Here is a 57,671-nt window from a genome sequence, read left to right as displayed (position 1 = left end):
GATGCATAAAACACATAGCCGCTGCAGCAGTGAATTCAACCATATGGTCGCGATCGCTGACAGAATCAATACTATTCTCAGTCGGCTTGTCAAAACCAAGCTCTTGAGCCGTGAAATCACGATCAATGGGAAAAGTTGTACCAGCAAGGGCCGCTGAACCTAAAGGGCATTCCCCCATGCGTTGATAAAGGTCTTCAAAACGGGTCCAGTCACGGCGTAACATCCAGTAATATGCCATTATCCAGTGCGACAGAAGAATGGGCTGCCCGGTCTGCAAATGAGTATAACCGGGCATAATCGCATTAATGTTATTTTCAGCTTTGCTGATAATAACTTTTTGCAGATTAACGATATCCTGCTGAATTTCCCGAATAGTTGATCTCATATGCATTTTAGAATCAACAGTCGTTTGGTCATTACGACTTCGGCCTGTATGTAACTTCCCGCCAACAGGACCAATTATTTCTGTCATACGTCTCTCAATCGCCATATGAATATCTTCATCAACGGTATCAAAAACGAACTGCCCTTCCTTAATTTCTTTATCTACTTGCCTTAAGCCAGCAATAATCTTATTCGCTTCATCCTGCGTGATAATTCCCTGACGGCCCAACATAGTGGCATGAGCAATACTCCCCTGAATATCGAAAGGGCAAAGACGTTGTTCCAACATAATTGTCGCGTTATAGGATTCAACCAGTTTATTTGTAGGCATATCAAAGCGCCCACCCCATAATTTTGTAGACATAAAACCTCCAGGGAGTTTTTGTTGCAAAATAGTTAAATAAAAATTCCGTTATTTTTCGGTCATTTTCAGATTACAAGACTGTCATTTTAATTGTCAACAAATGAAGCCATTAAATCAATTTATACAGGAATTAATTACACTTATTAGCGGGTTTATTTTTATGAATCACGCGAAAAAATCAGATCTTTATCACATTTAAATCATTTTTTATTTCAGATATATTCAGAATTTTTAAAGTAATAAATTGTTATTAATAGCTTATTGATTCTAAATAGTGGCATTTAATACTGTTGTTATACGAATAAACTGGCAGGTTAATAGCACTGAACTTGGGGCGAGATTTTCCAGGGAGAGCATCAATGCGGGTGCATTATCGACATGGCAGACGTTGTGTGGCTTGGGGAATAGCTATTTTTTACCAGATGGCGCTGACGCCGCCATCTGGCACAAAAATTACAGGCTCAATAAACGATCCAGCGATGGGGCAAAGTAATAGCCGCCGGTCACTGGTTTGGTGAAACGCAGCATCGCGTCGCGCTTACCGTCTGTGTCGCCAAACATGCTCAACAGCTGTTGTTCAATGTTGTGCAGGCGGGCGCAATAGGCGCAGAAGTAAAGACCGTGCGTGCCGCTGGCGGTGCCGTATGGCAGGCTCTGGCGCACAATTTTCAGTCCTTTACCGTCTTCCTTCAGATCGACACGGCTCAGGTGAGAGGTGACCGGACGGTCATCACCGTCGATCTCTTCGTTGGCTTCTTTAGTACGACCAATCATCATTTCCTGGTCATGGATACTCATGCGATTAAGCTGCTTCAGGTTATGTTCCCAACGCTGCACAAACACATAGCTGCCGCCAGCATCCACGCCATCTTTGATAACGGCAACTTCACGGCGCGTTTCTTCGCCTGCCGGGTTTTCCGTACCGTCAACAAAGCCGCTGAGATCGCGTTCTTCAACCCAACGGAAACCGTGGATCTCTTCTTTGACTTCAATACAGTCGCCAAATGCTTCCATTGCCGCCTGCGCGACGGAGAAATTCACATCATGACGCAAAGAGAGAATATGGATCAGCACATCATACTGGGTGGCTGGCGCCAGGCCTTTACCGTAAGGGATAAAGTCTTTTAACTCTTCTGCGCCAACGCCGCCGCTCAGCGTACGCCAGGTATTGTTGCCGAAAGCGACAACCGCGCCCAGATGCGCGTCCGGGAACTTAGCTTCGAAGGTCGCCAGCTTATCGGCGAAGATTTTGCTGGCCGCTCGCAGGGCCTCAACGTCGCCTTTAACATTGGCTTCAATCCAAATCGCCGCACGGCAATGTTCTGGCAAAATGCCACTCTGAACCTGAGACATTGTTCCTCCTGAAAAAAAGATGCCACGACATCGTGGCATTGTTGGGCGCTATTCTACCTGTTTTTTTAACAAGCTGATTTGTTCAGACGCAAATTAACGCCGCCAGATAATTTTGCTTACTTTCCATGCTTTCAACGTGTCGTCAGACGGCATTAAGCCTTCAGGCCCGCTCCACTCACCAGAAAAGACATAGCTAATATGTTGACTTCCTTCAGCTTTACACTCTACGCCCGCGCTGTCATCACCGGTTGCTTTCTGACAATTACCGAAAGCTTTAGTGTAAAGGTCACTAAACGGTGTACCCATTTCAACACCCGCGGAGGACGAGATAGCGCTGTCCAATACATCAATTCTGCTGATGGTTCCCTGGCTGCCATTGATGACCATCGCCAGCTTGTCATCTTTCATCGCTTCATAGAAGCGCACCACATTACCGTTATCGGTCTTCATCCCGCTACGCAGGCGGTAATCACCGTCCAGCGCATCAGCAATGGCTTTTTCATCCAACGGCGTCGCGCCCGTTAACGCGCCGACGCCCTGCTCAGTGACCTGCGTTGAAGAACCAAACCAGTTCCACGGATTGGCGGCAGACCAGTTTACCGACGACAACGTTGAACACCCGGTCAGTAGCAGCGGCATCGCGCATAAAGTCAAACGCAGTGATTTCATTTCACTTCCTTCCTTATTTATCAACGTTGCTTGGAGTCCGGTTTCAAAGAAAAGTGCCGTCATTCTTTCTCAAAGGAAAAACAGGCGCGCAGGCGTTGATTGGTTAATAGCCAGATCAGCGCGACAATATCCGCCACCAGCAGCGCCAGCCCGACGCCGTTGACCGGATCGCCTGCCAGCCACATCGCCGGCTGCCAGCACAACAGCACCAACTGAGCGAGGATCAGTAATCCGCGCAGCCAGCGCCATATCACCGGAAACGCAAAGCGTCGCCCGCTGATTAAAAACGCCAGCACCGCGGGAACGCCGGGAAGCAATCCCAACCAGAATGCGTCATGATCGGGATAAAACAGATTCAGCAACGTGTTGCCTTGTTCACGTGAAGAACCGGCAATCACGAACAGAACCCAGGTGCGCGCCTGCAACAGCAGTACGCACCAGAACAGAAAAGGCAGGCGCAGACGCCCATGACCGTCATAGTCGGCCGGATGAAACTCAGTACTCTTCATCTTCGATCAAGCGCTTACCCAGATTGAGTACATCCGCATGCTCATAACCCAGACGCTCATACATGCCCTGTACAACGTCGTTATCGTCACGCACCATGATTTGAATCTTCGGACAACCGCGGGCAATGAGCTTTTTCTCCAGCCGGTTCAGTAGCGCATTGGCGATGCCGCGGCCGCGAAACTCAGGATGCACGCCCAGGTAATAGGCCGAGCCGCGATGTCCGTCGTATCCGCCCATCACCGTACCGACCACCTCGCCGTTCACTTCAGCAACCAGGAACAAACTGACGTCATGATTTACTTTACGTTCGATGTCCATTTCAGGGTCGTTCCATGGACGCAGCAAATCACAGCGCTCCCAGAGGGTGATCACCTCTTCGAAATCTTCCTGGCGAAAAACGCGTATTTCCATGGTATTGGTTACCTTTTCAGGACGTTAAAAAGCGATTATGGCGCGAACGGCTGATTTAGCCAATATCTGACGCGAAGCGGCGGAAAAAATGGCATAATACGGAATTGTCACGTATTGAAATGAAAAGTAAAACAATTCTTATCCCGATCCGTCGCAACGGACAACGCGATACGATATAACGTTTAGAACCTTTTTTTTACAACTCAGGCCGTATGAGCACTTTTAAACCACTAAAAACACTCACATCGCGCCGCCAGGTGTTGAAAGCCGGGCTGGCCGCCCTGACGCTGTCAGGCATGTCGCAAGCCATCGCTAAAGAAGAAGCGCTTAAGACCAGCAATGGCCACAGCAAACCGAAAGCGAAAAAATCCGGCGCTAAGCGCGTTGTTGTTCTTGATCCGGGTCACGGAGGAATTGATACCGGCGCAATTGGTCGCAATGGCTCGAAGGAAAAGCATGTGGTACTGGCAATTGCCAAAAACGTGCGCTCGATTCTACGCAACCAGGGGATTGATGCACGCCTGACCCGCTCCGGCGATACGTTTATTCCGCTTTACGATCGCGTCGAGATCGCCCATAAACATGGTGCCGATCTGTTCATGTCGATCCACGCCGACGGATTTACCAACCCAAGCGCGGCAGGTGCTTCAGTCTTTGCGTTATCCAATCGCGGCGCCAGTAGCGCCATGGCGAAGTATCTGTCCGATCGTGAGAACCGGGCCGATGAAGTGGCCGGAAAGAAGGCCACCGACAAAGACCATTTGCTGCAGCAGGTGCTGTTCGATCTGGTGCAAACTGACACCATTAAAAACAGCCTGACGTTAGGTTCGCATATTCTTAAGAAGATCAAGCCGGTACACCGTCTGCACAGTCGCAGCACCGAACAGGCCGCCTTCGTGGTGTTAAAATCACCATCAATTCCGTCGGTACTGGTCGAAACCTCGTTCATTACCAACCCGGAAGAAGAACGTCTGCTGGGTACGGCGGCATTTCGCCAGAAAATCGCCACCGCTATCGCCAATGGCATCATCAGCTATTTCCACTGGTTTGATAACCAGAAAGCACACTCGAAGAAACGTTAACCATGAAGCCCGATGCACAGCGCGTAAAACAGTTCCTGCTCAGCCTGCAGGATAATATTTGCCAGCAGTTATCCGCCGTAGATGGCGCTGAGTTTGTTGAAGATAACTGGCAGCGCGAAGCGGGCGGCGGCGGTCGCAGTCGGGTGCTACGTAACGGCGGTATTTTCGAGCAAGCGGGCGTTAACTTCTCCCATGTCCACGGCGAGGCAATGCCGGCCTCGGCTACCGCGCATCGCCCGGAGCTTGCCGGGCGCAGCTTTGAAGCCATGGGCGTCTCACTGGTGGTGCATCCGCAGAATCCCTACATTCCGACCAGTCATGCCAATGTACGGTTTTTTATCGCGGAAAAACCGGGCGCTTATCCGGTCTGGTGGTTTGGCGGCGGCTTTGACTTAACGCCCTACTACGGCTTTGATGAGGATGCGGTTCACTGGCACCGCACGGCGCGGGATCTGTGCCAACCGTTCGGTGATGACGTTTATCCCCGTTACAAGAAGTGGTGCGACGACTACTTCTTCCTCAAGCATCGTAACGAACAGCGTGGCATCGGCGGGTTGTTTTTTGACGATTTGAATACGCCGGATTTCGACCACTGTTTCGCCTTTATGCAGGCGGTAGGACAAGGTTACACCGAGGCGTATCTACCGATCGTCGAACGCCGCAAAGCGATGAGCTGGAGCGAGCGCGAGCGCGATTTCCAGCTCTATCGTCGCGGGCGCTATGTGGAATTTAATCTGGTGTGGGATCGCGGCACGTTATTTGGTTTACAGACCGGCGGGCGTACGGAATCGATTCTGATGTCGATGCCGCCGCTGGTGCGCTGGGAGTATGACTGGCAGCCGGAAACGAACAGCCCGGAAGCCGCCCTTAGCGAGTTTATACAGGTCCGCGACTGGGTGTAATTGCCTGATGGCCCTACGCTTTTCAGGCTTACAACTACAACGGCACAGCCCCGTAGGCCGGATAAGACGCAAAGCGTCGCATCCGGCACAATAGTGTCATCACGCCCACTGGCGCATACGCTGATGTAGCGTTAACGACGGTTTCTCCGCAAACAATTGCTGGTAGTCGGTGGCAAACTGCCCCAAATGCCAGAATCCCCACTGCATGGCGGCATCTTTTACCGTCGCGCTTTGCGACCATGGGCTTATCAGCTCGCGACGCACGGCGTTCAAACGAATACGTTTTAACCATGCGTTCGGACCAATTCCGAGTATCGTATGAAAAGCGTTTTGCAGCGTCCGACGGCTGACGTGAAGTTGATTACACAAGTCGAGTACCGTCAGCGGCTCTGACATATTTTCCAGCACATACTCGCGCGCACGCGACAGCAGGCGACGATAGCTCTGATGGCTGATGCTCTCGGCCGTGATTATCGGCTGCGCTTCTTCCAGCATTGTGCCCATCGCCAGTAACAGGTTATCGCCCAGCACTTTGCGTACCGCAGGTTGATGGAGGTTTTCCGGATTCTCGCTAAATGTCGCCAGCGCCTGCTGCACAAAGCCCCATAGCGCAGCTTTATGTTGCTCTTTTACCTCCAGCGCCGACTGGTTACGCAGCATATGCAGCACCCTTTCCGGGTTGTGGAGGAAGTTGGCCTGGCGGGCAATCGCCTCTTGCGAAATTACGACACCCAAAATGGTGTAGTCATCCGGTGTACTCAGTTCAAATTCCGTCCCGCCAGGTCGGGTGGCAATTTCAGCGTTACCGAGACACTGGGTGCCAATAAATCCCTGTTCGCCGCGCGTGGCCGGAATACCAAACCAGAAGGAGTTCGGCCAGACAAGACACGACTGACGTAGTGCCAGTCCGGTGTATTCACGGAACACCTGAATATCGTCGAGCAGGATTTCCGTGAACTCGCCATGAAATTTTCCCGGATGCAGCTGGTCGTAGATCTGCTGCCATGCGGTAATCGTCAGCGCATGCTCATACACATCCGTTGTTCGCCGTTGGTGAACGTTGTCCACCTCCACTTTCGGCGTAAGTTTAACGTCTTCGGGTAATGCTTCATGATAAAGATGGTGCAGGTTTGCAGTACGTTTCTTTTTCATGATCTTTTAAGCCGGAAGCTTCAACGAAGCCCCCGGCCCTCCGACAGGTTAGTTTTTTAAGCGATAGCGACTACTGCGTTTACGCAACGCTCCGCCAGAAAAGAGCTGTTCCAGCGCCTTTCTGGCTTCATCAAGTGACCAGCCAAAATGGGCAGCCACTTCCCCTGCCGTCATTCCTTGACGGACCGATGCCAACAGCGTCAGAAGTTGCTCAGAGGATTCAGGCGTCAACGGGGCGTCCTGCGTCTTCTCTGCTTTTACGTCTGCTTTCACTTCTGGCTTCTGCTCTGGTTTCTTCGGCTGGCGCTTAAAACCGCCGATCAGCCACTGGGTGTCATCGTCCGGCCGGCCTATTTCCTTACGGCTGATAACACGGCCCGTACGCGCTGCGGCGGCGCTGCCGGCATCAAGCGCCGCGCGGCACGCCGCCAGATCGCCTTCCACCACCAGCGTCAACCGGCCAGGATCGAGCACTTCGTGGCTAAGCAGACGCACATTCGCGGCTTTCAGCATGGCATCTGCCGCATCCACGGCAGCCACCATGCCATCCACTTCCAGTAATCCCAGTGCATTGATCATCACAACCTCTCTTACGCGCGCTGGACTGGATTACGGGCAATATCCAGAACAGCATCGGCAAAGGCGTTACATGCAGCTTTACAAGCGGCCTGGCTCCCGGTCAAAAACGCGGCCGAGTAGTTAGTTTCTGACGGCGGTGGGACGTAGGTCACCAGTTGTACATCGGCAGATTTCAGCGCAGCATCAATGCCAAATGTCGCTTCCAGCGGCGGCGCCACCAGATACGCCATCGGATCGCCAAGTCGGCATCCTGCGGTAGCCGAAAGATACGAACCGGTACGCGAAACCACGTGCGCCAGGAAAGCGGTATCTTCTGCGTCATTCGCCCACTGGAACGCCGCGCCGCTTTCAATATTGGCCACCATCGCGTCCAGACCTGCGCGAACTTCGGCCGGGTTTGGCCCTCCGAGCATAATCAGTACTTCACCCGAGGTTGGAGAGGGACTGTGCGCCGCGCCGGCATACAGCGAGCGGCCATAAACCACTTCGACCATTGCCTGTTTTGTCGCTTCGTCTGCAGCAATATACGCCACGTCATCAGAATCTGCTGTGATGAGTCCGAGGCTACGTATATGTGGCGGTAATTTAAGTTCACGGGCAAAACCGTCATTTATCGAGGCAATCACGCGCATTGCGGTGACTGAAGGTCTAATCAAATCTAATGCTGGCATGATGCCTCCTTAACGGGTCATATTGATGCCGGATGCTTTTTGCTCCAGCATGCGCTTGGCCAAATCCACAATCACCGCCGCCGCTTCAACCGGTGGCGTACCGCCCTGGTGAATGTTCGAGATACAGGTACGGTCAGCTTCAACGGTCGTCGCCACACGCGGCGAATAGACGGCATAGCAGGAAAGGCTTTCAGACTGGCCAAGGCCCGGACGTTCCCCAACCAGCAAGATCACCGCTTTCGCGCCCAGCAGTTCGCCGATCTGATCTTCGATTTTCACGCGACCATAGCGAACAAAGAATGGCGTCCCAACCTTCAATCCGGCCTGTTTTAAGCCCGACAACAGCGGCGGCAGGATCTCTTCGTAGTTGGCGGTGATAGCATCAGTCGACAGGCCATCAGAGATAATTACCTGTACATCCGGATTCATTACACACTGTGATTTCAGCGCTTCAATGGCTTCCGCACTCAGACGACGCCCCAGATCCGGACGCGTCAGATACAGATTTTTGTCACTGATTTCCGAGCGCACTTCCAGCAGCCCCTGAGCTTTTACCCACTCTTCCGGCACTTCTTTTAAGACCGTATCTTTCGAACGCGAATGGTCGGCAAGGAAACGCAACAACGCCTGAGTACGCGGGCGAGGACCGGCACGGCCGGTACATACGCGCGCTGCGGTGCTACGACGCAGTTCGGTCAACACATCTGCACGATGCGGATCCTCAACGCCAATCCACGCTTTGGCTTCGGCGGAGCCTAAATCCATCGCACAGCTTTCACCAGTCGGCGCGGCGCACTGCGTGGTGCTGCATTTTGCTTGTGCTGACGGCGTCTGAGCCTGAGCCTGCGGCTGCGACTCCCCCATTGATGCCATCACGCTACGTACAATTTCTTCAATCTGCTTTTGATCCATCATGTGTCATCCCCGCGTCATCAAAAGAACAGTGACGGATCGCCCGCCCGTTTGGTCAGGCGACCGTTTGCCATAATGCCCATGGTTTCCAGCCAGCGTTCAAACTCCGGCGACGGCCGTAAATTCAGCAACTGACGGACGGTGGCGGTATCGTGAAACGCGGTGGTCTGATAGTTGAGCATGATGTCGTCACCGAGCGGCATGCCCATGATGTAGTTGCAGCCAGCGGTGGCGAGCAAAATCATCAGGTTTTCGTTGAGGTTCTGGTCAGCATCAGCATGGTTGGTGTAGCAGCAGTCACAGCCCATTGAGATGCCGCTCAGCTTGCCCATAAAATGGTCTTCCAGACCCGCGCGAATAATCTGACGGTCGTTGTACAGATATTCCGGCCCGATAAAGCCCACCACGGTGTTCACCAGGAACGGATCGTAGTGGCGCGCCAGCCCGTAGTTACGTGCTTCCATCGTCACCTGATCGGCACCAAAGTTAGCGCCAGCAGAGAGCGCAGACCCTTGCCCGGTTTCGAAGTACAGGCAGTTTTCCCCGGCGATGCGGTTAAACTCAGCCCCCACTGCACGTGCTTCATCCAGCATAGCCAGCTCAACGCCGAACTCTTTTAAGCCTTTCTCGCTGCCGCAGATACTCTGGAAAATCAGCCCGCCCGGCGCGCCGCGGCGAATCGCTTCGATCTGGGTGGTAACGTGCGCCAGTACGCAGCCCTGGGTCGGAATGTTGAATTTGTCGATGACGCCGTACACGGTATCCAGTACGCGGCTTAAGTTTTCCACGTCATCCGTTACCGGGTTAACGCCGATCACCGCATCCCCCGCGCCGAAGGACAGCCCTTCGTAGATTTGTGCGGCAATACTCTGCACGTCATCACGGGTATCGTTCGGCTGCAAACGGCAGCTAAAGGTGCCCGGCAAACCAATGGTAGTGTTGGCCTTTTTGATCACCGGCATTTTCTTACCGCCGTAGATCAGATCCGCGTTGGAGCAAATTTTTGCCACGCCTGCGACCACTTCTGACGTTAACCCTTTGCGCATAAACGCAATGTCATCCACGGAGGTTTCATCGCTCAGCACGTACTCGCGCAGTTCGCTGATGCTCCAGTTTTTGATGCGGTTATAGGCCGTTTCGTTGACGTCATCCTGAATCAGACGCGTCACGCAGTCTTCTTCATAGGAAATCACCGGGTTATTGCGGATATCCGCCACCGTCATTTCCGACAGCACCTGCTTGGCCGCCACGCGCTCCTGTGAACTGGTTGCAGCTACCCCTGCCAGCACATCCCCCGAACGCAGTTCGTTGGCTTTTGCCAGCACCTCTTTAACATCCTTAAACTGATAAACATTGCCGAACAATGTGGTCTTTAGTTTCATAAGTCGTTCCCTCAGGAAGGAAATGCGAGTGATTTCACCGTCACCGGCACAACCGATCCGCCAAAAAGAGGCGTACCAATGTCGATATAGTCCCCCGCCCGGACAACCACCTCATCGATGACCGCCAGCGGGTGTTGCTGTAACTGTGGGCGTAACAGCATGCCCAGGGCTTTACCAAAATCCTGCTCGGCTACCACCAGCAGGGGATGTGGATTCGGATAGCGCGCGACAAAAGCCAGCAGCGCATCAATAACCGTTAACAGCGCGGCGTAGCGCACCGGCAGCGAACTGGGCAGCGCCAGCACGTAGGCGTCCGTTTGCGGATCCAGATCGAGTTGCATCAGCGCTTGCTGCCAGGCGGCTACCAAATCAGCCTCATCAACCGGAATCGCCACCGGCAGATTGCGCAGCGGAAGCGCCACACCTTCCAGCCAGATAGTGCTGCCCGAAAGCGACAGCGTATGCGCCCCGGCGCCAATCACCGTGGCACGCACGGTTTGCGCCGGAAACTGCACGTTCATCTCACGCAGGCGCGGATGTTCATGCAGCGCCGTGGCGAGCAGCGGCCCGATGTCGGAAAAACAGAACGGATCGGCAGGTTGGTTGCGGTAGCACTCGCCCACCCCGCCGGACAACGTAATCACTTCCGGTTTCACGCCCGCAGGCAGCAGACCGGTTTGCATCAGTGCCTGCGCCAGCGGTGAAAGCGTGCCGTCAATCACTTCCACAATCAGCGCCGCCATCCGTCGCGCCACCTGAACCAGTTGCGTGGCGTTAAGCGAACGAACGTCGGTACCAGGGCCAAATACGTCATCAACAATCATTTGCCCCGGCTGATGCGCATGCACCACTCGCCCATGGCCATCAGTTTCCAGCAATCGTCCGCCGACGTTCAGGCAAGCCGAACCGCTGACCTTTCCGGCATCAAACAAGACGTAGTTCGACGTACCGCCACCGATGTCGATATTCAGTACGCGGCACAACTTCTGCTCTGACAGGGTTTGAGCCCCCGCGCCGTGACCGGCAATCACCGATTCCAGATGCGGACCGGCGCTGGCAACCACGAAGTCCCCCAGCGACTGGGAGAGCGCCATCACCGCCGGTCGCGCATTGCGGGTTTTGGCACTTTCTCCAGTAATGATGATCGCACCGGAATCGACGGCCTCAGGCTTGATACCCGCTGCCTGATACTGGGCGAGGATCAGCGCCTTAAGTTCGGCCTCTTTCAACCCGCCCTGCTTATCAACGGGGGTAAAGAAAACCGGGCTTTGCCAGCTAATTTCGCGTTTGATGAATTCGTAGCGCGGCACCTGCGACACTGCCGCACGGTTAACCAGCTCAAGGCGCGAGAAGATCACCTGAGTGGTGGTGGTGCCGATATCGATACCGACGCTCAGTAGCTGGCGAGTATTCACGATTGCGCCTCCGGGTTGGTTTCTACTTCTGCTGGCACATCTTCATCTTTCGGTACCAACAGCATAGCCACACCAATCGCCGTCACGCCGCCAATCAACTTGCCGACAATCATCGGGAAGATCATCGCGTTCATGTTGGCAGCGGCGAAGCCTAAGTGGTCACCCAATGCAAAGGCCGCGGAGACCGCAAAGGCGCAGTTGATCACTTTGCCGCGGGTATCCATATTCTTCATCATGCCGAACATTGGGATGTTGTTCGCCAGCGTCGCGACCATGCCTGCAGCCGCAATATTATTGATTTTTAACAGATTACCGACGCTCATCAGCGGTTTTTCAAACCAGCGGGTCAGCAGCAGAACCATTGGGTACGCACCGAGCAGTACGCAAGAGATAGACCCGATAACTTCGATGGCGCGCATCACTTCACCCGGCTTGTCGCCCGGTGCCATGAAGATGGGATCAAGACCCGGGATCAGCTCCCAGCCGAGCAGGAACTTAATTACCGCTGCCGCCAGGCCGATGGTGATCAGCGCCACGAGGAATTTCGCGAAGATCTGAAAACCGTTGATCATTTTTTCCGGGATGAATTTCAGTCCCAACGCCACCAGCACGGCCACGATCAGCACCGGGATCATATTCATCAGGATCAGCGCGAAGGTGAACTCCACCGGCTGCCCGTTGATTTCGACGCCGGAGTACATCGCTATCAAACCACCCGCAATACAACCAATCGGAATGGTGACGATACCGGCCAGCACACCCAGCGCCAGATAACGACGGTCAGATGGTTCAATAATCCCCAGCGCAACCGGAATGGAGAACACCAGCGTCGGCCCCATCATCGCCCCGAGGATCAGGCCTGAGTACAGCCACGCCGCAACGTCTCCGCCCGCCAGTTCTTTCGCCAGGAAGAAGCCGCCCATATCGCACGCCAGCAGCGTTCCGGCAAACATCGACGGGTTCGCGCCAAGCATTTCGTACAGCGGAATAATCACCGGCCCGAGCACATGCGCCAGTACCGGCGCCAGCGCGGTCATACCGACCATCGCCAGGCCCAGCGCGCCCATCGCCATAAAACCTTCTTCAAACTGGCCGCCCGACCCCTCAATACTCTTACCGAACTTACCGAGGAAGCGCGCCGAACCGCCGAACTGCGACAGGATCCTGTCCACGGCGGCAATCAGCATAAAGAACATCATGATGTACATGATGATTTCGTTAATTCCCATAGCCCCTACTCCCTGTCATTTGTGATTTGTAGGCCGGATAAGACGTTTACGTCGCCTCCGGCATTAACGCCGTGTTATTGCCGGATGGCGGTGCGAGCACCTTATCCGGCCTACAGGCATTACCCGGCAGCCGCGTACAGGTCGATAATCTGTGCCTGCGTGGCGGTGCGTGGGTTACTGCGAATACAAATATCCTCCAGCGCGGCGTGAGCCCATGCGCTGTAATGCTCGGGTTTTGCTCCCACGTCGGAGAGTCGTTTGGTTTGGCCCACTTCGCTAATCAGCTCGCTGACAGCGTTGATGGCATCGCGATCGTCCGACTTCTTGTTGGTTAACGCCCGTCCGATATGGCTGAAGCGCTCACGACACACCAGGCGGTTGAACCCCATTACCGTCGGCAGCAGCATGGCGTTAGCCTGTCCATGCGGGATGTGCAGCGCAGCGCCCGGCTGGTGCGCCATCGCGTGACACAGACCCAGCCCCGCACTGGAAAACGCCATCCCGGCCATACAGGAAGCCAGCAGCATACTTTCCCGCGCCGCCAGATCCTGACCGTAGCCGACGGCCTTCGGCAGCGATTTACCGATCATCGCAATCGCGCCAATCGCCAGGCTGTCGGTAAACGGCGTCGCGTTCAGAGCGCTATACGCTTCAACAGCGTGCGTCAGCGCATCGATCCCGGTCATCGCCGTGACGTGTGCGGGCACACCTTCCGTCAGCGCGGCGTCAAGGATCGCCACATCCGGCATCAGTGTTGCGTGGGCCAGCACTTGTTTGAGTCCAGTCGCGGCGTCGATAATCACCGTGACGTTAGTGGTTTCTGAGCCCGTTCCGGCGGTAGTCGGTACGGCAATCAGCGGCAGACGTGGGCGTAACGTGCTGCGCTCGTCCATGTCAGCCAGCGTCTGGGTGGGGTTGGTCACCAGCAACGCCACTGCCTTTGCGGCATCCAGTACGGAACCGCCGCCGAAGGCCACAACGCCATCGCACTTCGATTCACGCAATTGCGCGACCGCTGCGCAGACGTCCGTAATGCACGGTTCGCCCACCGGACATGGCCACAGCGTCATCGCCACGCCCTTCATCGCCAGGCTACGCTCCAGTGCGGCGGTCATCCCTGCCTGATGCAGGAAGCTGTCAACCATGACGAACATATGCGTCAGTCCGCGCGTTTGTGCTTCCTGTCCGCAGGTACTGAGCGCTCCCAGTCCACATAACGTAACCGGTGGAACGCTAAACGTTTTTACGCGTTGCAGATTCAGGGTATCGAATGCCTGAAAGAGCGCGGTCTGCAATTCAGCTTGCATAGATTCCTTCCGCTTTTTCTTTTCCGCTATTTGCAATCGCCAGCGGGGTCATAAACAGGCTGTGCTGGGGTAAATGCACCTGCAGTTCCGGGAAACGCTTACGAAACAGTTCATCAACGCCCGGCTGCATACAGGAGCCACCGGCCAGCCACAAGTCAATGACGCCCTGTCCTGCTATATGGTGAGCCACGATCTCCGCCATCTTTTCGTAGACCGGCTTAACCACTGGCCAGATTTCTTTGCCGTTGCTGCGCTTGTACTGTTCGGCTTCCTCCAACTGGATGCGGCGGTTCCCGGCCAGCGTCAGAGAAATATGGTGCCCACCGGTCGCTTCATCGGCGGAATAAGTCACTTTGCCCTGCTTCACAATGGCTATCCCGGTGGTGCCGCCACCGATATCCACCACGCCAGCGTTATCGAGCTGCAACAGGTCCGCCACGGCGGTCGGTTCGTCGAGCACATGACTTACTTCAAGCCCGGCAGACTCCAGCACGTTGATCGAAATTCGCGGGTCCGTTCCCGGTGGAAACGAGGTTGCCGCATGGGTAAAACGGCAACCCAGCTGTTGTTCGAGCGTATCGAGATGGCGACGAACGATGGTCACCGCACCGAAGAAATCCCAGACGATGCCATCACGCACGACATCGGCCCAGTCCAGGCAAACCGCAACCGGCTGCCCGTCGCTGTCGACAACCATCGACACCACATCACACGTTCCCAAATCCACGCCCAGCCACAGCGGTGAATCGCTCGCAGCAGGCGTCTGGTTACATAGCGTTGCCGCTTTGAGCAGCCTGGGTGTCAGCCAACGTTGTTCGTCGTGCGCCATCTCTTTTACTCCTTATACAATTCTGAAGGCGTCCACCAACACGCAGCGACGCAGACGCACAAACGTACGCGCGCTGGTCACCCCTTCCCCGGTTGGCGTGGTAATGGTCATCGTGGTCCAGCCTTCGCCGCCGAGCCCAAGACCGGCTATACACGGTCCGTTCTTGACGAAAATGCTGGTATCAATGGCGTTTGCCATACGGTTCATGTTGTCGATATTGCGCGAGTGCATCGCCGCTGTATGGTGGCAGCCGCCTTCAAGCTTGACCGCCAGTTCGATGGCTTCATCAACGTTGGCGACCCGCACAACCGGCAGAACCGGCATCATCAGTTCGGTGACGGCAAACGGATGCGTCGCTGAGGTTTCGACGAATAACAGCCGGGTTTGATCCGGTACGTTCAGACCAATCGCCGCAGCGATTTTTCCTGCATCGCGGCCTACCCAGTCACGACTGACCGTGCCTTTACCGCGCTCATCGATATTTTTCAGCAGCACCGGCTGCAACTGGTCGGCCTGAGCCGCAGTCAGTTTCACCGCATGCTGGCTTTCCATCAGACGCATCAGTTCATCAGCGACGCTATCGACCACGATCAGCACTTTTTCGTCGGCGCAGATGATGTTGTTGTCAAACGAAGCGCCTTTAACGATCGACTGCGCCGCGCGCGCCAGGTCGGCCGTTTCATCAACCACCACCGGCGGATTACCTGCGCCGGCGGCAATCAGACGTTTATTGGTGTGCTTACGCGCGGCATCCACTACGGCTTCACCGCCGGTCACCACCAGCAGGCCGATACCTGGGTACTTAAACAGACGTTGGGCGGTTTCGATATCCGGGTTGGCAACGGTAACCAGCAGGTTTGCCGGACCGCCTGCGGCAACCACCGCCTGGTTAAGCAGAGTGATAGCGCGCTGAGAGACTTTTTTCGCCGCCGGATGCGGTGCGAAGACCACGCTGTTGCCAGCGGCAATCAGGCTGATGGCATTGTTAATGACGGTAGCGGCCGGGTTGGTGGACGGCGTCACCGAGGCCACCACGCCCCACGGCGCATTTTCAATCAGCGTCAGGCCGTTATCGCCGGTCAGGACCTGTGGAGACAGACATTCCACCCCCGGCGTGCCGCGCGCCTGCGCCACGTTTTTGGCAAATTTATCTTCAACGCGTCCCATGCCGGTTTCTGTGACGGCAAGTTCCGCTAATTCTCTGGCGTGCTTTTCGCCCGCCTCACGTAGAGCCGTGATAGCCAGTTGGCGCATGGCAACGCTTTTCAGCCCCTGCTGGGCCAGTTTTGCTGCCGCCACTGCGTCATCCAGGGAGGCAAAAACGCCCATTTCTTGAACGGCACTGACCGGTTGGCTGCTGTCTTTCATTTTCAGCAGCACCGCTTTCACTACCTGTTCAATATCCTGTTGATTCATGATTTTCTGCCTTATTTATGGAAGATCACCTGACCACCTGCCACCACTTCATCGACAATGCCAATCACGCACAGATCGACAGGTGATGATTCATTCCGGTGCGCCTGACGGGCTGAGCTTCCGCTGACCAGCAGCACCCACTCTCCGGTTCCCGCCCCGATGCTGTCGATCGCAACAGCACATTGCCCGTCGGGATTTCCCTGGGCGTCAATCATTTCCACCATCAGCAACTTGTCGTGCGCGAGCCCCTGATGGCGTACGGTACAAACAATTTGTCCTGTGACGATTGCCAGTTTCATACGCGCCTCCGTGGCATATTTCAGGTAAAACCTCCCCCTACCCTCCGCAGAAGGTAATGTGAAAAGGAGAGAGGGTGACGCCAGCAATGAAGTCTGTGGCGTCACATGGACGACTTACATGTCGTTGCTGTCGCCTTTAAAGCTGATCGGGAACACTTCTTCCAGATCGCCGTGCGGACGCGGGATCACGTGTACGGAAACCAGCTCACCAATACGCTGTGCAGCTGCAGCACCAGCATCCGTTGCCGCTTTACATGCCGCTACGTCGCCACGGACCATGGCAGTGACCAGACCGCCACCGATCTGCTTCACGCCAACCAGTTTCACGCGTGCCGCTTTAACCATTGCGTCAGAAGCCTCAATCAGTGCAACCAGGCCCCGGGTTTCAATCATTCCTAATGCTTCCATTGTGTTTTCCTCTCATTAAGGGGTCCAGAACGGGACCTATACATACACTTCATCCTTCACACAGCCTCTTTGTTGGCTGCGTTTGCTCACCTCAGTCACTTACTTAAGTAAGCTCCTGAGGTTCCCGCACTTGCCGCCTCGACGCTGCGCGAATGATTTTGTGTATTAACCAGTGTGTGCGAGGCGTTTTCACGACTCACGTCAGTCTGGCGCGGCACTGCTGCCACCAACGCCAGTTCGATAATTTCCTGTACGCTACAGCCGCGAGAAAGGTCATGAAGCGGTGCGGCCAGCCCTTGAATCAACGGACCAACTGCGCGATACCCTCCCAGACGCTGAGCGATTTTGTAGCCAATATTGCCTGCCTCCAGCGACGGGAAGACCATCACATTGGCATTGCCCTTTAACGGACTGGCGGGCGCTTTTTGCGCGGCGACCTCCGGAACAAAGGCGGCATCAAATTGCAGTTCCCCATCCACGATAAGCTGTGGAGCACGCTCACGGACGATCTCGGTCGCCTGCTGCACGTTAGCGACGTTGGGATGGCGAGCGCTGCCATTACTTGAAAACGACAGCATGGCCACGCGCGGCTCTTCACCTGTGATCGCCTGCCATGTCTGCGCGCTGGCAATCGCAATATCCGCAAGCTGTGCGGCGGTGGGCTGCGGCACGACGCTGCAATCGGCAAACCCTAATGACGGCCCGAGGTACTGCGGCAGCATCAGGAAGATAGACGACAGCGTTTTACAGCCCGGCTGTAGCCCAATAATGCGCAACCCGGCGCGCAGCACGTTTGCCGTCGATGACAGATTGCCCGCAATACAGACGTCTGCTTTGCCCGCGCTGACCATTGCCGCGGCGAACATCAGCGGATCGTTGAGTTTTTCCAGCGCATCCGCAGGCGTTTTATCTCCCGCGCGGGCCAGCCAGCGCAGCGCAAATTCTTCGCGCATTGGCAGGTTGCTTTGCGGATCGATAACCTGAATGCCATCCATTGCCACCCGATGGCTGAGGGCAAACTGACGCAGCGCAAACGGGCTGGCGACGAGAATGGGATGTGCCAGACCATGCTGGTGCAGGTAATTAGCCGCCTTCAGCACCCGAACATCCAGCGCATCCGGGAACACCACCCGTGCAGGTGAGCGCTGGGCGAGTTGACGAGCACGTTCAATGATCATGGCTTCTCCCCCAGTCGCTGTTGAATTTGGCTAACCGTTAGCGGATGCTTCGCCACGCTCAGAATCATCATCACGTAGACCGTACTGGAAAGGCGGTTGAGCGCCTGCATGATGTCCGGTCGCATAACTTCAAAACTACGAGTGATGAAAACCTGGGCCGCCACCGTCTCCGTTTCTCGGACTTTGGTACGCAGCAGATTAAGCAACGCGCAATCACGTCCGTGGCTGGCCTCAGGCACCAGATGGTCGTGGTCCAGATAGCGCAGCGGCTGATGCGAAAGCCGGTGTAAATCTTCGTCACTTAAACCGACGATAGCTTGTGCTGCCAGCGGCTCATCCATAGCGTCGGCGCGCATAATGTTGCCCAGGCGCGAACGGATATCCGCCAGCCACGGCTGCCACGGTTGCGCCAGCTCTATCTGCAACCACACGGCCAGCGCGATGGTGCTGTCCAGCGCGGCGCGAAATCCCAGGCGCGGATCGCTTTTGGCGACCATCTTGTCCGCCGTCAGATGCGTCAGCGTGTCTGGTTTCTTCACCACCGGTTGATGACACAGTTCGCAACTGGCCTGCGGATGCGTATCGCTGCTGGTTAAGCCATGCACCGGCTGCGGCTGCTGTTCTTCGTCATCAATAAACAAGCTACCCTGCTCGTCAATAAACTTAATGCGCAGATGTCGGCTTTCCAGTAATTCCCGGGCAGACGGCGTCAGGCGAGCGTCAGCGGGGAGATGAATTTCAGCCCCTTCGCTGAGCGTATGATTCGCTCTGAGCCATGCTTCGGTAATGAAATCCTTCATACATCCGCCTTAGCAGGACTGCCAGTTCGCAGGCCAGGCCACATACAGAAACTTCACCGTTGATGGCGTGCCAAATTCGATGCTGGAACCTTTCGGGATAAACATCACATCCCCGGCTTTAGCAATCATGGTTTCGCCTTCGTGACGAACGTGCAGCTCGCCTTCCAGAATCATGTCGATTTCGTCGTAGTTCAGCGTCCATGGGAAAAAAGCGTTATCCCACTGCATGAACCCGGCTGCCATACTGCTACCATCCTGGTCGGTCACCAGGTCGGTTAAACCTACGCAGTGCGGCTGTGCGCCGTCAAAACGACCAAACTTCACGCTGCTGCCGTCGATGACTTTGACACCGCCTTTGCCGGTTACCGAGTTAAAGCTCGGCTGCATTCCGCCTTGCTCCAGCGACTGTTTCTCCTTCATGACTTTGTCCATCAGTTGGGCGACCAGGCTTTCGGTAAACTGCCCTTCCGGTAACTGCGCTATGATGGTTTCGCGAATACGTTGGCTTTCCGTTTTGCCATCATCCACCGCCGCCGGTGCAGCAGCGGCTGCAGTTGGCGCGGATTCATCGCATTCGCTGATGGTGACGCCCAGCAGCTCCGCAACTTCGCGCGCCTCCGGGGTGATGATGCTGGCGCGCAGAACAACCGACATTTCCTGTTCGCCGCGTGCGTGGGCCGCACGAATATCGTTAGCTGTGATGAGTTTTTTCACCTGCCCTTTCCTCCTTTTGGCTGAGCTCAGTCAGATAATCCACCAGGTGCTGCACGCTGCGCGGGTCATGGCTATTGAGCTCAAAAATCGGCTCCTGAAACCCCATCCCGCGAAGTAGTTGTCGCGTTGCGGCGACGTCGGCATCCGGCATGTCCGTTTTGCTGATAACGGCGATTTGTCGTTTACTGGCGCCGATATCCAACAGCCCGGCAGGTAAGCGACTTTCTTTATCATTTGCCGCGTGTATATAAATCAACGTATCGACATCCTGCAGCGTGGTAATTAACGCGTGATACCAGCGCGGATGGCTGAAATATTCCCCTGGCGTGTCGATATCGCCATTTTCATTAAACTCCACGGCCTGAGTTTTTCTGGCGAGGGAATAATTCCCCTGTAGCGCATTAAAGAGCGTTGTTTTCCCCGCCCCCACCGTACCGACAAACGCAATACGTTTCATCGCCGCCTCTGATTAACTTTTTGTCAGATTGCACAAAGTGAAATTTAATAACCGACCCAGACCGCTTACCGTCTGTAATAACGCTTCCTCTACCGCGCCTACTGAGCCGTAGATAACCAGCGCACCGCTGAATCTATCGAGAAAGCCGATATGTACATCTGCCGCCTTCATGGCTAAATCACCGGCAATCATCGCTGTTTCACCTGGCGTCAGCGTCATGATGCCGATGGCACCCGCTTCGGGAACGCCGATCTTTTTCGCCAGTTCTTCGCCGGGGTGCGCAATGAGATGCGCCAGCGTGACCTGTTTCCCCGGCACAAATTCCTGAATAATACGTTCTTTTTCCATTGCTCACCGCCTCCTCTAAAACTGCCCTCATCGTGGCAATTTTTTGTCAGAGTAAATAACAAAATTCGGCAACCAGGTTTAAAAGGTGAAGTGGATCACTAAGAAAGGGAAAATAAAAAGGCGCGAGAGAAACCCGCGCCGGAAATAAATTAAAGTGAAATTACAGCGGCTGCGTTTGGGCTTCTACGACCGCCAGCGCCACCATATTAACGATACGACGAACAGAGGCGATCGGCGTTAATACGTGAACCGGTTTTGCAACCCCCATCAGCACGGGGCCAACCGTAACGCCTTCAGAACTGGAAACGCGTAGTAAGTTGTAACTAATACGGGCAGCTTCCATATTCGGCATCACCAGAATATTCGCTGAGCCTTTCAGCGGACTGTCCGGCATACGGTCATTACGGATGCTTTCCACCAGCGCGGCGTCGCCGTGCATTTCGCCGTCAATCATCAACTCTGGCGCACGCGCCTTAATCAGCTCCAGCGCATCGCGCATTTTGCTGGCCGATGGACAGTCAGATGAACCAAAGTTGGAGTGGGACAGCAGCGCCACCCTCGGTTCGATACCAAAGCGACGTACGGTTTCTGCCGCCATCACGGCGATTTCAGCCAGTTGCTCCGGCGTAGGGTCATCGTTGACGTAGGTATCGGCGATAAAGGTGTTACCGCTTGGCAGCAGCAAGGCGTTCATCGCCCCGGCAGTATGCACGCCATCGCGATGACCAAACACCTCTTTCACCACGCTGAAGTGTTCATGGTAGTCGCCAATCGTACCGCAGATCATCGCATCCGCTTCGCCGCGCTGCACCATGATCGCGCCGATCACCGTAGTATTGGCAATCACCGCGCGCTGCGCCTGCTCCTGGGTAATCCCACGGCGTTTCATAATCTGATAGTACTCGCTCCAGTACTCTTTGAAGCGCGGATCGGACTCGTTGTTGACGATTTCAAAATCGACGCCCGCTTTGATCTGCAAACCCAGTTTCTGGATACGCATTTCGATAACGCTCGGACGACCGATCAGGATCGGCTTCGCCAGACCTAACGTGATCAGCTCCTGGGTGGCATGCAGCACACGCGCCTCTTCCCCTTCCGTCAGCACCACGCGCTTCGGCGCTTTGCGTGCCAGGGAGAAAATCGGCTTCATAAACAGGTTGGTTTTGTAGACGAATTCGCTCAGCTTATCGATGTAAGCGTCAAAGTCGGCAATCGGACGCGTTGCCACACCGGAGTCCATCGCCGCCTTCGCCACCGCAGGGGCTATTTTGACGATCAGACGCGGGTCGAAAGGTTTCGGAATGATGTATTCCGGGCCGAAGCTCAGGTCCTGATCGCCATAAGCAGAGGCCACCACTTCGCTCTGTTCGGCGTGCGCCAACTCAGCAATGGCATGTACCGCAGCCAGTTTCATCTCTTCGTTGATGGCGGTAGCGCCGACATCCAGCGCGCCGCGGAAGATGAACGGGAAGCACAGGACGTTGTTAACCTGGTTCGGGTAGTCAGAACGACCGGTGCAAATGATGGCGTCGGAACGCACCTCTTTTGCCAGCGGCGGCAGGATTTCCGGTTCCGGGTTGGCGAGCGCCAGGATCATTGGCGCACGCGCCATCTTCTTAACCATTTCCTGGGTCAGCACTTTCGGACCGGAGCAACCGAGGAAAATATCTGCGCCGTCAATCACATCATCCAGCGTACGCTTACCGTCATCTACCACCGCATAAGCCGCTTTGGTTTCCGCCATATTCGGTTCGCGGTCTTTGTAAATCACGCCTTTGGAGTCGCAGACCACAATATTGTGCTTCTGCATCCCGAGCGCCACCAGCAGATTCATACAGGCAATCGCCGCTGCGCCTGCGCCAGACACCACCATGCGCACGTCAGAGATATTTTTCTCAACCACCCGCAGACCGTTCAGAATAGCGGCAGTACTGATGATTGCCGTACCGTGTTGATCATCGTGGAAGACCGGAATATTCATGCGCTCGCGCAGTTTTTGCTCAATGTAGAAGCACTCCGGCGCTTTAATATCTTCGAGGTTGATGCCGCCAAACGTGGGTTCCAGGGCCGCAACCACATTGATAAATTTATCCGGATCGAGTTCATCCACTTCGATGTCGAAAACATCAATCCCGGCGAATTTCTTAAACAGAACGCCTTTGCCTTCCATTACCGGCTTACCGGCCAGCGCGCCAATGTTGCCGAGGCCCAGCACCGCTGTACCGTTGGAAATAACCGCAACCAGGTTGCCGCGCGCGGTATATTTGTAGGCGGCCAGCGGGTCTTTCTCAATTTCCAGACACGGTGCAGCCACGCCCGGCGAGTAGGCCAGCGCCAGATCGCGCTGCGTTGCCAGAGGCTTGGTCGGAGAAACCTGGATTTTACCGGGTACCGGAAACTCGTGGAAATCGAGGGCGCTTTGTTTTAACTGGTCATCCATCTTGTTGTTCCTTTCACGTATCTATCAAAAAAAGTGGCGCGGGTAACCATTCTACTGAGCCGCACATTATCACCCCAGTCAACGGCACAAACTTTGAAGGTCCCCAAACTCTCACCATTCAAAGAAAGAATTTGTTATCAATTTATAACAGCCATGTTACCTGCTTAATCCAGCAATACCATGCTTGTCTGCTATGCTTTTTGCTGACAACGCCCGCAATTTTCCCAAAAGTGTGAATCACAACACGCATCTAACACTTTACTTTTCAAGGAGTATTTCCTATGACCCGTAAAGAGCTTGCCAATGCCATTCGTGCGCTAAGTATGGATGCCGTCCAAAAAGCTAACTCCGGCCACCCTGGAGCACCAATGGGGATGGCCGATATCGCTGAAGTGCTATGGAACGATTTTCTGCGCCATAACCCGACCGATCCTACCTGGTACGATCGTGACCGGTTTATTTTGTCCAATGGCCACGCCTCAATGCTGCTTTACAGCCTGCTGCATCTTTCCGGCTATGACCTGCCGCTCGACGAGTTAAAGAATTTCCGCCAGCTCCATTCGAAGACCCCAGGACACCCGGAAATTGGCTACACGCCGGGAGTGGAAACCACCACCGGCCCGCTGGGCCAGGGTTTAGCCAACGCAGTCGGGATGGCAATTGCCGAACGCACGCTGGCAGCGCAGTTTAACCAGCCGGATCATGAAATTGTCAGCCATTTTACCTACGTATTCATGGGCGATGGCTGTCTGATGGAGGGCATTTCTCACGAAGCGTGCTCGCTGGCGGGCACCCTGGGACTGGGTAAACTCATTGGCTTTTACGATCACAACGGCATCTCGATTGATGGCGAAACCGACGGCTGGTTTACCGACGATACCGCGAAACGCTTTGAGGCCTATCACTGGCATGTGGTGCATGAGATTGACGGTCATGACCCTGAGGCGGTGAAAAAAGCGATTCAGGAAGCGCAGTCTGTTACCGATAAGCCGTCGCTGATTATCTGCCGCACGGTAATTGGTTTTGGTTCACCGAACAAAGCCGGGAAAGAGGAAGCGCACGGCGCAGCGCTGGGCGAAGAAGAAGTGGCGCTGACCCGGCAGAAGCTGGGATGGCATCATCCTGCTTTTGAAATCCCCAAAGAGATTTACCGGGCGTGGGACGCACGCGAGAAAGGCGAAAAAGCGCAACAGGGCTGGAATGAGAAATTCGCGGGGTATCGACAAGCGCATCCGGAGCTAGCGGCAGAGTTTACCCGCCGGATGAGCGGCGGACTGCCGAAGGAGTGGGAAGCAACAACGCAGAAATATATTACCGAGCTGCAGGCCAATCCGGCCAAAATCGCCACCCGTAAGGCCTCGCAAAATACCCTTAACGCCTACGGGCCGATACTACCTGAGCTGCTTGGCGGCTCTGCGGATCTGGCGCCCAGCAATCTGACTATCTGGAAAGGCTCCACTTCTCTTAAAGAGGATCATGCAGGAAATTACATTCACTACGGCGTGCGGGAATTTGGCATGACCGCGATTGCCAACGGTATCGCACACCACGGGGGCTTCGTACCGTACACCGCAACGTTCCTGATGTTTGTTGAATACGCCCGTAATGCTGCGCGCATGGCGGCGCTGATGAAAGCCCGACAAATTATGGTTTATACCCACGACTCGATTGGTCTGGGGGAAGATGGTCCTACGCACCAGGCCGTTGAACAGCTCGCCAGCCTGCGTCTGACGCCTAATTTCAGCACCTGGCGGCCGTGCGATCAGGTTGAGGCGGCGGTAGGCTGGAAGCTGGCGGTCGAACGCCATGACGGGCCAACGGCGCTGATCCTCTCGAGGCAGAATCTGGCGCAGGTTGAACGCACGCCTGAGCAGGTACAGCAAATTGCCCGCGGTGGCTATGTGCTGAAGGATGGCGGTGGTAAGCCGGATGTTATTCTCATTGCTACCGGTTCAGAAATGGAAATCACGCTGCTGGCGGCGGAAAAACTGACCGGCGAAGGTCGTAACGTGCGGGTGGTTTCTCTGCCCTCAACCGATATCTTCGACGCCCAGGATGAGGCGTACCGGGAGTCGGTCTTGCCGGCAAACGTCAGCGCGCGCGTGGCGGTAGAGGCTGGCATTGCCGACTACTGGTACAAATATGTTGGACTGAAAGGGGCGATTGTCGGCATGACGGGTTATGGGGAGTCAGCACCGGCGGACAAGTTGTTCCCATTCTTCGGCTTTACGGTGGATAACATCGTCGACAAAGCGCACAAAGTGCTTAACGCGTGATCCACAGCGTGGGCCAGGCATCTGGCCCATGCCAGTTATCACAGCTAGGCTCCTGGGCGTAGCGCACCAGGCGAAACCGCTGTCCATCATAGCGCCAGCGGGTCTGGATACCGCAATCTGCCATCCCTCGTCCTTTGGCGAGGGTTACCAGCTCCCGCGACTTCTCGTCAAACGTGGCGTTGGTCAACTCCATATCGCGACTTTCCGCATCCGTTTTAAAAGGCAGGCTCAGGCGTACCGCGCGTGAAGTCATAGGGTTAGTGCGTGAAACCACCCACGCCAGATCGATGGTGTTATACGCCCCGGCCTCACAGCCAATCATCAGCAGCGCTTTATCATCCGTCAGGGCCGTAACGCGCATCTCGCGCCGCAGCGGATCGATCGAGCAGCGAATACCGTTGATCCGCCAGTTACCGTAGTCCAGCAGTTCACTGCGCTCCTGCTGTGTGAGAGGCGTTGGCGTTGGATTAATGACCGCCACGCCTTTCAGTGCGGGAGCCGGAGGAACGCTGAGCGGAGGCTCGTCGCCTTTTTCGATCCATGCGGTTTCGCTACCGACCCGTTTTTGTTGGGCGTCGATAAACAGCAGCGCGGCTTTTAGCCCATCCAGTGACAGGGTTTGCGACCCTTTTTGCAGGGTTATCGCCTTCGCGTCCTGTACGGTTTGTAAAAAGGCGCTGATGGTCGCCGGATCGTCGGTCATCAGTTGCCGGGGAGTAATACGCCAGTGTTCGCCGCGAAGCGAGAGCGGCGCGCCATCCAGGAGCAGACGCGGCGCAATATCGCTCTCTTTGACAGTGGATGTTTCCAACCCACCCAGTTCAATACGCAACACGGCGTCGGTATGCGCCCCGGCGCTGCGGCTTAAGGTCATGACCAGGCCGTGATGTTCAACGGTATTGCGCGCCACGCAAAAGTTTTGGTTATTGCACGTTACCTGCCAGTCAGAAAACGCTTGCTGAGCGGGTGCAGCCCACAGCAAACGGACGGGTAGCAACCCGAGCAGGAAAAGCAAAATAACGCGATAGCGCATGGACGGTACAACCCCGAAGTCAAAACACACAGCCTAAGCGGTATCTTCCTTGCGCGACTGATGTGGCTCAATAAGAATCGTCGGATTGGCCGAAAATTTGTAAAGAAATATAAATCCCGTGCATTAATCCATGAGATGCGACGACTGCAAATAGTTCAGTAAAAGCACCGTTTTACCGTCACGGATCTCACCCGTTTTAATCATTTCCAGCGCCTGTGCGAACGGCAGCTCCAGAACCTCAATATCTTCATCTTCCACACCGCCGCCGGCGTTTGCCCGCTGACTGTCGCTGTATTGCGCGATAAAGAAATGGATCAGCTCCGTTACGCCGCCCGGCGACATGTAGAGTTCGAACAGTTTACGCACTTCACCCACTTCATAGCCGGTCTCTTCAATCGCCTCTTTACGAATACACGCTTCCGGTTCGTCGTTATCCAGTAGCCCGGCGCAGGTTTCAATCAGTTGACCATCTTCGTTACCGTTGACCCAGGTGGCGACACGAAACTGGCGGATTAACACCACTGTTTTCTTCTCCGGGTTATACAGCAGGATAGTAGCGCCGTTACCGCGATCGTAAACCTCGCGCTTATGACGAATCACCTCCCCAGTGCTACGGGTCAGGTCATAGGTAATATTGCGCAGGATGAAGTAGTTATCGGAGAGGACTTTATCTTTGATGAGGGTAATTTTTTGCGACATACCGGCTCCACAGCAAGAAGTGAGAAATAATACTACGCCGTGAAACCGGGTTTGTCTTGGAACAATGTAGGCCTGATAAGCAAAGCGCCATCAGGCATGCATGCGGCACATTGCCGGATGGCAACGCTAACGCGTTTTATCCGGCCTACTCGCCGATTAATGAGATTTGACTGATTTTACGCCCAGCCAGTCGACTATCCCCTGGGCAGCATGCCGTCCTTCCGCCATGGCCGTCACCACCAGGTCCGCACCGCGTACCGCGTCGCCACCGGCAAAGATTTTCGGATTACTGGTTTGATATCGGTATGCGCTTTCAACATCGGCAGCAATGCGCCCCCAGTTATCGACCTTAACGCCATGCGACTCCAGCCACGGCATGCCGTGCGGGTGAAAGCCAAACGCCATGATCACCGCATCTGCGGGCATGACAAACTCACTCCCGGCGATGGGAACCGGGCGTCGGCGGCCCTGCGCATCCGGCTCGCCAAGCTGTGTACGTAAAAAACGCACGCCGCTGACTCGCCCATCGGCATGCAACACCAGCTCAACCGGCTGGACGTTAAACTCGAAGTTTGCTCCTTCTTCCCGAGCGTTCTTCACCTCTTTTTTCGAACCGGGCATATTGGCTTCATCACGACGATAGGCGCAGGTCACCTGGCTTGCGCCATGGCGCAGTGCGGTACGCACGCAGTCCATTGCCGTATCGCCTCCGCCCAGTACAACCACGTTTAGTCCGGCGGTGTCGATATACGGCTCGTCAGGCAGCTCTTCCAGCCCCATCACCTGCTTAGTGTTGCCGATCAGGAACGGCAGCGCATCATATACGCCAGGCGCGTCTTCATTCGGCAGATCCGCCTTCATGGAACGATAGGTTCCTACGCCCACGAACACGGCATCGTAATCCTCCAGCAGCGTTTCAAGCGCGACATCCTTACCTACTTCACAGTTCAGTTCGAAATGAATACCCATGGCGCTGAAGATTTCACGACGGCGCGCCAGCAGCGATTTGTCCAGCTTGAAGGCCGGAATGCCGAACGTCAGCAAACCGCCGATTTCAGGATGGCGATCGTACACGGTGGCGCTGATACCGCTGCGCGCCAGCACATCGGCGCAGGCCAGACCCGCCGGGCCTGCGCCGATGATAGCAACCCGCTTGTCCACTTTCTGCACGTGGCTTAAGTCCGGTCGCCATCCTTTGCTCAGGGCACGATCGGAGATGTAACGCTCAATATTACCGATAGTCACCGCGCCCTGTTCGCTACGTACCGTGCATGCTCCTTCGCAAAGCCGGTCCTGTGGACACACGCGCCCGGTCACTTCCGGCAGGCAGTTAGTCTGGTGAGAAAGCTCAACCGCCGCATCGATGTTCCCGGCTTTGACCAGTTCAATCCACTGAGGAATATGGTTATGCAGTGGGCAGGTCCATTCGCAAATACTGTGGTCGCCGCATTTCAGGCAGCGGGATGCTTCCCGTTCCGCCTGCGCCGTACGAAACGGCAAATAGATCTCTTCAAAGCTGGTTTTACGGGCCTCAATCGCCAGCTTATCCGGCTCGCCCCGCGCAGGCGTCGCCTGCATTTGCTCACGTTTGGTGATGACATGTGGAACAAAATCGGTAGCGCTGGCATGCCATGGCTGGCTTTCCAGACTGGCGGTACGCAGCCTGCGCGCTTTTGACAGGCCGGTAAGCGAATTTTCCGTCACCAGCTGTAACGCCTGTGCCGGACAGTTCTCGACGCAGGCAGGTCCCTGTTCGCGTCCCTGACACAAATCACATTTGTGCGCGGTGGCTTTCACCTTCCCTTTGGCTACGGGAGTGAGTACGATCTGCATCGTGCCGAAAGGACAGGCTACAACGCATGATTTACAGCCAATGCACTTTTGCGGATTCACCTGCACGCTGTCGTTATCATGGCTGATTGCCCCGTTCGGGCAACTTCTGGCGCAGGGCGCATCTTCACAGTGGTGGCAGGTCACTGCGCTACGCTGCTGCTGATGTTTAATGACGGTAATTCGGGGCTGGAAATGCCTCTGGCTCAGGACATGCTGCTCGTCGTTGTGAGCCATGACGCAGGCGACCTCACAGGCATGGCATCCCAGGCACTGCTGGCTATTGACCATAATAAAACGATTCATGGCTTCCTTCTTTTTTGGTTGCAAAAACCTTATTCTTTATAAGAGTGTTATTAACCGACACGGAAGGAAGCGGCAATGTTCATTTGCCCAGGAAGCACAACTATTTATCCAGAACCTGTGGCAGATCAATTTATTTCATCGCATATGAAATTGTGTTTCAGTTACCATCCAGTTTCATGGCGTTTTATTAACATTTATCAAATACACCGCATCGTTCAGGCTGTTTTAAGGCGCGACGTGTATTGTGTGAGGATGCACAAGTGACGGTAAAGCGTCCGGTCTCGGCCAGTCTGGCTAAAGCTTTTTTTTACATCGTGCTGTTGTCGATTCTCTCAACGGGTATTGCGTTGCTCACGCTGACCAGCAGCTTGCGCGATGCCGAAGCCATCAACGTTGCTGGCTCATTGCGCATGCAAAGTTATCGTCTGGGTTACGATCTACAAAGCCAAAGCGCACAGCTCAACGCTCATCGCCAGCTTTTTCAGCAGGCGCTAAACTCACCGGCGCTTCAGAACCTGAACGCGTGGTATGTGCCACAAGCGGTAAAAATCCGCTATGGACGTCTGCATGCTAACTGGCTGGAAATGAACGCCCGTCTGATTGATGGCGATTTAAAATGGTACCAGACCAATATCAACAACTACGTCGATCAAATCGATCTCTTTGTGCTGGCGCTGCAGCATTATGCCGAACGCAAAGTGATGCTGGTTTTTGGAATTTCACTGGCGGGTGGGATCGGCATATTCACTCTCGTCTTCTTTACCTTGCGGCGAATTCGCCAGCAGGTGGTGCGTCCGCTGAATAAGCTGGTGATGGCCAGCCAGCACATCGAACACGGGCAGTTTGATATCCCGCCGCTGGATACCGGTTTGCCCAACGAACTTGGGTTGCTGGGTAAAACCTTCAGCCAGATGTCGAGTGAATTACACAAACTGTACCGCTCGCTGGAAGCTTCGGTCGCTGAGAAGACCCACGATCTCCACGAAGCCAACCGCCGTCTGGAGGTGTTGTATCAGTGTTCCCAGGCATTAAATACCAGTCAGATTGACGTACACTGTTTCCGCCATATTTTACAGATTGTCCGCGAGCATGACGCCGCGTATTTCCTGGAACTCACCGTCGGCGATAACTGGCGGATTAGCGAAGGGACTAAAAGTCCTGAGTTACCAATGCAGATCCTGCCAGTCACCATGCAGGAAACCGTTTACGGGGAACTGCACTGGCAAAGTCCCAACGCCAACGCTTCCACTCCGCTGCTCAACAGCGTCTCCTCAATGCTGGGACGCGGGTTGTACTTCAACCAGGCGCAAAAACATTTCCAGCAGTTGTTGTTAATGGAGGAGCGGGCGACGATTGCACGCGAGCTGCACGACTCGCTGGCGCAGGTGCTCTCTTATTTACGTATTCAGCTCACGCTATTGAAGCGCTCGATCCCGGAAGATAACGCCCCGGCGCAAAGCATTATGGCGGATTTCTCCCAGGCGCTGAATGATGCCTACCGCCAGTTGCGCGAACTGCTCACCACCTTCCGCCTGACTTTACAGCAGGCCGATCTTCCCTCAGCCCTGCATGAAATGCTGGAAACGCTGCAAAATCAGACCTCGGCTAAACTGACGCTGGATTGCCGATTGCCGACGCTGGCGCTGGACGCGCAAATGCAGGTGCATCTGCTGCAGATCGTCCGTGAAGCGGTGTTGAACGCGATTAAGCATGCCAACGCAACCGAAATTGCCGTCAGTTGCGTAACAGCACCCGATGGTAATCATACGGTTTATATCCGCGATAACGGCATCGGCATTGGCGAGCCGCATGAGCCTACGGGGCACTATGGGTTAAATATTATGCGCGAGCGGGCGGAAAGGCTGAGCGGCACGCTGACCTTCTCTCAACCCTCCGGAGGGGGTACGCTGGTGAGTATCAGTTTTCGTTCGGCAGAATCCGACGGTGAACTAACGTAAAGAACCGCAAAGTGCCGTCGGGGCTGGATCCAGGCCTGACGGCGTTGGCACAAAAGGTATGCTGTAAACGGGCATGATAATTTACATTATCTTCTTTTTTTCTCCACGTTTGACCCGTACCTTGCCGCTAAAGTGAAGCAAGTCATACCCATAACGATACGCAGAAACACGAGGTCCCCTTTTAATGGCGAATTTTTTCATCGATCGCCCCATTTTTGCCTGGGTGTTAGCTATCCTGTTGTGCCTGACAGGAGCCCTGGCTATTTTTTCGCTGCCCGTTGAGCAATATCCCGATCTGGCGCCGCCAAACGTGCGGATAACCGCGAACTACCCTGGCGCATCCGCACAAACGCTGGAAAACACCGTCACCCAGGTTATCGAGCAGAACATGACCGGTCTCGATAATCTGATGTATATGTCATCGCAGAGCAGTGGGACAGGCCAGGCATCGGTTACGCTGAGCTTCGTCGCCGGAACCGATCCTGACGAGGCCGTCCAGCAGGTGCAAAACCAGCTACAGTCGGCAATGCGTAAGCTTCCGCAGGCGGTACAGGATCAGGGGGTCACGGTGCGTAAGACCGGGGACACCAACATTCTGACCATCGCCTTCGTCTCCACTGATGGCTCAATGGATAAGCAGGACATCGCTGACTACGTCGCCAGTAATATCCAGGATCCGCTCAGCCGTATAAACGGCGTGGGCGATATTGATGCTTACGGTTCACAATATTCCATGCGAATCTGGCTCGACCCGGCCAAACTCAACAGCTTTCAAATGACCGCCAAAGATGTGACCGACGCTATCGAGTCACAGAATGCGCAGATTGCCGTCGGACAGCTTGGCGGTACACCTTCGGTGGACAAGCAGGCGCTAAATGCAACAATCAACGCCCAGTCTTTGCTGCAGACTCCGGATGAATTCCGCGCGATTACGCTACGCGTCAACCAGGATGGCTCAGAAGTTAAACTGGGCGATGTGGCGACGGTCGAAATGGGCGCGGAAAAGTATGACTACCTCAGCCGCTTCAACGGCAACCCGGCTTCCGGTCTGGGGGTAAAACTGGCCTCCGGCGCTAATGAAATGGCAACGGCGGAGCTGGTTATCGACCGCCTGAACGAGCTTTCGCAGTATTTTCCGCACGGGCTGGAGTACAAGGTAGCGTATGAAACCACCTCCTTTGTCAAAGCCTCAATTATCGACGTGGTGAAAACGCTGCTGGAAGCGATCGCGCTGGTATTCCTCGTGATGTACCTGTTCCTGCAAAACTTCCGCGCCACGCTGATTCCTACCATCGCCGTTCCCGTGGTCCTGATGGGCACCTTCTCGGTGCTCTACGCCTTTGGCTACAGCGTTAACACCCTGACGATGTTTGCGATGGTGCTGGCGATCGGTCTGCTGGTCGATGACGCCATTGTGGTGGTGGAAAACGTCGAGCGTATAATGAGCGAGGAAGGCCTTTCGCCGCGGGAAGCGACGCGGAAATCGATGGGTCAAATCCAGGGCGCGCTGGTCGGTATCGCGATGGTACTGTCGGCGGTGTTTATCCCAATGGCCTTCTTCGGCGGCACCACCGGGGCTATTTACCGCCAGTTCTCGATAACCATCGTCTCCGCGATGGTGCTGTCTGTTCTGGTAGCGATGATCCTCACCCCTGCCCTGTGCGCCACCCTGCTCAAACCGCTGCATAAGGGCGAACATCACGGGCAAACCGGTTTCTTTGGCTGGTTTAACCGCATGTTTAATCGCAACGCCGAACGCTACGAAAAAGGCGTCGCCAGGATCCTGCACCGCAGCCTGCGCTGGATACTGATCTACGGCCTGTTGCTCGGCGGTATGGTTTTCCTTTTCCTGCGCCTGCCAACCTCCTTCCTGCCCCTGGAAGACCGCGGCATGTTTACAACCTCGGTGCAGTTGCCCAGCGGCTCCACGCAGCAACAAACATTGAAAGTGGTTGAGGAGGTGGAGAAGTATTACTTCACCCATGAGAAAGACAACATTACGTCAGTCTTTTCCACGGTCGGCTCCGGCCCTGGCGGGAACGGTCAAAACGTGGCGCGTATGTTTGTCCGCTTAAAAGACTGGGATGAGCGCGACACCACGACCGGAACCTCTTTCGCCATCATTGAACGTGCGACCAAAGCCTTTAACAAGATTAAAGAAGCCCGCGTCTTCGCCAGCAGCCCTCCAGCTATCAGCGGCCTCGGAAGCTCTGCCGGTTTCGATATGGAGCTGCAGGATCACGCCGGTGCGGGCCATGATGCGTTAATGGCCGCGCGAGACAAGCTTATCGAACTGGCCGGGAAAGACGCCTCCCTGACCCGCGTTCGTCATAATGGTCTGGACGACAGCCCGCAGTTGCAAATTGATATCGATCAGCGCAAAGCCCAGGCACTGGGCGTTTCCATTGATGATATCAACGACACATTGCAAACGGCCTGGGGCTCCAGCTACGTCAATGACTTTATGGACCGGGGGCGCGTGAAGAAGGTTTACGTACAGGCGGCGGCAAAATATCGCATGCTTCCGGACGACATCAACCTGTGGTACGTCCGCAACAATAGCGGCGGCATGGTGCCTTTCTCGGCCTTTGCCACGTCACGCTGGGAAACGGGTTCACCGCGTCTGGAACGCTATAACGGCTACTCTGCCGTCGAGATTGTCGGCGAAGCCGCGCCGGGCGTCAGTACCGGTACGGCAATGGACATAATGGAATCGCTGGTGCGCCAGTTGCCGACCGGATTCGGCCTCGAATGGACTGCGATGTCCTATCAGGAACGGCTGTCGGGTTCTCAGGCTCCCGCCCTGTACGCCATTTCTCTGTTGGTGGTATTCCTGTGTCTGGCGGCTCTGTACGAAAGCTGGTCGGTTCCCTTCTCCGTCATGCTGGTGGTGCCGCTGGGGGTCATTGGCGCGCTGCTCGCCACCTGGATGCGTGGCCTGGAAAACGACGTGTACTTCCAGGTTGGGTTACTCACCGTTATCGGCCTTTCGGCGAAGAACGCGATATTGATTGTTGAATTCGCCAATGAAATGAACGAGAAAGGACACGACTTGCTCGACGCCACCCTGCATGCCTGTCGCCAACGCTTACGACCAATTCTGATGACGTCGCTGGCGTTTATCTTTGGGGTGCTGCCGATGACCATCAGCAGTGGCGCAGGTTCCGGAGGTCAACATGCGGTGGGGACGGGCGTAATGGGCGGGATGATTTCAGCCACTATCCTGGCGATTTACTTCGTTCCTCTGTTCTTTGTGCTGGTGCGCAGACGCTTCCCGTTGAAGCCACGCCCAGAATAATCGGACACAAAAAAGGCGACTTACGTTGAGTCGCCTTTTTTTATCCTTTGCAGGATATGAATTTCTTCCAGAAAATTATTTACGAAGCATCACTTCGATAAAGTCTTTCCAGTTCCCCAGTTCACGTTCAATCATAACAACCTCTCTTATTATTATGGGCATTCTACGAAATCATCATCTTTAAAAGAAGGCAATTTAACCGATGGTTGTGATTACTTCCTCCAGTGCTGGGGTATATGTAATCACTATGCGCTAAACCCATAAATTTTATGTGACTTACTGCAATATTTTGAAATATTCATACATCATCTACTACTTTGTCAATTCTGATGGAAAAACAGGCTGATGCAAACAGGCAAAATCTGATTTTCAGTTTCCCGCGAGTTTTGGAACTTTCAGGAATCATTATTCACCATTCAACAACAATGTTATATTTTTCTATAACGATTCGATGACAATATGTATTATTCATAGTTATAGAATACGAGAATAAATATTCAATTTATGTCAATAAGGATTCAAATGATTACCCTCTACGGCATTAAGAATTGCGACACGATTAAAAAGGCCAGACGCTGGCTCGAAGACAATGGGGTCGAATACCGCTTTCATGATTATCGCGTCGACGGCCTGGACAATGCGCTATTGCACTCTTTTATTAACGAATTAGGCTGGGAGCCATTGCTCAATACGCGTGGAACCACCTGGCGTAAACTGGATGAAGCTACACGCAGTAAAATCACAGATGCCTCCTCTGCCGCCGCGTTGATGATTGAAATGCCAGCAATTATCAAACGCCCATTGCTCTGCGCGCCGGGTAAGCCTATGCTGCTTGGTTTCAGTGAATCCAGTTATACTCTGTTTTTAAATGAGGTGTAGTCTATGTCGTGCCCGGTTATTGAGCTGACACAGCAGCTTATTCGCCGTCCTTCCCTGAGCCCGGATGATGCCGGGTGCCAGGCGTTAATGATTGAACGCCTGCGCGCGGTAGGTTTTACCGTTGAGCGTATGGATTTTGGTGACACACAGAATTTTTGGGCATGGCGCGGTAAAGGTGAGACTCTGGCATTTGCCGGTCACACTGACGTAGTGCCTGCTGGCGATGTTGATCGTTGGATTAACCCCCCGTTCGAACCGACCATTCGCGATGGCATGTTGTTCGGGCGTGGCGCAGCGGATATGAAAGGTTCGCTGGCGGCGATGGTCGTGGCCGCAGAGCGTTTTGTTGCCCAGCATCCAAACCATCAGGGTCGTCTGGCGTTTTTGATAACGTCCGACGAGGAAGCCAGCGCTAAAAACGGCACCGTGAAGGTAGTTGAAGCGCTGATGGCGCGTAATGAGCGACTGGATTATTGTCTGGTTGGCGAGCCGTCCAGTACGGAGATCGTTGGCGACGTGGTGAAAAATGGACGTCGCGGTTCACTGACCTGCAACCTGACCATTCACGGCGTGCAGGGCCACGTAGCCTATCCGCATCTGGCCGATAACCCGGTACACCGCGCGGCGCCAATGCTCAACGAACTGGTGGCGATTGAGTGGGATCAGGGTAACGAATTCTTCCCGGCGACCAGCATGCAGATTGCCAATATTCAGGCAGGTACCGGCAGCAACAACGTTATCCCGGGCGAACTGTTTATCCAGTTCAACTTCCGCTTCAGCACTGAGCTGACCGATGAGATGATTAAAGCACGAGTTCACGCGCTGTTGGAGAAACATCAGCTCCGTTATACCGTCGACTGGTGGCTTTCCGGTCAGCCTTTCCTGACAGAACGCGGTAAACTGGTTGATGCGGTGGTGAACGCCATTGAGCACTATAATGAGATTAAACCGCAGTTACTGACTACAGGCGGGACGTCCGACGGGCGTTTTATTGCTCGCATGGGGGCGCAGGTAGTAGAACTTGGGCCGGTCAACGCCACTATTCATAAAATTAATGAATGTGTTAATGCCGCCGACCTGCAGCTGCTTGCCCGAATGTATCAACGTATCATGGAACAACTCGTCGCCTGATGAGTGTTCCTGTAAGAGGAAATGAGCATGGATTGGCTGGCAAAGTACTGGTGGATTCTGGTGTTGGTGTTTTTGGTAGGCGTACTGCTGAACGTGATTAAAGATCTCAAGCGCGTCGACCACAAGAAATTTCTTGCGAATAAGCCGGAACTTCCCCCGCATCGTGACTTTAACGATAAATGGGATGACGACGACGATTGGCCGAATAAGGATCAACCGAAGAAATAAGCCAACGTGAGCCGGATGGTGGTTTCGCATCACCATCCGGACTACGGGTTAAATCATCTCAATCACATCATCATCGTGAGGCTTACCACCGCTCAGCGCTTCATCAAAGTAGTGCTTCGGTACGGTAAAACGCAAATGATCGAGCGCAAACTGCATGCTGCGTTCATCAATGGCGTGCCCCAGATTTTCAACGATATCCAGCGTCACATCCCCACCGGCGCGAATTAACGCCTCCTGCGCGGCAACGGCGTGAGATAACTCAATCACCCGGTCTTCACCGCCGTGAATCAAGTGCACCGTAGTCGCAGTGGTTGCCGTCTCCGGTAAAGTGGCATAGCGACCATTGAAGGCAATGACCCGCGACGCCAGCCCCGGCTCGGCTTTGATGCTCTCAAGCGACATAATAGAACCCTGAGAAAAACCAATCAGCGCGGTAGCCTGCGGTGAAACGCCGCTTTGCTTCTGCCAGTAACGCACTGTTTCGATAAACACTGGCATAATCGCGTCAATACGCGCCTGGCGGTTCTCTTCCGTTACGCCCTGCACCGAAAACCACTGACGTCCAGAAGTTGTACCGTAAGGCTCTGCCCCGCCAATGCTAACGATTAGCGCATCCGGAAACAGCGGCGCAAACCAGGAGCCAATTTCCCCCATGGCAACCGGGTTATCGCCGACGCCATGAAACAGCAACAATAGCTGTTGAGCGGGTTTATCGGGACTTTGAACAACAAAATGGTCATGTTTCATGGCGATCTCCTTAACTGATGAGAATCATTCTACGCCGCTTAACCGCAATGACCATGCCAGGAAATTGAAGAAGTTAGTGAAAAAATTGCCATTGCATAATGCGATTATGTAGCCGCTGTTCACGTTCAGCGTCCAGCTGTTTTAAGGCCTGCGCAGCCTCAGCGCGCTGAACCGCCAGCAGCGCTTTGCGACCTGAGATCTTCAGCCGTTGGCATAATTCGGCGTCGCTGTGTTTAGCCTGTAAACGCCCGCGAAGCGCCGGAAGAGGCAGTTCGCTGTGCTCAAGCAGACGACTCAGACAGCCCAGCGATGTCAGCAATGGTCGATGCGCGAAGGCAAACCCAGCCAGCTCAGCCCAGTCATCCTCATTAAGCGTAGCCTCTTTCAGCGGGGTCAGCGGAATGTGCTCTCCATTCCACTGCGCAAGAATTTCCGCATCCCTGCGCAGGCGCTGGTGTTCCCGCTGGGCAAGGCGTTTACCCGCTTCGCTGATGGGAAGTATCGCCATAGCGGTGTAACAGCCGCTGCTGGCTTCCCGATGATTGCCCATCCGTACCAGCACAAAACCGCAGCGTTGCCAGAAACGCCATAGTTCAGCCGTATAACCAAAGCTGACGGACAGATAATCACACTGCATGGAATAACGCAGGGCCTGCATAATCAACTGCTGCCCGATACCTTCTCGCTGGCGCGAGGGATGAACCGCAATTCGGCTAACCCGTCGCCCGACAAGCGTCGCCGCCAACGGGTCACCGCCATGCGCCGCCAGTGACTGTGCAACCAGATTGCCTCTTGGTCGGCGATATCCGGCCCAGACGGCCTGGCTTAATTCTGCGGTTAATCCCCCCTCATCGACCAGCCAGACGGCTCCCGCCACCGAGTCAGCAGCCGAAGCCTGAAGGAAATGCTGCCCTGGCGCATCCATCATCCGCCGCAGGTCCAGTGGCGAGGTGCGATAATGCGCCCCGGAAAGCAGTTGATATACCGCTAACGGCAGCGCCGGGTTTGTATGCCAGGCGCGTTGCTCAAACGCCGAGAAGTGCAAATCCCCCAATGGGGTATGCGTGAACGTTTCATCATCAAACACCAGCGCATCGCTGACGATTTGCTCCAGCGGACATCCCTGCGCCCAGCGTACAGGTTGTTGCAACTCATAGCGTCGAAGATTGGGGAAGCGGGCGCAGAATTTCAGCAAGAAGCCTCTGCCAGTCCCCTCGTAGCCCTGAACGGTGGTGGTTAACAGTGTACGAGGAAAACGCGCCACCAGTTGGTGCAGCAGCGGCGCGGGGATCGCGGCGGCTTCATCTACAATCAGCCAGTCTGCGGTTGCAGAACTGCTTAACAGCGCATCCGGGGCCATGAAGCGGTAACGCTCTGCGGCAAATTGCGCCAGCACATCGGTTGCCGCTTTGGCAGGCGCGGTAACAATCGCTGTCCCGTTGATACGTGCTATCAGTTGCCCCGCCAGCGCGGATTTGCCCCGGCCACGTGCGGCAGTGACCGCAACCACGCCGGGAGGCATCTCCAGCAACTGCGCTAAAATCAGCGCCTGTTCAGGCTGAGGTTCACCGGTTGCCGCGTGCCAGTCTGCACGAACAGGAAAACCTGGGCTGGATGCAGGCAGATGCTGTTGCCAGTGCAGAGCCTGTCCATCACGGGAAATCACCCGTTTGACGTGTTCAACAAAATGCGGCGTTGGAATCGGGTCTGCGCAGTCGCTCCAGCGCAGTGAATCCGCGTCCGGATAGGTCTGCCAGCTATGCCAGGGTGGAGTAAGCAAAACCAGCCAGCTTCCGGCAATCAGCGTTCCGCTTAAGGCGGCAAATGCCGCAGCGTCAAATCCCTGCCCTGCGTCAAAAACCGCATGACGGAACTCGCGCCCCAGTAACGTTTGCAGCGCCTGCGGCGTGCAGTTCGGCTCAGCAGGGGCTTGCGCCCCTACCCATAGCCAGTCGCCGGGTAACATGTTGCATAGCGCTAATGCCCGCTCCCGACACCAGTTCCCTTCGCCGCTGATAATCAGCAGACGACGGATCCCTTCGCGGCTCATCTGTTCGGTTAACGCGCTCAGCGCCGTGATATCAGACATCCCTGCCTCTGTATCTTAAATGCCTTTACCAAAAGTATTACATTGTCCCGGATCGCCGCTGTCAAAACCGCGTTTGAACCAGGTAAAACGCTGCTCGGAAGTACCATGGGTAAAGCTGTCCGGCACAACGCGTCCTTGTCCCTGCTGCTGCAGGCGATCGTCGCCAATGGCCTGAGCGGCGTTCAGCGCTTCTTCCAGGTCACCGGACTCCAGCACGCCCTGCTGCTGCATACTGTGGCCCCAGACGCCGGCAAAGCAGTCCGCCTGCAGTTCCATACGCACGGAAAGACGATTTACCTCAGCCTGTGAGGCATTCTGCTGCATCTGGCGAACTTTCGGTTCAATACCCAGCAGTTTCTGCACATGGTGACCCACTTCATGGGCGATAACATAACCCTGAGCAAAATCACCATCGGCGCCCAGTTTGTTTTTCATGTCATCATAGAATGAGAGGTCGATATATACCGTGCCATCTGCCGGGCAATAAAACGGTCCCATCACGGACTGGCCCGCGCCGCAGCCGGTTCGCGTTGCTCCGCGATACATCACCAGCTTCGGTTGTTGGTAGGTCCGCCCCATTTTTTCAAACTGCTGTCCCCAGGTATCTTCCGTGGTGGCCAAAATTACCGAGGTAAATTTCGCTGCTTCATCATCATTTGGGCTGATGGAGTGTGATGATTGCTGTTGGGAAACAGGCTGACCGGTCATTAATCCGGTGAGATCCACGCCATAATAACCTGCGACAAGCACCACGATCAGCAGGATGATGCCGCCTTTACCACTGGGCAAACGAAAACCAGGGCCGCCCATAGAGGGGCCACCGCCGGAGCTGTTTCGTCTGTCTTCCACATTGTCACTTTCACGACGCCCTTGCCAGCGCATAATCACCTCAACTTTTTATTCATTATGATGATGATCGTAGGCGGTTCGGAACAGGATTACCATAAGAAACAGTAATCAAAATCAGCGGGATTGATGAGCCGGAGAGCGATCGCCGGCTCAGAGGGAGGATTAGTCTAACTTCACACCCAGACGATGCGCGACGGCTTCATAGGCTTCGATCAGCCCGCCCAGGCTCTGGCGGAAGCGATCTTTGTCCATTTTATCCAGCGTTTCTTTGTCCCACAGACGACTGCCGTCCGGTGAAAACTCATCGCCCAGAACCACTTCACCTTTATACAAACCGAACTCAAGTTTGAAGTCGACCAGAATCAGACCCGCATCATCAAACATCTTTTTCAGCACGTCGTTGGCTTTGTAGGTCAGCTCTTTCATACGCGCCAGATTCTCTTTGCTCACCCAACCAAAAGTTTCGCAATAGGAATCGTTAATCATTGGATCGTGCATAGCATCGTTTTTCAGGAACAGATCAAACAGCGGCGGATTCAGTTCAATACCTTCCTCAACGCCTAAACGCTTAACCAGTGAGCCTGCCGCGCGGTTACGTACCACACATTCAACCGGTACCATCTCCAGTTTTTTCACCAGACATTCAGTATCGGAAAGCAGTCGCTCCATCTGGGTAGGAATGCCCGCTTCTTGCAGTTTAGTCATAATGAAATGGTTGAACTTGTTGTTCACCATGCCTTTACGGTCAAACTGTTCAATGCGCGCGCCATCCCCTGCTGACGTATCATTGCGGAATTCGAGCACCAACAGGTCCGGGTTTTCCGTGCTGTATACGGTCTTCGCTTTACCACGATACAACTCAGCTTGCTTTTGCATCTTTATTACTCCTGGGTGTGAATTAACGATAAATATTGCGTTTTTCTGCCGACGCACACGTTTGCGTATCATATCAGAAAAAAAGGGCTGGAGTTATCCAGCCCTTTATTTTTACTTACTGAACGCGGCCTGGAAGACGGCGACCAGCGCGTCGTTCTGGCTTTGCGTCAGGGTATGCCCCTTCGGATCGATAAACTGCAAACTACTGCGGTTGTCTAAATCACCAACCTGCAGTTTGTAGTCGCCGGATACCAGACCCGGATCGCTTGCGCCCAACTCCTGCCAGTTGCTATCGGACAGTGGTTTGTAGGTGACGGCGATGCTGCCCTGAGAGCGGGTGCTGTCGGTCACTTTCATCCCCACTTTCTCAAGCGCTGCCGGCAGACGCTGCCATACCACGTTGAACGGTCCACGTACCACCAGCATCGGTAAACCGGTGTCATCGGCGGCGCTCTGAACATCCATGGTGGCTGCCGAGCGGTTTTGCGCGGCATTCGCGGCGTCGGTGGCGTTCTTATCCAGACCAGCAGAGATAACGTTCATCATCTCAGCGCTGTAACGCTGCATTGATGCCGCATCGGCTACGGGTTTACCCGCCTGCTCGAGGTTAATCAGTTTCACCGTTACCGCTTGCTGATAGCCCTGCGGTTTAACCGAGATTTGATAACGTCCACGGTACTGCTCGTCTTCATCCAGACGGTTCCAGTTAACCCAATCGGTGGTCAAAGTCTGACTGGCATCATCACGTTTGGTGATCGTGTAGTTTTTAGACTGAATGACGCTAACGACCTGTGGCCACAACGTGTTTCCACGACCATTTTCCACCAGCAACGTCGACGTATCACCCGCGATCTGAGTGCGAGCGCCGGTGACAAGTGCTAACGGCTGAGCCGGTGGGCGAATGTCCAGCGCTTTACCCACGGCACCGCTGCCGTTGGTTACCGGGATGTTATAGTCACCCGACATAACCGGCAGAATCATTCCGGCTGGAGCGTGAAGCTCAGCAAGCGGTGCGGCCTCCAGATAGGATTCATCACCGCTCACCTGGCGCTTATAACGCGAGTCAGAACTACAGGCCGCGAGCAACATAACAAGCGAAACACCCGCAACCTTGGCCAGGCGCGACTTTTGTACTGAGTAAGCCATCAAATCTCCCTAAACTTTACAGCAAACCGGCATGCTTAAGCGCCGCTTTGACGATTTCACGAGCATTGTCCGTGATTGGCGTCATCGGCAGACGTAGCGTATCGGTCGCCACAAGTCCCAACTCCTTACACGCCCATTTCACTGGGATAGGATTGGGTTCGACAAATAGTTTGTTGTGTAACGGCATCAGACGCTGGTTAATCACCCACGCCTCGGCAAAGTGTCCGGCTGCCGCCAGTTTGCACATTTCAGCCATGTCACGCGCCGCAACGTTAGACGTTACGGAAATCACGCCATGACCACCGAGCTGCATAAAATCCAGTCCGGTTGCGTCATCACCGCTGAGCAGAATGAAGTCGTCTGAAACCAGCTCTTTGATCTGGTGAACGCGACTTAAGTTCCCCGTGGCCTCTTTAATAGCGATAATATTTTTTACTTTCGCCAGGCGACCAACGGTTTCCGGCAGCATATCGCAGCCGGTACGGGACGGCACATTATACAGAATTTGCGGCAGGTCAGTATGTTCAGCGATGGCTTTGAAATGCTGGAACAAACCTTCCTGGGTTGGGCGGTTGTAGTAAGGCGTCACCGTCAGGCAGCCGACAACACCACTGTCGTTGAAACGCTGCGTCAGACTAATGGCTTCCGCGGTCGCATTGGCGCCGGTTCCGGCTATCACCGGAATACGCCCGTCGGCCAACTCCAGGGTCATCATCACCACATCGCCATGCTCATCATGACTCAGGGTGGCAGACTCACCGGTGGTGCCAACCGAAACGATCGCCGAGGTGCCGCTGGCGACATGATAATCAATCAGTTTTTTCAGGCTCGACCGGCAGACTTTACCTTTCTCATCCATCGGCGTAACAAGCGCGACAATACTTCCCGTGAACATGGGCCATCCTCTGTGCAAACAAGTGTCTCAATGGTACGTTTGGTACGACAATAAAAGCAAGCGACCAGAGCCGTTCTGATTGTTGTATGCATGTTTTTTTTATGCTTTCCTTATGATTACCTCACCGCTCAAAGGAAGAACAGGTTTGACATCGTCATCGCAACACTATCTGGTCATTACTGCGCTGGGTGCTGACCGCCCAGGAATTGTGAACACCATCACGCGTCATGTCAGCAGTTGCGGCTGTAATATCGAAGACAGCCGGTTGGCCATGCTGGGTGACGAGTTCACGTTTATCATGTTGCTGTCGGGCACCTGGAATGCCATTACCCTGATTGAATCAACCTTACCATTGAAAGGTGCAGAGCTGGATTTACTGATCGTGATGAAGCGCACGACCGCGCGCCCCCGTCCGGCGATGCCCGCGACGGTATGGGTTCAAGTCGATGTCCCTGATTCTCCACATTTGATTGAACGCTTTACCGCCCTGTTTGACAGCCACCAAATGAATATTGCGGAACTGGTGTCACGCACGCAACCGGCTGAGAACGGAAAGGCGGCACAGCTGTTTATTCAAATCACCGCACATAGTCCTGCGTCACATGATGCGGCAAATATTGAAGATGCGTTTAAAGCACTCTGTACAGAACTCAATGCGCAAGGCAGTATTAACGTCGTCAATTACTCACAGCATGATGAACAGGATGGAGTTAAGTAATGAACCCACTGAAAGCCGGTGATATCGCACCGAAATTTAGCTTGCCGGATCAAGACGGAGAACAAGTAAATTTAACCGACTTCCAGGGACAGCGTGTTCTGGTTTATTTTTACCCAAAAGCCATGACACCCGGCTGTACCGTTCAGGCCTGCGGCCTGCGCGATAACATGGATGAGTTAAAAAAAGCAGGTGTTGAAGTGCTGGGAATCAGCACCGATAAACCAGAGAAGCTTTCCCGATTCGCGGAAAAAGAAGTTCTTAACTTCACGCTCTTGTCCGACGAAGATCATCAGGTTTGCGAGCAGTTCGGCGTCTGGGGTGAGAAATCGTTTATGGGCAAAACCTACGATGGCATCCACCGCATCAGCTTCCTGATTGATGCTGAAGGGAAAATTGAGCATGTGTTTGATGACTTCAAAACCAGTAACCACCACGATGTGGTAATGAACTGGCTGAAAGAGAACGCTTGATTTACGTTTTGCCGGATAAAGCCTGATGGCGACGCTACGCGTCTTATCAGGCCTGTTTCCGCGCAACCCGCAGGCCGGATAAGGCATTTACGCCGCTATCCGGCATCAACCTCGTTTATTCAAACGTCCCTTTTACGCAGGCTTTTTTCTCCCTGACCACGGCTTTTCCCTTCGCCCACAGGTGATGAACCTCCAGCGCGTCGTTGAGCACCAGAATGTCTGCATCACATCCCACCGCCAGACGCCCCTTATGCTCCAGTCCCAAAAACTCTGCGACCGTACGCGTCAGCGGACACAGCGCCTGCTCCAGCGGTATGGCATGAACCTTCACCAACTGGCGCACCGTTTCTGCCAGCGATTCAAACCCTGCGACACCGATGCCGGTGAGGTTACCGTACTCATCAAATTCCGGCTGGCTGCCGTTGCCGTCTGAGCTCAGCGTAATACGCGACAGCGGCACGTTCTGGCTAAGCGCCGTGGCGATTGCCGTGGCCGGGTCGACGGGCTCATCAATACTGCTGGTAATGTCGATATAACCGCCTTTGCGGGCATACTCCAACGCCGCCTGGAACAACGGTTGTGCACGATTAACGTGGGTCGGCAGCAGTTTGGTAATCGGCACATCGCAACAGTCGAGGATCTGGTACAACGGCTCCAGCATGCGTGGGCTGTCGCCCATATGGAAGACGCTGATTCCCGGTTTTCGCCCTAACAATCCACCCACGCGCGCTTGCGCCGCCATGTTTGCCAGCGCCGAAGAATCCGGAGCGGAAGAACGGTGGTCCGAAACCGCGCATTTCACGCCAATAATTTTATCGATCAGCGCCACGTCGCGATCGATGCTGCCGGTAATAGTCGGGGAAGGTAGAGAATACGCCCCGGTCAGCATCCACGCGCTAATGCCTTCAAATTCCAGCGCGCGGGTTTTCGCCAGCAGCGATTCCGGGTGACGGGTAATACCATCAGTACCCAGTAATCCCACCACCGAGGTGACGCCAGCTTCAACCAGCCGCGACAAGCGCACTTCCGGCGTGCGGGTGTGCGGCCCCGCTTCTCCACCGCCGCCAATCAGATGGACGTGTTGATCGATAAACCCCGGACACACAATCGCGCCGTCAAGATTGATGCACGTGCAGCCGGGAAAATCTTCAGGGGAAATCAACGGCGCGATGGCAACAATTTTGCTGCCGGACACCAGTATGTCCTGGCGCCCTAAATCTTCCGGCGCGTACACGTGTCCCTGCTGGAACAACGTCAAATTAAGAATGGAACAGTTCATAACCTTCCTTGTCAGGCAATAACCTGCATAACCCAAATAGAGAGCAGCGCATTAATTACGCATACCGCAATAATCAGCGGGTAGTAACGGGGATGAACCCCCGCGGTCCCCAGACAGCGTCCCACATTTTGCACCGGATTGCCCATCAGGTAGATAGCCGGTAACAATACCGTGGCATCATGTCCCGAAAGCGTACCGGCGACAACCAGGCTGGCGCAAACGCCGACGCCGCCTCCCATACTCATCACCGCCGCCAGCAGCACGGTGGCAGATTCCCCCGGCAAGCCCCACAGCGCCATAACCGGCTCACATACCCGCCCGACAATCTCGAGCAGCCCCGTCACCTTCAGCGCCTGAATAATTACAAACGCCATCACCACGTTAGGCAACAGGCTGGTCGTTGCAATAGTAAATCCGCGCCGTGCGCCATCGATAAACATATCCATGACGTTTTTACGTACCTGCGTTGTCATCTCACGCCTCCTGCTGCATACGGCGATTTTCCAGCTGCGCAATCCACAAACGCAGCAGGTTCGCACCCACAAATTTGAAGACAAGGATCACCGCAAGCGGCGTAATTACCGGAACGGTAACCACCGTAAACAGCGCAGCGCCAGAGGAAAAATAGTTGGTAATACACGCGCTGCCGCTGGTTTGCCAGCAGGCAAAAATGGCACGTTCCTGTTCAGTGATAATGCCCTCTTCCGCCATTTCTTTGGTCATCCCGGCTGCGGCATCGGTATTTTGCAAATTCGCAATCAACGCCAGCGAACAAATCCCTGGAATACCGAGTAACGGGCGCAAGACAGGCGTCATCAGCTGTTGCGCCGCACGTAAACCTCCCAGCCCTTCAGTGACGGAAATTATCCCGAGCGAAAGAATGACGGAAGGTGCCAGCTCAAGCGCGAATAAGAAGCCATCTTTGGCGCCCATACCGCCCGCGCCGCGAAAAGAGACTGCCGTGTCGCCCGCCGCATTAATCTGCCCAAATGCGCCGTTGAGGACGGTGAAGTCAAAGACCCGCCACCATTCGGTACTTTTCGCAAACATGCCGGAAAAAAGAATAATCGTAATAAAAAAAGCGAGATAACCGCCCCATCCCACCTTTTGCTGCGTGTGTGTGTTGTGACCCATTTTGTTCTCCAGTTGGCCTTATTCCTTGTGTGACTAAAAGACATCACGCAGGTCAAGTTAAAGACAAATGCGGAGAAAAACGACAGCCGAGGAGAATATTCAGAAAGTGTGGATAGAGGTCCGACAAGTTCAGCTCCGGCGACATTGCATCGCCAGAGCATGCGGATTAGGGTTCATCAACGGCCTGACCATCCGGCCAGGCATGCATTACCGCTTTGATTAACGTTGCCAGAGGAATCGCAAAGAATACGCCCCAGAATCCCCACAGGCCGCCGAAGATCACCACCGACAGAATAATCACCAGCGGATGCAGATTTACCGCCTCGGAGAACAGCACCGGCACCAACAGATTACCGTCCAACGCCTGGATAATCAGGTACACGGCAAAACAGCTCCAGAACTCGGTGCCAAGGCCAAACTGGAACAGCGCCACACCGACTACCGGAATCGTCACGACAAAAGCGCCGATATACGGGATCAGCACAGAGAACCCTACCAGCACCGCCAGTAGCAGCGAATAGTTGAGACCAAACAGCAGAAAACCGAGCCAGGTCGCCACGCCGACCACCACCATTTCCAGCACCTTTCCGCGGATATAGTTGGTGATTTGCTGATTCATCTCTTTCCATACCTGCCCCGCCAGCCCGCGATTACGCGGCAGCACCCGGCGCACGGCGTTCAGCATCTGTCCTTTATCTTTGATCAGAAAGAACACCATCAATGGGACGAGAACCAGGTAAACCGCCAGCGTCAGCAAACCGACCAGTGAGGCCAGCGAATATTTCACCACCGAATCACCCATGGTGAGCATTCGCGAGCGCATATTCTCCGCCATCGCATCAATAATGCCCGCATCCATCAGCGCCGGATAACGTCGTGGCAAGGTGGCGGCAAAATCAGACAATTTATTGAGCATGCCGGGCATATCGCGGATCAGGTAGATCCCCTGCTGCCATGCAACGGGCATCACCACAAACGCCATCAGCAGCAAAATACCGACAAACACCACCAGCACGATCGATGTTGCCCAACGCCGTGAACAACCTATATGTTCCAGCCGTACGGTCGGCCATTCAAGCAGGTAAGCCAGCACAATGGCGACCAACAGCGGCGCCAGAAGACCGCTAAAGAAGAACAGGATGCCAAAACCAGCAACCAGAATAATCAGCAAGGCGATGGCTTCGGGGTCGCTAAAGCGGCGGCGATACCATTGCATCAACATTTCGAGCATAAAACCCTTCCATGAACCCAATAGCGGGATTGCGATCCCGAATTGTATCGAAATGTCACAAAAAAGACTTCGCTTTTTATGGCTGATTACGCAAAGTGAAAAGACATTTTTCCTGGGTGTTCATCGTCAGGTTTCGCAGTTACACTCCCTAAGCTTGCGGAGTGTGAACGATACTTCACGGCATTGGTCAAATGGCTATCTCAAAAAAGAATACAGGACAGAGGTTATGTTCAGGCAGTTGAAAAAAAACCTGGTTGCTACCCTCATTGCCGCACTGACCATCGGTCAGGTCGCGCCCGCATTTGCTGATACTGCGGACACCCTGCCTGATATGGGAACCTCGGCAGGGAGCACGCTTTCCATAGGACAGGAAATGCAGATGGGCGATTATTACGTACGCCAGTTGCGCGGCAGTGCGCCATTAATTAACGATCCGTTGCTCACCCAATACATTAATGCGCTGGGGATGCGTCTGGTCTCGCACGCCGACTCGGTAAAAACGCCCTTCACCTTCTTTTTGATTAACAACGATGAAATCAACGCCTTTGCTTTCTTTGGCGGCAACGTTGTCCTGCACTCCGCGTTATTCCGCTATTCCGATAACGAAAGCCAGCTGGCATCGGTTATGGCGCACGAAATTTCCCACGTTACGCAGCGTCACCTGGCGCGTGCTATGGAAGATCAGAAACGCAGCGCGCCGCTAACGTGGGTTGGTGCGTTAGGTTCAATTTTATTGGCGATGGCCAGTCCGCAGGCGGGTATGGCGGCGCTGACCGGTACGCTGGCAGGTACACGTCAGGGGATGATTAGCTTTACGCAGCAAAACGAACAGGAAGCCGACCGCATCGGTATTCAGGTGCTGCAACGCTCGGGTTTCGATCCCCAGGCCATGCCGACGTTTCTGGAAAAACTGCTCGATCAGGCCCGTTACTCTTCGCGTCCACCAGAAATTTTGCTGACTCACCCCCTGCCTGAGAGCCGTCTGTCGGATGCCCGTAACCGCGCCAACCAAATGCGCCCGGTGGTCGTCCAGTCATCAGAAGATTTTTATCTGGCTAAGGCGCGTACCCTGGGCATGTACAATTCTGGTCGCAACCAACTGACCGACGACCTGCTGAGTAACTGGTCGAAAGGCAACGTGCGTGAGCAACGTGCGGCGCAGTATGGTCGGGCATTGCAGGCGATGGAAGCCAGTAAATATGACGAGGCGCGTAAAGCGCTGCAACCGCTGCTGGCGGCAGATCCTAACAATGCCTGGTATCTCGACCTGGCTACGGATATCGATCTCGGTCAGAAGAAAACCAGCGACGCTATTAATCGGTTGAAAAACGCCCGCGACCTGCGCACTAACCCGGTACTGCAGCTCAACCTGGCGAATGCGTATTTACAAGGAGGACAAGCCAAAGAGGCGGCAACCATCCTGAATCGCTATACGTTTAACCATAAGGACGATCCCAACGGCTGGGATCTGTTAGCGCAAACGGAAGCCAACCTGAACAACCGCGATCAGGAACTGGCGGCGCGCGCCGAAGGGTATGCCCTTGCAGGGCGTCTGGATCAGGCGATTTCGATGCTCAGCAGCGCAAGCTCTCAGGTGAAACTGGGTAGCCAGCAGCAGGCCAGATACGATGCCCGTATTGACCAGCTACGCCAGTTGCAAGAGCGCTTTAAACCGTACACGAAAATGTAACAGGAAGAAAAATGTCAGACGCGATCAAAATCTACCATAACCCACGCTGCTCCAAGAGCCGCGAAACGCTGGAATTACTGAAGTCCAACGGCGTGGACCCAGAGGTGGTGTTGTATCTGGAAACGCCGGCTGATGCCGCAACCCTGCGTGAACTGCTGCAGATGCTCAGCATGTCCAGCGCACGTGAACTGATGCGCCAGAAAGAGGATCTCTATAAATCGCTTAACCTGGCGGACAAAAATCTGAGTGAAGATGCGCTAATTCAGGCAATGGTGGAAAACCCGAAACTGATGGAGCGCCCAATTGTGGTCGCCAAAGGCCAGGCGCGGATTGGTCGTCCGCCGGAGCAGGTACTGGAAATCATCGGTTAACCTGCAACCTGCCGCAGTCTTTTAGGCTGCGGCGCTTACAGCTTCAGTATCTCTTTTACGAACGGAATGGTGAGCTTGCGCTGGGCGGTGATCGATGCGTGATCTAACTGATCCAACGTCATAAACAGCGTACGCATTTCCCGATCCAGACGCTTAAGCAGAAAGCGTCCCACATCTTCCGGCAGTTCAAATCCACGAAGTCTGGCGCGTAATTGCAACGCCTGCAGCTTATCTTCATCGGAAAGCGGCTGCAGCTTGTAGATTTGTCCCCAGTCCAGGCGCGAAGCGAGATCCGGCAACCCCAGATTCAGCTGTCTTGGCGGGCGATCGCCGGTGATCAGCAGGCGCGTTTTCCCCGACTCCAGGATACGGTTATAGAGATCAAAGATCGCCATTTCCCACAGCGAATCCCCGGCCACACATTCGATGTTATCGATGCATACCAGCGATAAATGCTCCATCCCGTCGAGCACTTCAGGGACAAACCAGGTGCGTTTATCGAGCGGCACGTAACCTACTGCATCACCGCGCGCGGACAGTTCCGCACAGGCTGCATGCAGCAAATGACTACGGCCAGCGCCTTCGCGCGACCAGAGATAAATATACCCGCTATGTTCCTGACGCAGCACGTTTTGCAGTGCAGCCAGTAAAGAGGAGTTATCCCCCGGCCAGAAACTTGCAAAAGTTTCGTCGTCAGGAAGATAAAGTGGCAAAGAGAGCTGTGCCGGTGTGTTCAGAGATACCTCAACCCAGGATTTCATAAAATCGCGTTGAGTTTAACACAGAAATACGTCGTGATAGAACCGGGCAGCACCGCCGCCCGGTCAGAGATTTACTGTTGTGGACCGTCGGCATCTTCTGCGTCAAGCACGACTTCTTCCGGGCGCAGCAGGCTGATAACTTTGAAAATCAGGCTCAGGCAGACGCCAACAATGGTCGCCAGCGCCATGCCTTTCAGCTCTGCGGCACCAATGTGAACTTTCGCGCCACTTACGCCGATGATCAAAATAACCGAGGTCAGGATCAGGTTTTGCGCTTTGTTGTAGTCAACTTTCGACTCGATCAATACGCGAATACCGGAAGCGCCAATCACGCCGTACAGCAGCAGTGATACGCCCCCCATTACAGGCAGTGGGATGATTTGGATCGCCGCCGCCAGTTTACCCACGCAGGAGAGCAGAATGGCAAAAATCGCCGCGCCGCCGATAACCCAGGTACTGTAAACGCGGGTAATCGCCATTACGCCAATATTTTCGCCGTACGTGGTGTTCGGCGTTGAGCCGAAGAAACCGGAGATAACCGTAGACAGACCGTTAGCAAACATAGAACGATGCAGGCCTGGGTCGCGAATCAAATCTTTTTTCACGATATTCGCCGTTACCACCAGGTGCCCGACGTGTTCAGCGATGACCACCAGCGCTGCTGGCAGGATGGTCAGAATGGCAACCCATTCAAAGCGCGGCGTATAGAACGTTGGCAGCGCGAACCAGTGGGCCTGCGCAATCGGCGTAGTGTCCACGACGCCCATCACGAAAGAGAGCGCATAACCGGCCAGCACCCCAATCAGAATCGGGATAATCGCCATAAAACCGCGGAACAGTACGGAGCCAAATACCGTAACCGCCAGCGTCACCATCGAGATGATGATGGTTTTTGAATCCGGTAATTGCCCCTCAGCAGGCAGTAACCCCGCCATGCCCGCAGCGACGCCAGCCAGCTCCAGACCGATAACGGCAACGATTGCGCCCATCGCCGCAGGCGGGAACATCACATCCAGCCAGCCGGTACCTGCTTTCTTAACGATGAAAGAAACCAGGCAGAACAGGACGCCGCACATAATGAAACCACCCAGTGCCACTTCATATCCTAACGGCAGCAGCAGCAGTACCGGGGAAATAAATGCAAAGCTGGACCCCAGATAGGCTGGGATTTTTCCTTTACAAATAAAGAGATACAGCAACGTACCAATGCCGTTAAACAGCAAAACGGTAGCCGGGTTGATGTGGAACAGGACTGGCACCAGTACCGTTGCGCCAAACATGGCGAACAGGTGCTGCAAACTAAGCGGGATTGTCTGTAAAAGCGGCGGTCTTTCACTCACCCCGATAGCACGGCGCGTCATAGTGTTTTCCTCTGAGTGTTGTTTGTTATTCGCATTGGGTTGTTATATTCAAAAAAAAGCCGACTCTTAAAGTCGGCTTCTTTTCACTTATTCGTTTACTTGGTACCAAAAATCTTATCGCCGGCATCACCAAGCCCCGGAATAATGTATCCGTGCTCGTTCAGTCCCTGATCGATGGAGGCTGTGTACAGCTCAACATCCGGGTGCGCTTTTTCCAGTGCCGCGATACCTTCTGGTGCCGCAACCAGGACCAGCACCTTAATGCTGGTGCAGCCTGCGTTTTTCAGCAGGTCGATGGTAGCGATAACGGAACCGCCAGTCGCCAGCATCGGGTCAACGATCAGCGCCATACGCTCATCGATGTTAGAAACCAGCTTCTGGAAATACGGAACCGGCTCCAGCGTCTCTTCATTGCGGTACATACCGACCACGCTGATACGCGCGCTTGGAACGTTTTCCAGAACGCCTTCCATCATGCCCAGGCCCGCACGCAGGATTGGCACAACGGTGATTTTCTTACCTTTAATTTGGTCAACTTCAACCGGGCCATTCCAGCCTTCAATGGTCACCTTTTCGGTTTCCAGACCAGCGGTTGCTTCATAAGTCAGCAGGCTGCCAACTTCCGAGGCGAGTTCACGAAAGCGTTTAGTGCTGATGTCGTTTTCACGCATCAGTCCCAGCTTGTGTTTGACGAGTGGGTGTTTGACTTCCACGATCTTCATACTCTTCTCCTTTCCTCAGACGAGTGGCAACCACAAAAAAAATCGCCGGATTATACCGCTTTTAGTCTCTGTCGCAACACTGCATGCGCTTGATATGGATCAACCAAAGTCATTTACGTCTGGATGATGAGTATAAAACAAGCCCCGCACTCATGGCGGGGCTTGTTATCAATGCTATGAATTTTAAAGGTATTCAGCATTAGTCTGGATGACGTTTTGATACCATGAAAAAGATTTTTTCGGAGAGCGAGTTAATGTCCCGCTACCGTCATTATTTTTATCAACGTAGATAAACCCGTAGCGTTTTTTCATTTCCCCCGTCCCGGCCGAGACTAAATCAATACAGCCCCACGGGGTATATCCCATCAAATCCACGCCATCTTCCACCACCGCTTTTTTCATCTCACGTATGTGAGCGGCAAGGTAGTCGATACGGTACTGGTCGTTCACCGCACCATCGTTCTCACGCACGTCGATGGCGCCAAATCCATTCTCCACAATAAATAGCGGCAACTGATAATGATCCCAGAACCAATTCAGCGAATAGCGCAGACCGACGGGATCAATCTGCCAGCCCCAGTCCGATTTCTGTACGTACGGGTTGGAAACCAGGCTTTTCGACTCGTCGTAATCCAGCTCAGGGTTGTCCGCCGTTGCCTGCGTCGCGAAAGACATATAGTAGCTAAAGCCGATGTAATCCACGCAGCCCTCGGTCAACGCCTGACAGTCTTCCTCGGTGATATCCAGCTCAAAACCGCGTCGGGCAAAGTAGTTGAGAAGATGCTGCGGGTATTTACCGCGCACATGGACGTCGGTAAACCAGTAACGGCGGTGCATGGCGTTCATCGCCATCATCATATCGTCCGGCGCGCAGGTCAGCGGATAGATAGGACACATGGCGATCATGCACCCTAGTTGCAATTCCGGGTTAATCTCACGTGCGGCCTTTACCGCCAACGCGCTTGCCACCAGTTCATAGTGCGCCGCCTGGTACATGACCGGCTCGCGGTCTTCACCGGGCTGGTATTTCAGACCAGAGTTAGTAAAGGGCGCGAAATCTTCGTGATAATTTGCCTGGTTGTTAATCTCATTAAACGTCATCCAGTACTTTACTTTGTGCTGGTAACGAGTGAAAACCACCCTGGCAAAACGGACAAAGAAATCGATAAGCTTACGGTTGCGCCAGCCGCCATATTCCGTCACCAGATGGTAAGGCATCTCGAAATGCGACAACGTAATCACCGGCTCAATGCCATATTTCAGGCATTCGTCAAACAGGTCATCATAGAACTGCAGGCCAGCTTCATTGGGTTGCGCTTCGTCGCCTAAGGGGAAAATACGCGTCCAGGCGATAGAGGTGCGAAAACATTTAAATCCCATTTCGGCAAACAGCTTAATGTCGTCTTTATAGCGATGATAAAAATCGATGGCGTCATGGTTAGGGTAGTTTTTACCGGCGATCACACCGTCGGTGATTTCACGCGCCACGCCGTGCGCCCCCGCCGTCATGACATCGGCAACGCTGACGCCTTTTCCACCCGCCTGCCAGCCACCTTCCAGTTGATGAGCGGCTACGGCACCACCCCACATGAAATCTGCTTTAAATCCTGACATACCCTTCCCCTATCGTGATGACTCTGCGCAAAACGCTGTAGATGAGGTCCGCAACAGAAAACAGAAACCGGTTTCAGTATGATATTGTGCATTCGGCTGGCAGGTTTCAAGCACAAGACTGTACCCGGTTTCATTTTCGTGGCGCAGTTCAAACAAATAGATAAATGATTGTAAAATGCTGAAAAAATCAGCAGATAAAACTTGATGCAGAGCAGGCTCGCAAACGTTTGCTTTCCCTGTTAGAATTGCGCCGAATTTAACTTTTACTGCAAGTAAACATGTGGGGAAGCAGGCAGTGACCGATAAAACCTCTCTTAGCTACAAAGATGCCGGTGTTGATATTGATGCAGGTAATGCTCTGGTTGATCGAATCAAAGGCGTAGTAAAGAAAACTCGTCGTCCGGAAGTTATGGGTGGTCTGGGTGGCTTCGGTGCGCTGTGCGCATTGCCGCAAAAATATCGTGAACCGGTACTGGTTTCCGGCACTGATGGCGTTGGCACAAAACTGCGTCTGGCGATGGATCTGAAACGCCACGACACTATCGGCATTGACCTCGTCGCAATGTGCGTCAACGACCTCGTCGTTCAGGGCGCTGAGCCGCTGTTTTTCCTCGACTACTATGCGACCGGCAAACTGGATGTGGATACCGCAGCCAGCGTCATTAACGGTATTGCCGAAGGTTGTCTGCAGTCTGGCTGCGCGCTGGTTGGCGGGGAAACGGCTGAAATGCCGGGGATGTACCACGGCGAAGATTACGACGTGGCAGGCTTCTGCGTTGGCGTCGTCGAGAAATCAGAGATTATCGACGGTTCAAAAGTGGCTGACGGCGACGTATTGATTGCGCTCGGCTCCAGCGGCCCGCACTCCAACGGTTACTCTCTGGTGCGTAAAATTGTTGAAGTCAGCGGTTGTGACCCGGAAACCACCGAGCTTGAAGGCAAGTCGCTGGCCGATCACTTGCTGGCCCCGACCCGCATTTACGTAAAATCCATTCTGGAACTGATTGAGAAGGTTGATGTGCATGCCATCGCCCACCTGACCGGCGGCGGCTTCTGGGAAAATATTCCACGCGTTCTGCCGGACAACACGCAGGCGGTGATCGACGAATCGTCATGGCAGTGGCCAGCTGTTTTCAACTGGCTGCAAACGGCGGGTAACGTCAGCCAGCATGAGATGTATCGCACCTTTAACTGCGGCGTAGGTATGGTAATCGCCCTGCCAGCTCCGGAAGTGGACAAAGCCCTTGCTTTGCTCAATGAGAAAGGTGAAAACGCATGGAAAATCGGTATCATCAAAGCTTCTGATTCCGAACAGCGTGTGGTCATTGAATGAAAAACATTGTGGTGCTCATTTCCGGCAACGGAAGCAATTTGCAGGCGATAATAGACGCCTGCGAACAGAAAAAAATCAATGGCACCATACGTGCAGTATTCAGTAACAAGGCCGATGCGTTCGGCCTTGAGCGCGCACGCGAAGCGAATATTCCGGCGCACTCGCTGGAAGCCGCCCAGTTTGCCAGTCGCGAAGCATTCGACCGCCAGCTGATTCAAGAGATTGACGCCTATGCGCCCGATGTCGTCGTGTTGGCCGGTTATATGCGCATTCTCAGCCCGGCGTTTGTCGCTCACTATTCTGAGCGATTGCTGAATATCCATCCGTCTTTATTGCCGAAATATCCCGGCCTGCACACGCACCGTCAGGTTCTGGAAAACGGTGATGAAGAGCATGGAACTTCCGTCCATTTTGTCACCGATGAACTGGACGGCGGACCGGTTATTCTCCAGGCCAAGGTTCCGGTATTTGAAGGCGACAGCGAAGATGATGTCACGGCCCGGGTCCAGGCCCAGGAACATACCATTTACCCACTGGTGGTAAGCTGGTTTACCGATGGTCGCCTGAAGATGCGTGATAACGCAGCATGGCTGGACGGCGTTCGTCTGCCGCCACAAGGCTACGCCGCCGACGAATAATAAAAACCAGCCTGTAAGCCGGATCTCACCATCCGGTCTACAGGCATGATTACCTTTTCCGGTTAACATCTCCGGTATTCATCTACGCTCCCCCCTTTCTCTTTGCTATCAGACGGTTTATTGTCATATTTTTCTGGCACAGTTGGACATCTGAGAGCAATGCTCGCCATAATAAATCGGTAGTGTCCCGTGAATGAAACGGAGTAAAAGTGGTAATGGGTCAGGAAAAGCTATACATCGAGAAAGAACTCAGTTGGTTAGCGTTCAATGAACGTGTACTCCAGGAAGCTGCTGATAAGTCAAACCCGTTGATCGAACGGATGCGTTTCTTAGGCATCTATTCCAATAACCTCGACGAGTTTTACAAGGTGCGTTTTGCCGAACTGAAGCGCCGAATCATTATTAGCGAAGAACAGGGTTCAAACTCTCACTCCCGCCATCTGTTAGGCAAAATCCAGGCCCGCGTATTAAAAGCCGATCAGGAATTCGACGGCCTGTACAACGAGTTGCTGCTGGAGATGGCGCGCAACCAGATTTTCTTAATCAACGAACGTCAGCTATCGGTTAATCAACAGAGCTGGTTACGCCATTACTTTAAGCAATATCTTCGCCAGCATATTACGCCGATCCTGATTAACCGCGAGACGGATTTAGTTCAGTTCCTGAAAGATGACTACACCTATCTGGCGGTAGAAATTATTCGCGGTGATTCGATCCGCTACGCGCTGCTGGAAATCCCTTCCGACAAGGTTCCACGCTTTGTGAATCTGCCGCCGGAAACCCCGCGGCGTCGCAAACCGATGATCCTGCTGGACAACATCTTACGCTACTGCCTGGACGACATTTTCAAAGGGTTCTTTGATTACGATGCGCTAAACGCTTATTCGATGAAAATGAC

The 57,671-nt window shown here is 54.3% G+C and carries 55 protein-coding genes and 1 pseudogene (2 of these 56 running past the window's edge); 15 read left to right on the top strand and 41 right to left on the bottom strand.

Going from position 1 to position 57,671, the window contains the following annotated elements:
- The 5 genes from argH to OGW16_RS20280 all read right to left on the bottom strand — a co-directional run.
- Positions 1-748: the 5' portion of an argininosuccinate lyase gene (gene argH, locus OGW16_RS20300; protein WP_043017140.1), read on the bottom strand. Its footprint begins 629 nt before the window's first position; 748 of the gene's 1,377 nt are visible here — the first part of the coding sequence; it begins with the start codon at positions 746-748; its stop codon lies beyond the left edge, outside the window.
- Positions 749-1,201: 453 nt separating this feature from the next.
- Complete coding sequence (gene yfeX, locus OGW16_RS20295) at positions 1,202-2,101, bottom strand: porphyrinogen peroxidase (RefSeq protein ID WP_047409623.1); 900 nt, start codon at positions 2,099-2,101, stop codon at positions 1,202-1,204.
- A gap of 93 nt (positions 2,102-2,194) precedes the next feature.
- A complete protein-coding gene (locus tag OGW16_RS20290) occupies positions 2,195-2,770 on the bottom strand; it encodes an RpoE-regulated lipoprotein (RefSeq protein WP_043017142.1) in 576 nt (191 codons plus the stop codon).
- A gap of 59 nt (positions 2,771-2,829) precedes the next feature.
- A complete protein-coding gene (locus OGW16_RS20285; protein ID WP_043017143.1) occupies positions 2,830-3,279 on the bottom strand; it encodes a DUF2919 domain-containing protein in 450 nt (149 codons plus the stop codon).
- A complete protein-coding gene (locus OGW16_RS20280) occupies positions 3,266-3,691 on the bottom strand; it encodes a GNAT family acetyltransferase (RefSeq protein ID WP_003038048.1) in 426 nt (141 codons plus the stop codon). Before OGW16_RS20280 ends, OGW16_RS20285 begins: the two co-directional genes overlap by 14 nt.
- Positions 3,692-3,903: 212 nt before the next feature.
- Between OGW16_RS20280 and amiA the strand changes: the two genes are divergently transcribed.
- The gene (gene amiA / locus OGW16_RS20275) at positions 3,904-4,773 is read left to right on the top strand and encodes an N-acetylmuramoyl-L-alanine amidase AmiA (protein ID WP_003038046.1); all 870 of its coding nucleotides are present in this window, start codon (positions 3,904-3,906) and stop codon (positions 4,771-4,773) included.
- A 2-nt stretch (positions 4,774-4,775) separates the two neighbouring features.
- Positions 4,776-5,675: an oxygen-dependent coproporphyrinogen oxidase gene (hemF, locus tag OGW16_RS20270; protein ID WP_286518729.1), complete on the top strand. Its 900-nt coding sequence runs from the start codon at positions 4,776-4,778 to the stop codon at positions 5,673-5,675.
- A gap of 99 nt (positions 5,676-5,774) precedes the next feature.
- On the opposite strand, the gene eutR is transcribed toward hemF, so the two are convergent.
- From eutR to maeB, 18 genes and pseudogenes are all read right to left on the bottom strand, one after another.
- A complete protein-coding gene (eutR, locus tag OGW16_RS20265) occupies positions 5,775-6,827 on the bottom strand; it encodes an HTH-type transcriptional regulator EutR (RefSeq protein WP_043017145.1) in 1,053 nt (350 codons plus the stop codon).
- Between the two features lie 48 nt (positions 6,828-6,875).
- Positions 6,876-7,406 (bottom strand): ethanolamine utilization microcompartment protein EutK, encoded by a 531-nt coding sequence (gene eutK / locus OGW16_RS20260; protein WP_047409617.1) that lies wholly within the window; start codon positions 7,404-7,406, stop codon positions 6,876-6,878.
- Positions 7,407-7,417: 11 nt separating this feature from the next.
- A complete protein-coding gene (gene eutL, locus OGW16_RS20255) occupies positions 7,418-8,077 on the bottom strand; it encodes an ethanolamine utilization microcompartment protein EutL (protein WP_047409614.1) in 660 nt (219 codons plus the stop codon).
- A 9-nt stretch (positions 8,078-8,086) separates the two neighbouring features.
- On the bottom strand, positions 8,087-8,989 hold the full coding sequence (eutC, locus tag OGW16_RS20250) for an ethanolamine ammonia-lyase subunit EutC (RefSeq protein WP_043017963.1): 903 nt from the start codon (positions 8,987-8,989) through the stop codon (positions 8,087-8,089).
- Positions 8,990-9,009: 20 nt separating this feature from the next.
- On the bottom strand, positions 9,010-10,371 hold the full coding sequence (eutB, locus tag OGW16_RS20245; RefSeq protein ID WP_005121914.1) for an ethanolamine ammonia-lyase subunit alpha: 1,362 nt from the start codon (positions 10,369-10,371) through the stop codon (positions 9,010-9,012).
- Between the two features lie 11 nt (positions 10,372-10,382).
- Positions 10,383-11,786 (bottom strand): ethanolamine ammonia-lyase reactivating factor EutA, encoded by a 1,404-nt coding sequence (eutA, locus tag OGW16_RS20240; RefSeq protein WP_080626257.1) that lies wholly within the window; start codon positions 11,784-11,786, stop codon positions 10,383-10,385.
- On the bottom strand, positions 11,783-13,015 hold the full coding sequence (gene eutH, locus OGW16_RS20235; protein ID WP_043017149.1) for an ethanolamine utilization protein EutH: 1,233 nt from the start codon (positions 13,013-13,015) through the stop codon (positions 11,783-11,785). The genes eutA and eutH overlap by 4 nt, the downstream gene beginning before the upstream one ends.
- Before the next feature lie 119 nt (positions 13,016-13,134).
- Positions 13,135-14,322: an ethanolamine utilization ethanol dehydrogenase EutG gene (gene eutG / locus OGW16_RS20230; RefSeq protein ID WP_043017150.1), complete on the bottom strand. Its 1,188-nt coding sequence runs from the start codon at positions 14,320-14,322 to the stop codon at positions 13,135-13,137.
- Positions 14,312-15,151, bottom strand: coding sequence for an ethanolamine utilization protein EutJ (gene eutJ / locus OGW16_RS20225; RefSeq protein WP_199994334.1), 840 nt, complete (start codon positions 15,149-15,151; stop codon positions 14,312-14,314). Before eutJ ends, eutG begins: the two co-directional genes overlap by 11 nt.
- A 12-nt stretch (positions 15,152-15,163) precedes the next feature.
- Positions 15,164-16,567: an aldehyde dehydrogenase family protein gene (locus tag OGW16_RS20220; protein ID WP_043017152.1), complete on the bottom strand. Its 1,404-nt coding sequence runs from the start codon at positions 16,565-16,567 to the stop codon at positions 15,164-15,166.
- A gap of 11 nt (positions 16,568-16,578) precedes the next feature.
- The gene (gene eutN / locus OGW16_RS20215) at positions 16,579-16,866 is read right to left on the bottom strand and encodes an ethanolamine utilization microcompartment protein EutN (RefSeq protein ID WP_003038011.1); all 288 of its coding nucleotides are present in this window, start codon (positions 16,864-16,866) and stop codon (positions 16,579-16,581) included.
- Between the two features lie 114 nt (positions 16,867-16,980).
- Positions 16,981-17,274, bottom strand: coding sequence for an ethanolamine utilization microcompartment protein EutM (gene eutM / locus OGW16_RS20210; RefSeq protein WP_003835054.1), 294 nt, complete (start codon positions 17,272-17,274; stop codon positions 16,981-16,983).
- A gap of 167 nt (positions 17,275-17,441) precedes the next feature.
- Positions 17,442-18,452 (bottom strand): annotated as a pseudogene (gene pta, locus OGW16_RS20205) (phosphate acetyltransferase); the annotation flags it as partial.
- Entirely contained in the window at positions 18,449-19,252 is an 804-nt protein-coding gene (gene eutT / locus OGW16_RS20200) for an ethanolamine utilization cob(I)yrinic acid a,c-diamide adenosyltransferase EutT (RefSeq protein ID WP_043017153.1), read from the bottom strand. The pseudogene pta and the gene eutT, both read right to left, overlap by 4 nt.
- A 9-nt stretch (positions 19,253-19,261) precedes the next feature.
- Positions 19,262-19,966 (bottom strand): ethanolamine utilization acetate kinase EutQ, encoded by a 705-nt coding sequence (eutQ, locus tag OGW16_RS20195; protein WP_043017154.1) that lies wholly within the window; start codon positions 19,964-19,966, stop codon positions 19,262-19,264.
- Entirely contained in the window at positions 19,944-20,423 is a 480-nt protein-coding gene (eutP, locus tag OGW16_RS20190) for an ethanolamine utilization acetate kinase EutP (protein WP_003037998.1), read from the bottom strand. Before eutP ends, eutQ begins: the two co-directional genes overlap by 23 nt.
- A 12-nt stretch (positions 20,424-20,435) precedes the next feature.
- Positions 20,436-20,771 carry an ethanolamine utilization microcompartment protein EutS gene (gene eutS, locus OGW16_RS20185; RefSeq protein ID WP_003037995.1) on the bottom strand — a complete coding sequence of 112 codons (336 nt, stop codon included), beginning with the start codon at positions 20,769-20,771 and terminating at the stop codon, positions 20,436-20,438.
- Positions 20,772-20,931: 160 nt separating this feature from the next.
- On the bottom strand, positions 20,932-23,211 hold the full coding sequence (gene maeB / locus OGW16_RS20180; RefSeq protein WP_043017155.1) for an NADP-dependent oxaloacetate-decarboxylating malate dehydrogenase: 2,280 nt from the start codon (positions 23,209-23,211) through the stop codon (positions 20,932-20,934).
- Positions 23,212-23,492: 281 nt separating this feature from the next.
- Here maeB and tkt point away from each other — a divergent pair, with 281 nt between their 5' ends.
- The gene (gene tkt, locus OGW16_RS20175) at positions 23,493-25,487 is read left to right on the top strand and encodes a transketolase (RefSeq protein ID WP_047409594.1); all 1,995 of its coding nucleotides are present in this window, start codon (positions 23,493-23,495) and stop codon (positions 25,485-25,487) included.
- On the opposite strand, the gene OGW16_RS20170 is transcribed toward tkt, so the two are convergent.
- The 3 genes from OGW16_RS20170 to aegA form a co-directional block, all read right to left on the bottom strand.
- Positions 25,477-26,520, bottom strand: coding sequence for a DUF1176 domain-containing protein (locus OGW16_RS20170; RefSeq protein ID WP_286518728.1), 1,044 nt, complete (start codon positions 26,518-26,520; stop codon positions 25,477-25,479). The genes tkt and OGW16_RS20170 overlap by 11 nt on opposite strands.
- 123 nt (positions 26,521-26,643) lie before the next feature.
- The gene (gene nudK, locus OGW16_RS20165) at positions 26,644-27,219 is read right to left on the bottom strand and encodes a GDP-mannose pyrophosphatase NudK (RefSeq protein ID WP_213733281.1); all 576 of its coding nucleotides are present in this window, start codon (positions 27,217-27,219) and stop codon (positions 26,644-26,646) included.
- A gap of 156 nt (positions 27,220-27,375) precedes the next feature.
- A complete protein-coding gene (aegA, locus tag OGW16_RS20160; protein ID WP_286518727.1) occupies positions 27,376-29,355 on the bottom strand; it encodes a formate-dependent uric acid utilization protein AegA in 1,980 nt (659 codons plus the stop codon).
- Between the two features lie 260 nt (positions 29,356-29,615).
- Here aegA and narQ point away from each other — a divergent pair, with 260 nt between their 5' ends.
- Positions 29,616-31,313, top strand: coding sequence for a nitrate/nitrite two-component system sensor histidine kinase NarQ (narQ, locus tag OGW16_RS20155; RefSeq protein ID WP_181231198.1), 1,698 nt, complete (start codon positions 29,616-29,618; stop codon positions 31,311-31,313).
- Between the two features lie 184 nt (positions 31,314-31,497).
- Positions 31,498-34,611 (top strand): multidrug efflux RND transporter permease AcrD, encoded by a 3,114-nt coding sequence (acrD, locus tag OGW16_RS20150; protein ID WP_043017160.1) that lies wholly within the window; start codon positions 31,498-31,500, stop codon positions 34,609-34,611.
- 75 nt (positions 34,612-34,686) lie between these two features.
- Here acrD and ypfM read toward each other — a convergent pair whose 3' ends face one another.
- Positions 34,687-34,746 carry a protein YpfM gene (ypfM, locus tag OGW16_RS20145; protein WP_001386977.1) on the bottom strand — a complete coding sequence of 20 codons (60 nt, stop codon included), beginning with the start codon at positions 34,744-34,746 and terminating at the stop codon, positions 34,687-34,689.
- 387 nt (positions 34,747-35,133) lie between these two features.
- Here ypfM and OGW16_RS20140 point away from each other — a divergent pair, with 387 nt between their 5' ends.
- From OGW16_RS20140 to OGW16_RS20130, 3 genes are read left to right on the top strand one after another with little or no spacing between them, the layout of a single operon-like run.
- Entirely contained in the window at positions 35,134-35,490 is a 357-nt protein-coding gene (locus OGW16_RS20140) for an ArsC family reductase (RefSeq protein ID WP_100194646.1), read from the top strand.
- Positions 35,491-35,493: 3 nt separating this feature from the next.
- The gene (gene dapE / locus OGW16_RS20135) at positions 35,494-36,621 is read left to right on the top strand and encodes a succinyl-diaminopimelate desuccinylase (RefSeq protein ID WP_003037976.1); all 1,128 of its coding nucleotides are present in this window, start codon (positions 35,494-35,496) and stop codon (positions 36,619-36,621) included.
- A gap of 27 nt (positions 36,622-36,648) precedes the next feature.
- Complete coding sequence (locus tag OGW16_RS20130) at positions 36,649-36,849, top strand: YpfN family protein (protein ID WP_003835080.1); 201 nt, start codon at positions 36,649-36,651, stop codon at positions 36,847-36,849.
- 48 nt (positions 36,850-36,897) lie between these two features.
- Here the strand turns inward: OGW16_RS20130 and ypfH are convergent, their stop codons facing one another.
- From ypfH to dapA, 6 genes are all read right to left on the bottom strand, one after another.
- Positions 36,898-37,596 (bottom strand): esterase, encoded by a 699-nt coding sequence (gene ypfH, locus OGW16_RS20125; RefSeq protein ID WP_047409580.1) that lies wholly within the window; start codon positions 37,594-37,596, stop codon positions 36,898-36,900.
- 73 nt (positions 37,597-37,669) lie between these two features.
- The gene (locus OGW16_RS20120; RefSeq protein WP_286518726.1) at positions 37,670-39,685 is read right to left on the bottom strand and encodes a tRNA(Met) cytidine acetyltransferase TmcA; all 2,016 of its coding nucleotides are present in this window, start codon (positions 39,683-39,685) and stop codon (positions 37,670-37,672) included.
- 15 nt (positions 39,686-39,700) lie between these two features.
- The gene (gene ypfJ / locus OGW16_RS20115; RefSeq protein ID WP_005121887.1) at positions 39,701-40,567 is read right to left on the bottom strand and encodes a KPN_02809 family neutral zinc metallopeptidase; all 867 of its coding nucleotides are present in this window, start codon (positions 40,565-40,567) and stop codon (positions 39,701-39,703) included.
- Between the two features lie 129 nt (positions 40,568-40,696).
- The gene (purC, locus tag OGW16_RS20110; RefSeq protein ID WP_003835086.1) at positions 40,697-41,410 is read right to left on the bottom strand and encodes a phosphoribosylaminoimidazolesuccinocarboxamide synthase; all 714 of its coding nucleotides are present in this window, start codon (positions 41,408-41,410) and stop codon (positions 40,697-40,699) included.
- Positions 41,411-41,521: 111 nt separating this feature from the next.
- Positions 41,522-42,556, bottom strand: a complete 1,035-nt coding sequence (gene bamC, locus OGW16_RS20105) for an outer membrane protein assembly factor BamC (protein ID WP_043017164.1) — start codon at positions 42,554-42,556, stop codon at positions 41,522-41,524.
- Positions 42,557-42,572: 16 nt separating this feature from the next.
- Positions 42,573-43,451 (bottom strand): 4-hydroxy-tetrahydrodipicolinate synthase, encoded by an 879-nt coding sequence (gene dapA, locus OGW16_RS20100; protein WP_286518725.1) that lies wholly within the window; start codon positions 43,449-43,451, stop codon positions 42,573-42,575.
- A 145-nt stretch (positions 43,452-43,596) separates the two neighbouring features.
- On the opposite strand from dapA, the gene OGW16_RS20095 reads away from it, so the two are divergent.
- Both OGW16_RS20095 and bcp read left to right on the top strand, forming a co-directional pair.
- Complete coding sequence (locus tag OGW16_RS20095; RefSeq protein WP_043017165.1) at positions 43,597-44,169, top strand: glycine cleavage system transcriptional repressor; 573 nt, start codon at positions 43,597-43,599, stop codon at positions 44,167-44,169.
- Positions 44,169-44,639, top strand: a complete 471-nt coding sequence (gene bcp, locus OGW16_RS20090; protein ID WP_003835095.1) for a thioredoxin-dependent thiol peroxidase — start codon at positions 44,169-44,171, stop codon at positions 44,637-44,639. Before OGW16_RS20095 ends, bcp begins: the two co-directional genes overlap by 1 nt.
- 115 nt (positions 44,640-44,754) lie before the next feature.
- Here bcp and iadA read toward each other — a convergent pair whose 3' ends face one another.
- From iadA to OGW16_RS20070, 4 genes are all read right to left on the bottom strand, one after another.
- Positions 44,755-45,918, bottom strand: a complete 1,164-nt coding sequence (gene iadA, locus OGW16_RS20085) for a beta-aspartyl-peptidase (RefSeq protein ID WP_200000996.1) — start codon at positions 45,916-45,918, stop codon at positions 44,755-44,757.
- A gap of 11 nt (positions 45,919-45,929) precedes the next feature.
- Positions 45,930-46,391: a YjiG family protein gene (locus OGW16_RS20080; RefSeq protein ID WP_003037948.1), complete on the bottom strand. Its 462-nt coding sequence runs from the start codon at positions 46,389-46,391 to the stop codon at positions 45,930-45,932.
- 1 nt (position 46,392) lies between these two features.
- Positions 46,393-47,052 carry a nucleoside recognition domain-containing protein gene (locus OGW16_RS20075; protein ID WP_047409568.1) on the bottom strand — a complete coding sequence of 220 codons (660 nt, stop codon included), beginning with the start codon at positions 47,050-47,052 and terminating at the stop codon, positions 46,393-46,395.
- Between the two features lie 166 nt (positions 47,053-47,218).
- Positions 47,219-48,283 carry an AI-2E family transporter gene (locus OGW16_RS20070; protein ID WP_006683504.1) on the bottom strand — a complete coding sequence of 355 codons (1,065 nt, stop codon included), beginning with the start codon at positions 48,281-48,283 and terminating at the stop codon, positions 47,219-47,221.
- Between the two features lie 226 nt (positions 48,284-48,509).
- Between OGW16_RS20070 and bepA the strand changes: the two genes are divergently transcribed.
- Complete coding sequence (bepA, locus tag OGW16_RS20065; RefSeq protein WP_043017169.1) at positions 48,510-49,973, top strand: beta-barrel assembly-enhancing protease; 1,464 nt, start codon at positions 48,510-48,512, stop codon at positions 49,971-49,973.
- 11 nt (positions 49,974-49,984) lie between these two features.
- Complete coding sequence (gene arsC, locus OGW16_RS20060; RefSeq protein ID WP_047409559.1) at positions 49,985-50,344, top strand: arsenate reductase (glutaredoxin); 360 nt, start codon at positions 49,985-49,987, stop codon at positions 50,342-50,344.
- 35 nt (positions 50,345-50,379) lie between these two features.
- On the opposite strand, the gene OGW16_RS20055 is transcribed toward arsC, so the two are convergent.
- The 4 genes from OGW16_RS20055 to OGW16_RS20040 all read right to left on the bottom strand — a co-directional run bounded on the left by OGW16_RS20055 (position 50,380) and on the right by OGW16_RS20040 (position 54,802).
- Positions 50,380-51,081, bottom strand: a complete 702-nt coding sequence (locus OGW16_RS20055; RefSeq protein WP_211924219.1) for a DnaA inactivator Hda — start codon at positions 51,079-51,081, stop codon at positions 50,380-50,382.
- Between the two features lie 95 nt (positions 51,082-51,176).
- Positions 51,177-52,466: a uracil permease gene (gene uraA, locus OGW16_RS20050; RefSeq protein ID WP_181634431.1), complete on the bottom strand. Its 1,290-nt coding sequence runs from the start codon at positions 52,464-52,466 to the stop codon at positions 51,177-51,179.
- 95 nt (positions 52,467-52,561) lie between these two features.
- Positions 52,562-53,188 (bottom strand): uracil phosphoribosyltransferase, encoded by a 627-nt coding sequence (gene upp / locus OGW16_RS20045; RefSeq protein WP_003835110.1) that lies wholly within the window; start codon positions 53,186-53,188, stop codon positions 52,562-52,564.
- Between the two features lie 183 nt (positions 53,189-53,371).
- Positions 53,372-54,802 carry a 6-phospho-beta-glucosidase gene (locus OGW16_RS20040; protein ID WP_087050914.1) on the bottom strand — a complete coding sequence of 477 codons (1,431 nt, stop codon included), beginning with the start codon at positions 54,800-54,802 and terminating at the stop codon, positions 53,372-53,374.
- Positions 54,803-55,097: 295 nt separating this feature from the next.
- On the opposite strand from OGW16_RS20040, the gene purM reads away from it, so the two are divergent.
- From purM to ppk1, 3 genes are all read left to right on the top strand, one after another.
- Entirely contained in the window at positions 55,098-56,135 is a 1,038-nt protein-coding gene (purM, locus tag OGW16_RS20035) for a phosphoribosylformylglycinamidine cyclo-ligase (protein ID WP_003838485.1), read from the top strand.
- Complete coding sequence (gene purN / locus OGW16_RS20030; protein ID WP_075145831.1) at positions 56,132-56,773, top strand: phosphoribosylglycinamide formyltransferase; 642 nt, start codon at positions 56,132-56,134, stop codon at positions 56,771-56,773. Before purM ends, purN begins: the two co-directional genes overlap by 4 nt.
- A gap of 215 nt (positions 56,774-56,988) precedes the next feature.
- Positions 56,989-57,671, top strand: partial view of a polyphosphate kinase 1 gene (gene ppk1, locus OGW16_RS20025; protein ID WP_043017172.1) — the beginning only. It continues 1,384 nt past the right edge of the window; the window shows 683 of its 2,067 coding nt (coding positions 1-683); it begins with the start codon at positions 56,989-56,991; its stop codon lies off the right edge, out of view.

The sequence above is a fragment of the Citrobacter sp. Ce104 genome (assembly GCF_030334595.1).
Lineage (GTDB): Bacteria > Pseudomonadota > Gammaproteobacteria > Enterobacterales > Enterobacteriaceae > Citrobacter > Citrobacter europaeus.
Note: the sequence above shows the minus strand (reverse complement) of the source record. Positions and strands in the feature narration are given on the sequence as shown.

What these genes read in the sequence shown, in the direction of transcription:
- yfeX (WP_047409623.1), bottom strand. Translation starts at nt 2,101, where the DNA reads ATGTCTCAGGTTCAGAGTGGCATTTTGCCAGAACATTGCCGTGCGGCG.
- OGW16_RS20290 (WP_043017142.1), bottom strand. Translation starts at nt 2,770, where the DNA reads ATGAAATCACTGCGTTTGACTTTATGCGCGATGCCGCTGCTACTGACC.
- OGW16_RS20285 (WP_043017143.1), bottom strand. Translation starts at nt 3,279, where the DNA reads ATGAAGAGTACTGAGTTTCATCCGGCCGACTATGACGGTCATGGGCGT.
- OGW16_RS20280 (WP_003038048.1), bottom strand. Translation starts at nt 3,691, where the DNA reads ATGGAAATACGCGTTTTTCGCCAGGAAGATTTCGAAGAGGTGATCACC.
- amiA (WP_003038046.1), top strand. Translation starts at nt 3,904, where the DNA reads ATGAGCACTTTTAAACCACTAAAAACACTCACATCGCGCCGCCAGGTG.
- hemF (WP_286518729.1), top strand. Translation starts at nt 4,776, where the DNA reads ATGAAGCCCGATGCACAGCGCGTAAAACAGTTCCTGCTCAGCCTGCAG.
- eutR (WP_043017145.1), bottom strand. Translation starts at nt 6,827, where the DNA reads ATGAAAAAGAAACGTACTGCAAACCTGCACCATCTTTATCATGAAGCA.
- eutK (WP_047409617.1), bottom strand. Translation starts at nt 7,406, where the DNA reads ATGATCAATGCACTGGGATTACTGGAAGTGGATGGCATGGTGGCTGCC.
- eutL (WP_047409614.1), bottom strand. Translation starts at nt 8,077, where the DNA reads ATGCCAGCATTAGATTTGATTAGACCTTCAGTCACCGCAATGCGCGTG.
- eutC (WP_043017963.1), bottom strand. Translation starts at nt 8,989, where the DNA reads ATGGATCAAAAGCAGATTGAAGAAATTGTACGTAGCGTGATGGCATCA.
- eutB (WP_005121914.1), bottom strand. Translation starts at nt 10,371, where the DNA reads ATGAAACTAAAGACCACATTGTTCGGCAATGTTTATCAGTTTAAGGAT.
- eutH (WP_043017149.1), bottom strand. Translation starts at nt 13,015, where the DNA reads ATGGGAATTAACGAAATCATCATGTACATCATGATGTTCTTTATGCTG.
- eutG (WP_043017150.1), bottom strand. Translation starts at nt 14,322, where the DNA reads ATGCAAGCTGAATTGCAGACCGCGCTCTTTCAGGCATTCGATACCCTG.
- eutJ (WP_199994334.1), bottom strand. Translation starts at nt 15,151, where the DNA reads ATGGCGCACGACGAACAACGTTGGCTGACACCCAGGCTGCTCAAAGCG.
- OGW16_RS20220 (WP_043017152.1), bottom strand. Translation starts at nt 16,567, where the DNA reads ATGAATCAACAGGATATTGAACAGGTAGTGAAAGCGGTGCTGCTGAAA.
- eutN (WP_003038011.1), bottom strand. Translation starts at nt 16,866, where the DNA reads ATGAAACTGGCAATCGTCACAGGACAAATTGTTTGTACCGTACGCCAT.
- eutM (WP_003835054.1), bottom strand. Translation starts at nt 17,274, where the DNA reads ATGGAAGCATTAGGAATGATTGAAACCCGGGGCCTGGTTGCACTGATT.
- eutT (WP_043017153.1), bottom strand. Translation starts at nt 19,252, where the DNA reads ATGAAGGATTTCATTACCGAAGCATGGCTCAGAGCGAATCATACGCTC.
- eutP (WP_003037998.1), bottom strand. Translation starts at nt 20,423, where the DNA reads ATGAAACGTATTGCGTTTGTCGGTACGGTGGGGGCGGGGAAAACAACG.
- eutS (WP_003037995.1), bottom strand. Translation starts at nt 20,771, where the DNA reads ATGGAAAAAGAACGTATTATTCAGGAATTTGTGCCGGGGAAACAGGTC.
- maeB (WP_043017155.1), bottom strand. Translation starts at nt 23,211, where the DNA reads ATGGATGACCAGTTAAAACAAAGCGCCCTCGATTTCCACGAGTTTCCG.
- tkt (WP_047409594.1), top strand. Translation starts at nt 23,493, where the DNA reads ATGACCCGTAAAGAGCTTGCCAATGCCATTCGTGCGCTAAGTATGGAT.
- OGW16_RS20170 (WP_286518728.1), bottom strand. Translation starts at nt 26,520, where the DNA reads ATGCGCTATCGCGTTATTTTGCTTTTCCTGCTCGGGTTGCTACCCGTC.
- nudK (WP_213733281.1), bottom strand. Translation starts at nt 27,219, where the DNA reads ATGTCGCAAAAAATTACCCTCATCAAAGATAAAGTCCTCTCCGATAAC.
- aegA (WP_286518727.1), bottom strand. Translation starts at nt 29,355, where the DNA reads ATGAATCGTTTTATTATGGTCAATAGCCAGCAGTGCCTGGGATGCCAT.
- acrD (WP_043017160.1), top strand. Translation starts at nt 31,498, where the DNA reads ATGGCGAATTTTTTCATCGATCGCCCCATTTTTGCCTGGGTGTTAGCT.
- OGW16_RS20140 (WP_100194646.1), top strand. Translation starts at nt 35,134, where the DNA reads ATGATTACCCTCTACGGCATTAAGAATTGCGACACGATTAAAAAGGCC.
- dapE (WP_003037976.1), top strand. Translation starts at nt 35,494, where the DNA reads ATGTCGTGCCCGGTTATTGAGCTGACACAGCAGCTTATTCGCCGTCCT.
- OGW16_RS20130 (WP_003835080.1), top strand. Translation starts at nt 36,649, where the DNA reads ATGGATTGGCTGGCAAAGTACTGGTGGATTCTGGTGTTGGTGTTTTTG.
- ypfH (WP_047409580.1), bottom strand. Translation starts at nt 37,596, where the DNA reads ATGAAACATGACCATTTTGTTGTTCAAAGTCCCGATAAACCCGCTCAA.
- OGW16_RS20120 (WP_286518726.1), bottom strand. Translation starts at nt 39,685, where the DNA reads ATGTCTGATATCACGGCGCTGAGCGCGTTAACCGAACAGATGAGCCGC.
- ypfJ (WP_005121887.1), bottom strand. Translation starts at nt 40,567, where the DNA reads ATGCGCTGGCAAGGGCGTCGTGAAAGTGACAATGTGGAAGACAGACGA.
- purC (WP_003835086.1), bottom strand. Translation starts at nt 41,410, where the DNA reads ATGCAAAAGCAAGCTGAGTTGTATCGTGGTAAAGCGAAGACCGTATAC.
- bamC (WP_043017164.1), bottom strand. Translation starts at nt 42,556, where the DNA reads ATGGCTTACTCAGTACAAAAGTCGCGCCTGGCCAAGGTTGCGGGTGTT.
- dapA (WP_286518725.1), bottom strand. Translation starts at nt 43,451, where the DNA reads ATGTTCACGGGAAGTATTGTCGCGCTTGTTACGCCGATGGATGAGAAA.
- bcp (WP_003835095.1), top strand. Translation starts at nt 44,169, where the DNA reads ATGAACCCACTGAAAGCCGGTGATATCGCACCGAAATTTAGCTTGCCG.
- iadA (WP_200000996.1), bottom strand. Translation starts at nt 45,918, where the DNA reads ATGAACTGTTCCATTCTTAATTTGACGTTGTTCCAGCAGGGACACGTG.
- OGW16_RS20080 (WP_003037948.1), bottom strand. Translation starts at nt 46,391, where the DNA reads ATGACAACGCAGGTACGTAAAAACGTCATGGATATGTTTATCGATGGC.
- OGW16_RS20075 (WP_047409568.1), bottom strand. Translation starts at nt 47,052, where the DNA reads ATGGGTCACAACACACACACGCAGCAAAAGGTGGGATGGGGCGGTTAT.
- OGW16_RS20070 (WP_006683504.1), bottom strand. Translation starts at nt 48,283, where the DNA reads ATGCTCGAAATGTTGATGCAATGGTATCGCCGCCGCTTTAGCGACCCC.
- bepA (WP_043017169.1), top strand. Translation starts at nt 48,510, where the DNA reads ATGTTCAGGCAGTTGAAAAAAAACCTGGTTGCTACCCTCATTGCCGCA.
- arsC (WP_047409559.1), top strand. Translation starts at nt 49,985, where the DNA reads ATGTCAGACGCGATCAAAATCTACCATAACCCACGCTGCTCCAAGAGC.
- uraA (WP_181634431.1), bottom strand. Translation starts at nt 52,466, where the DNA reads ATGACGCGCCGTGCTATCGGGGTGAGTGAAAGACCGCCGCTTTTACAG.
- upp (WP_003835110.1), bottom strand. Translation starts at nt 53,188, where the DNA reads ATGAAGATCGTGGAAGTCAAACACCCACTCGTCAAACACAAGCTGGGA.
- OGW16_RS20040 (WP_087050914.1), bottom strand. Translation starts at nt 54,802, where the DNA reads ATGTCAGGATTTAAAGCAGATTTCATGTGGGGTGGTGCCGTAGCCGCT.
- purN (WP_075145831.1), top strand. Translation starts at nt 56,132, where the DNA reads ATGAAAAACATTGTGGTGCTCATTTCCGGCAACGGAAGCAATTTGCAG.